The sequence below is a fragment of the Rhodococcus sp. IEGM 27 genome, from assembly GCF_033142305.1.
Classification (GTDB): Bacteria; Actinomycetota; Actinomycetes; order Mycobacteriales; family Mycobacteriaceae; genus Rhodococcus_F; species Rhodococcus_F oxybenzonivorans.
The window spans coordinates 232,279-289,949 of sequence record NZ_JAWLSG010000004.1 but is presented as its reverse complement, the minus strand read 5'-3'; the positions used below and the strand labels follow the sequence as shown (position 1 = coordinate 289,949).

Below are 57,671 nucleotides of genomic sequence, written 5' to 3'. Positions count from 1 at the left end.
GGAGAACGACCGGGCCTTCGCCCAGTTCGGTACTCAGGTCGGTATCGCGGTTACCGTCGGGAGCTTGGTCGGGACCATCGCTGGCGCTGGAATTGGTTGTGTAGCAACGTTACCCGCGTGCCTTCCTGGTCTAGTGACCGGTGCCGGGATTGGTGGAGTGGTCGGGACTATCGTCGCCGGCGGTCCGACGCTGGGTGTGAGCGCCTATCAACTGTGGGAGACGTACAACGCCGCTCCTGGCACCTCCATCTACGCGGACCGCGACGAGTAGTCTCGGTCTCCCTGCTTCAGCCCCGTCGTGGCTCGTTCACGGCGGGGCTGTTCGCTGCCCGGGCTCGGAGAGCTGCCCCACAACGAAACCATCTCCCGGTCTGTTTGCTGGAGATTATCTGGATGCGCGCTCGGTAAATGGCGACTGGCCGGGTTTCCATTCTCGTGAATGGTCGTCGGTCCCTACTCGGTATCGGCATTATCGGATTGCACGAATTTATCGAATAGTGCCTGAATTGGGATCTGTCACAGGCGCACGTTACTGTTCTTTATGGATGGGGTTGAAACTCTAAGGGGATGGAATGAAGTTGCGTCGTTTCGTTACGACATCGGCTCTATTGGTTGGTGTCCTGGCGACGGGCTCAGGGGTAGCGGTCGCGGACCCGGCAGAATCTCGCGACGATATCGGGTACGAGGCGCACATCGAGGACCGTGCCGTCGTGACCACACTCGATGCCGGCGTGTTCGAGCTCTCCTCGGACGGGGAGTCGGTCGCGATCAAGGATGCAGGCGGGGCGACCGTAGTGTCGCTTCCTCTCGCGTACCGCTTCGATGGGCTCGAGTTTCCGTTCGAGGAGGAGATCACCGAAGACGGTAAGACGCTCCGACTGACACCGAGCGTCGACAAGGCCGAAGCCACGCCCGTCGCTCCCGACGACCGGATCGAGGCCATCGCGCTGCACGACGTCGCTTCGATCGACGAGAACACCCGAGCTCAATCGGCCTTTCAGCAGCAACTGGGAATTGCCACCACGGTCGGGAGTCTCGGCGGCACGATCCTCGGCGGAATCCTCGGATTCGCCGTCGGATGCGCTATCGGCACTCCCGTCGCGGTGTTCGGATGCCTGCCGTTCGGTGTCACCGGAGCCGGAATCGGCGCCATCATCGGCACCATTGTTGTCGGTGGTCCCACGCTGGTAGTCGCGGGCATCGATCTGATCAACACGCTGAACGCGCCTCCCGGCACCACGAAGTGGGTGAAGTAGGAGGCGTCCGTCCCCTCTTCTCGCCGCCCGCCCCCGTTGCCTGGAGGGCGGGCGGTTCCCGTTTCGGTGAGTGAGCTCAATCACACCTGCTGAGCCGACTAGCGGATCTGGGGAATGCTTAGGCTACCCTTCGTGCGTCCCATCGCTGCGCTCATTGAAACGGATCTCGATGATTCTTCGAAGGTTTACCGCCACTTCCATGCTCGTCGTCGCGGCGATGGCCCTGGCAGCTGCGCCGTCGGCCGCCGAGCCCGCGCCGGGACCGGCGCCGGCCGCGCAGCAGGGCGTCCCGAACATCAACTACCAGACCGCGCGCGACGGAGACGCGGCTGTAGCAACCATCGACGCGGGGTTCTTCTCGATCAACGCCGCGAACGACACGGTCGACGTGGTCGATGACGGGGGCGCCGTGGTGGCCTCCATTCCGACCTTCTTCCGGGTCGACGACCTGCAGCACCCGTTCGAGGTTGCCGTCGACCACTCCGCCAAGGTCCTTCGGCTGGTCCCCAACATGGATCCCGCGGCCGCGACCCCCGTTCCTGTCGCGGAACGACTGACTCTGAACGATGTCGCCGCGCCGCAAGACAAGGCTGAGCGCGACAAGCGGGCGCTCGACGACTTCCAGCAGCAATTGGGAATCACGACGGCTATCACGGCCATCGTCGCGGCGATCATCGGTGGTGGCATCGGCTGCGCGATCGGCGTCATCCCGGGCACGGCCGGCCTGGTGATTCCCTTCCTCGGACTGGCCGGCCCGGTTGCCGGATGCATCGGCGGTGCCCTGATCGTCGCGCCCGTGGTCGCACTCGCCGGCACCATCGTGGTGGGCGGTGGCGCCCTCGTCGTGCTCGGGATTCAGTACTTCAACACGATCAACAGCCCCTTCGTTCCCCCCGCCGCTCCGGCTCCGGCCGCATGAGCGGCCGTTTCGCCGGTTCTCTGCGCACCGTCACCAGCGGCGCGATCCTGGTCGTGGCAGCGCTCGCGATCTCGGCAGGAACCACACACGCGGCGCCGGCTCCGACCGCCGACTCCCCGGACATCGGGTACGCGGCCCACGCCGAGGGCGCATCCGTCGTCACCTCCATCGACGCGGGAACGTTCCGCATCACCGACTCCGAGGACGCGGTGGAGGTGGTGGACGACGGTGGAACCGTCGTCGCCGCGCTTCCGCTCACCATCCGTGTGGGGGAGGCGGTCTATCCGATCGATGTCGACCTCGCGGAGCGGACCCTGCGTCTCACGCCCCGCGTCCCGGCTGATGTCGCGCAGTCGCTGAAGTCCGTGGCCGACGAGGGTTTCGACACGCAGGACGAACGCGATGACAAGGCACTGGCCGACTTCAACAGTTACCTCGGATACGCCACCCTGATCGGTGGCCTGATCTTCGGCGTCGTCTTCGGGGTCGTGGGTCTGGTCGTGGGCTGCGGGCTCTTCGCGGTGACACTCGTCGGCGCACCGGTCGGCTGCCTCGGCGGCCTGATGGCAGGTTTCGCCGCTGGTGGCCTCGTCGGAACCATCGTCGTGGGTGGCGCCGCTCTCGCGATCCTCGGCATCCAGTACCTCGTGACCGTCAACACGCCCTTCGTGCCGCCTGCGCCGACCGCCTGAATCACCGCGACCGACCGCCGGAAAAGATACGACGCGAGGTCCCGCTGGACGGCCAGTCCCCACGATTCTCGACATACGACTACGGCCCGCCTCCTCGAGGAGACGGGCCGTAGTCGTATGTCTGGTGCCGAGTGTTACGACGTGCGCACGCGCAGACCCGGGTTCTCCGCGAGGATCGTATTGATCGGGGTGGCGAACAACTCGGGACTTTCGCCGAGGACGAAGGTGACGACGTCCGCGACCTGGCACACGGGGTACTGGCCCACGTTAGAGGCGCTGGAGATGCCCAAGGCCTGAGTGCCGGTGACGATGGTGCCACCGCTGTCGCCCTGCAACGCGCACATGCTCGTCGAGAAGCTGTCTGCCAGGGTGCGTTCACCCACCGTGACGGTCTGGCCGACGGCCTTCACCACACCGCAGGTGTAGCCGGTGGTGAGACCGGACTTGCAGACCGGAGCACCGACGACGGGGTCAGCTGTTCCGGTGATCGCCAGAGGAGCCGCGCCGGGTACCCGGACACCGTTGTTCTCGAATCGGTGCGCAGCGCCCGCGTCGGCACGGATGATCGCGTAATCGTGGATGTCGAGACTCGTCTTGGCGAAGGTGCCCACACGCGGACCCGTCCCGCCCGGGGCGAGCGCGAACGCCTCGGACGCGTCGGCGGTACCGGCGGCGGCGAGGTTGGGGTCGCAGTGTCCGGCCGTGATGTTCACCGGTCCACCCGAGTTGTCGGTGCCGTTGAAACCGAGCGAGCAGCGCAGACCGATGCCACCACCCAGCGACCCGTAGGCGTCACCGCCCAGCAGGGAGTCGGCGGGCATGACCTCTGCGATCGGTGCGAGGTCGGTGGACGGCTGCGGGGCAGCAGTGGCCGGTGACTGCACCACCCGTGCCCCCTGCAGGAAGTCGGGAAGCTGCAAGCCACCTGCGTTGTCGGCGCGAAGTACCAAGCCGTTGTTGACGATGTCGATGGTGACACCGCGAACGAGGTCGGCGACCGCGGGCGGTTGCGTGTCGAGCCAGCCGTCGAGGGTCTTCAGCTGCGCCTGCAGGCTGCTCTCACTCTGGGCCACGTCCTTGACCTGGAAGCCGGCCTCATGGGCGGCGGCCACCGCGGCATCCTTGTCGGCGCCGTCGGCCACACCGACGATGGCGTTGCCTGCGTCATCGAGCCAGGTACCGGCGAAGGCGTCCGGGAACTGGATGCGGGCGATCTTGGCGAACTCGGCGAGTTTCTGGCCCAGCTCCGCATGCTCCAGGTACTGGTCCGGGCTCAACGCGAGGTCACGCTGGATCGCGTCGATCAGTTCGACCGGAAGCGCCGCAGCTTGATCGGAGACTTCGGGTTCGACCGGATCAGCCTGGGCGGAGGCGGTCACGGGACCGAGGAGCAGCAGCGCTGCCGAGCCGAACACGGCGGCACGACGTGCGATGGAGCTACGCATAGGGGCCTTTCTCAGTTCGTTTGTTCGCAGGCGCTCGCGGCGCATACGAATACGGCCCCCGCGGGTGGGGCCGTACACAGTCGGAGTCGACTATATGGGTTCCGGCCGTCTAATCCCACCTGTAACACTGTCGGCTGCGGCCGATCGGCCGACGGGCACACACACAATCCGACTCGAGCCCCGGACCGCGAAAACGACCTCGCCCGGCATCCGAGTGACGGATACCGGGCGAGGTGGAAGTACAGCGGAACTAGTCGGCGTTGGTGCGGACCTGCAGGCCGGAACCCGCTGCCGCGACGATGTCTGCCACCGGTATCCCGAGGTTGGCCGTACCGCCCTCGGGGGCCAGGACCAGGTTGGCCTCCGTGCAGTTCGGCGCCCCACTGGCGTTGGATCCACTCGTGATTCCCAGAGCAAGCGTTCCGGTGACGATTGCACCGCCACTGTCACCGGCGAGCGTGCAGGCGGTGCCAGCGAACCCGTTGATCACACGATTGCTGCCATCCGCCATGAACAGCTGCGTCTCGACGTGGTCGGCGGCCACCACACCACACGTGAAGGACGACGTCTGTCCCGACTTGCAGATCGGGGCACCCACGACGGGCCGGGCAGTGCCCGTGATCTGCAGTGCGGTGCCGTTCGCGCCGCGGATCGCGGGACGGTCGAGGCCGGCCTGAACGCCGGCGTCGTTGAGCTTGATGAGCGAGTAGTCCAGCTTGTCGGCGGGGTTACCCACAGAGGAGTGGGAGAACGCTCCGATCTGCTGGCTGTCGTCGACGTTCTGGTGATTCGGGAGGAATACGGGGGACGGCTGGCCTTCCGCAGGATTGCAGTGGCCTGCGCTGATGTTGTACGACTGACCGCTGTCGTCCACTCCGTTGAAACCGAGGGAGCACACGGAAATCTCGCCGATCGGCGTCTTCGGAAGTTCACCCACCGTCGTGATGTAGGTGTCGCCGCCGAGGGGGCCCCTCTCGACCGGACCGCCGCCGCCGGGACTCAGCATGACCTTGACGTTGGCGAGGAGAGTCGGCAGGTTGAGCGCCTGACCGATGGGTGAATTGACGACGTCGATGACGACGCGGTTCTCGAGTACGTCGATCGACGCGGAGTTGATCTGCGAGGCGACATCCTTGGGGAGGCCCGCGATCCAGCCGTTCACGTCGGAAAGAGTCTTCTCGAGGCCGTTCGCGGAGACCGGCGCGATGCGCGTCGTATACCCGGCCTCAGCCGCCTTCGCGGCAGCCTCCGTGGTGGTGACCGCAACGACGGGCTGTCCGTCGAGCCCGATCCAGGCACCTGCGAAGCCGTCCGGGTGCTCGGCTCGGAAATCCTCGGCGTAACTACCCAGCTCCTGAGCCTTCGCGGCGCGGTCGAGGTACTCCTGCGGGCTGATCTTCAGATCGCGGGTGATCGCTTCGACGAGTTCGGCCGGCAACGCGTCCGCGCTCAGCTGAGTTGTGCTGTCGGGCTGCGTAACGGGGTCTGCCTGGGCGGCGGTCGAGAACGGAAAGAGGAGAAGCATCGCCGAGGCGCCTACTACAGCGGCGCGGTGCGCCAGCACGTTACGCATGAAATCCCTTCTGCACGGAACCCGATGTCGAGGGATTCCTTCTGGGTGGGTATCAGCGCCCCACCTTAGGCTACGAACGCATAAACATGTCGGTGAGGTGTGACCGAAGCCTCTACTCGGCCGCCCCCGCCACCGTCGTGGTCGTGGTCGTCGTCGTGACCGACTCCGTCGACGTCTCCGTCGTAGTCGGTGTGGTCGTCGTCGGCGCCGTGGTCACCGTCGTCGGTGCCATCGTCGTCGTCACGATGGTGACGGGGGGAAGCGTGATAACCGCCGGCGGCGGGGGCGGTGGCACGAACTGTGACGTCGTCGCCACGGGTGTCGGCTCGACCGCCGTATACGGAGGCGGGGCGACGTCGGTGGTCGCCGGCACTTCCTCGGAAACCGCAGTGGGAAATACGACCGGCGCCTTCACCGCCGTCGTTGTCGACGACGGCAGCAGCGACGCGGTCTGGGCGTCCTGGATGGCGGGAACGGCCGTGCTGCCGGTGTCGGTGAGGGCGAAGGCCACCGCACCACCGATGGCGATCAGTGCGGCTGCGGCGGCACCGGCGAAGATCAACGGTCTGCGGGTGGTGCGCTTCGCGGAGGGTACCGGCGGGGTGAAGCCGGTCGGTACAGCGGCCGGCCCGGTGGCGACCGACGGGTCCGCGGCCGAACCTGCGACGACCGGCGCGGCGACGACAGCGGGCACATCCGCGACGGCGGAGTACGCGGTGTGCACGGGAGGTGCGATCACCGGGATCGACTCCGTGTCGGCCTGGGTGTCGTCGGGAGTCAATGCCAAGCCGGCGGCCAGCAGGGCCGCGCCGTGGGCCGGCGACTCGTCCGAGGCGGCCAGCGCCACGGACTCTGCGACGAGGGTCGCCTGCTGCAGACCCATGTAGTCGAGGGATTCGCGGAGCTTCGTCACCGTGTCCGCGGCCCAGTCCGACGGATGGGTGGCGGTCACCTTCACCGTCCCCGTCAGCCCCTCGGCCGCCTCGCGGAAGAGACAGAACATGGCGGTGGCGACGAGATCTTCCGCCCGGGTGAGCGTGCCCGCGTACTCGATCCCGGCAGGCTCGCCGACTCGGGCGAGGAAATCCTGCACCGACCCCGTCGACTCCGTACCGGGGTCACCGAGCTGCACTGTGCCGTCCGGTGCCGTGAACAGGACGGACGGATGCTCGATCGTTCTCACATCGGTGCCCGAGGCGGTCACCACCGCAGTGGAGACCGAATGGCCGACGGTGAGTCCGACTCCGGTGGTCATCGCAGATCCTTACTGGGCGCACGGTCGTGGGTGCGTCACCGCACCATTCTTTGGGTGCGTCACCGCACTAGTACATGAGGTGCGTCACCGCACTATTACATGTGGTGCGTCACCGCACCACTGCACAGTGTGTCGCCCGACGAGGTCGAATGGTTACACCGCTCCCGGCGTCAGGAGCGTGCGGTGTCCGACGTGGTCCCATGTCCCATGGCCCGCAGCATCGACAGCAGCTCCGACCGCGACTCGGCGCCGAGGCGCCGCCGAATCCGTGCCACGTGATGCTCGATCGTCTTGGCGGAGATGTACAACCGGCTTCCGATCTCCCTGTATGTCAGTCCCTGAACGAGCAGCTCGGCCACCTCGGCTTCGCGGTCGGTGAGGGTGCCCGGCGCACTCGGACCGGCAACTGTTGCGGGCTCCGCGCCCGTCGCTGTCGCTGCCGGCTGGCGGAGGGCCCGCGCCACCTGGAGCAACGCGGTGGCCACCCTGGTATCGGAGGCGCGCAGCGCGGCCTCTCCGGCCAGGCGCGCACCATCCCAGGGAAGTCCGATCCGATCGAGGGTCCGGGCAGCGTCCTCGACGGCTGCGACATCGATATCCCCCTGCAGCACCCGCAACCAGGCTCGCCCGGCACCGGCGAGGCCGGCGGCGTAGGCGCTGACCTTCGAGGCTTCACCGAGGGCCCGCGCGTGCGGGATCAGATCGGCGGGGCATTCGGCCAGGATCGAGGCCTGGACGCCGTACCAGTGCAGGGCCGACGCCCACATGGCGGGTTCGCCGAGAGTGCGTACGAGCGACTGCGCGTTTTCGACCAGATGGGTGATGCGGGCCGCCTCGCCCACCCGGATCGACGTCAACCACAGCTCACCGAGGGGTAGCAAGCTCAAGAGGTCCACCGAATACTCGGCGAGAACCCCCTGCGCTCCGGCCCACGCCTGCAACAGTGCGGCGTTGTCACCGGTCCGCCGTGCCAAACCGACCCGCAGGCCGTGGACGAACAGAAGATCACGCTGGTGCATGGTGTCGACGTCGAGCGAATCGAGCCGGGCCTGCGCCGACGGGAGGTCACCGCGCACCATGGACGTCCACGCCGTCAGGAGGTGGTGTCGATTCGCGGTGACACTTCCGGGCCGGTCGCTCTCCCGGGCACGAGCGAGCACGGCTTCCGCGTGGGCGAGTTCACCGCAATGGAGGGCGGCCAGAGCCGTGATCGCGGCTGGGGAGTCGGGCAGCACGCGGGGCCGCGCGGCGCGGCCCGGCAACGACAGCGCTCGGGTGAGGGAGTTCAGTGCCGCATTCGCGGAACCGGTCACCGAGTGCACGAGCCCGGTTGCGACGAGGGCGGCACCGGCGGTGGTGGCCGTCGGAGGCGCACCGGCGCTCGCGGCGAGGACGGATTGCGCCTCGTCGAGCCGGCCGGCGACGACCAGAACGGAGGCGGCGACGGAGGCGTCCGAACCCACCCGGCTCGGGCCCAGCCAGGCGTACAACTCGGCACTGCGGTCGATCATCCCGCAGTAGGCGGCTCCGGCGGCCGACACGCGCACGGCAGCAGCCAGATCCGCATCACTGACGGAGGCAGACCGCTCGAGAACCGAATCGGCCAGACCCACGGCCGTGTCGAGGTCACCACTGAGGGCGCAGGCCTCCGCGTAACCGAGAACGGCGGCGTCGTCGAGCCGGCCGACGCGTTCGGCGTCGCCGTACAGCGACACCGCCTCGGCCGGATCGGCCAGTTCTGCTCGGCTGCAGAGGAACTCGGACAATTCGCTACTGCGGACACCCGTCTTGGCCACTGCCCGGGCGACGGGGAGGGTGAGCGTACCCGCGGCGACATGATGGGTGAGCAGGCGGCGAGCCAATGCGTGTACGCGGTTCTCGCCGAGGACACCGGCGAGACGGCGGCGATGGGGCTCGACGAGGGTGTCACGGTCGTCGACGAAACCGTCCGCGCGCAACACCTCGATCACACTGCGTGCGGCGTCGGGTTCTATGCCGAGGACGGCGGCGACCACGATCTCGTCGGGGTCGTTCCCGAGCAGCAGCAATCCGAGTACCGACAGCTGGGAAGCATCGAGCGACGCGAGGTCGCGGTGGGTGGCGGGTGCAGGCGACGGAGGTCGTGTGGACACCGGCGGTCCCTATCCGCCGTTGCCGGACGGAAAGTTGGGCACAGGTAATTGCTGAGGCGCCGTCGGTATGTACCCTCCGACGATCTGCGCTCCCTCTATGAAGGAATTCGCGATTTCGCCGCCGTCCGGCTGGACAGGAACAGGTGCCGGCGCGGGGGCCGGCGCGGGAGCGGGAGCCGGTGCCGGTGCCGGAGCCGGCGCAGGGGCAGGGGCAGGGGCAGGAGCAGGGGCAGGTGCGACGGGCTGAGCGCCGGGGGCGGCCGGGACGGGGGCCGGTCCGACCGGTGCCGGCGCAGCCGGGGCTCCGGGTGCTGCTACCGGAGTGGCGACACCAGCGGCGGTTCCGGGCACGCCCGTCGCCGCGACACCGGCTGCTGCACCGGGATCTGCCGCTGCCGACGTGCCGGGGGCGGCCGCCTCGGCGGGGGTGCCGGAGGTCGTCGCCGAGCCGCCCGAGGTGCTCGACAACTGGGACGTGGCCGAGTCCGATTCGGCCGTCGGGGCGGTCAACGCGGTGCCGAGCGAGAGCCCGCCGGCGCCGAGTAGCACGATCGCCGCCGCGGACGCCGCGATGATGCCGGCCTTCTTCTTCCTGGACATTCCAGTGGGTGGGGGATCGGCGAGGACCGGTGCCGGTGTTCGTGGTGTGAAGGCGACGGTCTCGGCGTCGGAGTCGACGTGAGCGACCGGAACTGCCGCAGCGGCGACGGGCACGACCGCAGGCATCCGGGCGACGGTCGGGGCGGCGGCGCGTCCGGCATTGCGCTCGCCCGCGAGTAGGGCCGCACCGAGCGCGGCGGTGTGCGCCGGACGTTCCGCGGCGATCACCGGGACGCGCAGTTCCGCGGACAACAGCTCGGCGACCAGCGGAATGGCGGAACTTCCCCCGGTGAGCACCACCTGGGTGATGTCGCTGGACTCAAGGCCGGCAGCATGGATGCTCTCGCGGACGAGCGTCACCGATTCCTGAAGTGGTTCGCCGATGAGGTCCTCGAGCTCGGAACGCACCAGCCGCACGTCCGTGGAGACTCCGGGAAGCTCGATACTGATAGTGGCCTCCGTGTCGGAGGAAAGAGCCTCCTTCGCGGCGGTGCAGCGCGCGCGCAGCAAGGTCAGTGCGGCCACGGTGTCCGGAGCGAACGGATCGATGTCCCCGAACTGCTCGGCGACGTTACCCAGTACGTACTGCATGGTGGCGTGGTCGAAATGTGCGCCACCGAAGTCTTCGGAGCGGACCGGCTTACCGAGCACACCGGCACCCTCACCGTTCTCGGTGGAACGGAACAAGGTGATGTCGAGGGAGGTGCCGCCGAGGTCGTAGATCACGGTCACCGCGTCGCGGAGCGTGCCACGGGTTCGCTCGAGCCATGCCGTCACGGCCTGCGCTTCGGATACCAGGGTGGCGTCCGCGACACCGGCTTGTTCCAGCGCCGACGCCAGCACACCGACCGTGTACGGCGACCAGACAGTGGGGTGGGTGACCACCGTGGTCGGCATCCCGTGTCTGCCCGATGCGGCTTCGTGCACGATGCAGCTGACCGCCGTGGCGACGAGGTCCTCGCCCGAGTAGGTCGAGCCGTCGTCGGCGAGTATCCCCACCGGATCCCCGACACGGTTCGCGAAATCGGAGACCGCGATGGCGTCCGGCTCCTCAGGATCGGTGCCGAGGACCGGTGCCCGATCGGGGGAGAGGTGGAGAATGCTGGCCCGTGACAGGACGGTGAGGTCCGAGGCCTCCGCAACACCCGTCCCGTCCGCGTCGACTGCGGCCACCGTATTGACCGATCCGACACCGATGCCGAGCGCTGCAGCCATGTTCCACTCCTGTGGTCCGGGCGGGCGGGCGCCGCCGTGTCATCTGGACGGCACCGCCGCCGTGTCATCTGGGCGGCACCGCCGCCGTGTCCATTAGACGGCACCGCCGTCGTGTTCTCAGACGGCACCGTCGTCGTGTCGTTACCCGGCTTGTCGCGTGCAATGGCTGTTTCGTTACGTCGACAGTGCAGGTCGCCGCACATGACGGGGACGATCCCCTAACGGTCCCCCTACCCCCTAACGAGGTGCCGGTTCCCCCTGAGGGGGCATCCCCGATCGAGGGGTGCGGGAGTGGGGGGCCGCTCCCCGTTGGGAAGGGGGTCGCCGATCCATAACGTGGGTTTCACTCGCCGTCACAGCTGTTGTGGTGGCCACCCGAACTCCCCGATCCTCGACCACAGGAGAGATTGCCATGGCTACCAACGCCGTCCTCGAGTTCATCCTCGGCCTTCTTCGCGACGAGCAGGCTGCTGCCGCTTACTGCGCCAACCCGACGGACGCACTGTGCGCCGCAGGCCTCGAGGGTGTGACCCACGCCGACATCGTGTCCGTCGCCCCGATGGTGGCCGAGTCCGGACTGTTCGCGGGCGGCGGAGCCGACCTGGCTGCCATCGTCAACGCCGGCACCGGCGTCGTCGGTGACGTCGCCGGTGGGATCGGTGCCGGAATCGGCGGTGGCCTGGGCGGTGGCCTCGGACTCGGTGGCGGCCTCGGCGGTGCAGTAGGCGTCGGAGCGGGTGCCGGCCTCGGCCTCGGCGCCGGTCTCGGCGGCGACTTCGACTTCGCGGCAGAACTGACCGCAGCCTTGAGTGCGGCACTCAGTGCGGCGCTCGAGATCGGGGGCGAGATCGGTGCGCAGCTCGGTGCTGCACTCGGTGCGGCACTCGACGCTGCGCTGTCTCTCACCGGTGGCCTCGACCTCGGTAGCGCCCTCGACATCGGCGGCGTCATCAGCGGTGCACTCGACGGCTTCCTCGGCCTCGGCGGCGAGATCACGGCCCAGCTCGCCGCTGCTCTGACGGCAGCTGTCTCCGCGGTCCCGGCAATCGATCTGACCGGTGGACTGACCGCGATCCTCGCTCCGGCGCTGGCCATCGGCGGCGACCTGGGTGCCGAGGTGGGTGCTGCCCTCGGCGCGGTTCTCGGTGTGGTCGGTGACGTGAGCGGCGACCTCGGCGGTGACATCCTCGCCGGCATCGGCGGTGGACTGGACCTCGGTGGCGCACTCGGCTCGACGCTCGGTGGTGTGCTCGGAGTGGACGCCGGTCTCGGTGGCGCTCTCGGCGCGGCACTCGATGCTGCGATCGGTGCGGGCGGCGGCCTCGGCGCGACGCTCGAAGGCCTGCTGGGTGGCGATCTGCTCGGTGATGTGGCCGGTTCGCTCGACGGTGTGCTCGGTGCGGATCTCGGTGGTGTGCTCGGTGGCGCGCTGGGTGGGGTTCTCGGTGCCGGTGGTGACCTCGGTGCGGATCTCGGTGGTGCGCTCGGTGCGACTCTCGGTTCGATCGCCGATCTCGGTGGTGGCCTGGACCTGGACGCGGTTCTGGGTGCGGAGGGTGGTCTCGGTGCCGTTCTCGGTGGTCTGCTGGGCGGCGAGCTCGGTGTCGGTGGCGATCTGACCGCTGGCCTGGGTACCGCCTTGGAGGCGGTTCTCGGTGCCGGTGGCGGGTTGGACCTCGGTGCGGTTCTCGGTGCGGATGGTGACCTCGGTGGTGCGTTGAGCGGTCTGCTCGGTGGTGTGCTGGGTGCCGGTGGCGATGTCAGTGCCGATCTCGGTGGTGCGCTGGGTGGTCTGCTCGGTGGGGCCCTGGATCTCGAGGGTGGTCTCGGTGGCGCCTTGTCGGCTGCGCTGGAGAGCGGTCTGGGACTCGATGCCGCGCTCGGCACGGTCCTCGGTGGTGCTCTCGGGCTCGACGGTGGCCTGGCCACCGAGTTGGGCAGCACCCTCGAAGCGGTATTGGGTGCCGGTGGTGTGACGGATATCGACCTCGGCGGCCTGCTGGGTGGCGATCTGCTCGGTGATGTGGCGGGTTCGCTCGACGGTGTGCTCGGTGCGGATCTCGGTGGTGTGCTCGGTGGCGCGCTGGGTGGGGTTCTCGGTGCCGGTGGTGACCTCGGTGCGGATCTCGGTGGTGCGCTCGGTGCGACTCTCGGTTCGATCGCCGACCTCGGTGGTGGCCTGGACCTGGACGCGGTTCTGGGTGCGGAGGGTGGTCTCGGTGCCGTTCTCGGTGGTCTGCTGGGCGGCGAGCTCGGTGTCGGTGGCGATCTGACCGCTGGCCTGGGTACCGCCTTGGAGGCGGTTCTCGGTGCCGGTGGCGGGTTGGACCTCGGTGCGGTTCTCGGTGCGGATGGTGACCTCGGTGGTGCGTTGAGCGGTCTGCTCGGTGGTGTGCTGGGTGCCGGTGGCGATGTCAGTGCCGATCTCGGTGGTGCGCTGGGTGGTCTGCTCGGTGGGGCCCTGGATCTCGAGGGTGGTCTCGGTGGCGCCTTGTCGGCTGCGCTGGAGAGCGGTCTGGGACTCGATGCCGCGCTCGGCACGGTCCTCGGTGGTGCTCTCGGGCTCGACGGTGGCCTGGCCACCGAGTTGGGCAGCACCCTCGAAGCGGTATTGGGTGCCGGTGGTGTGACGGACATCGACCTCGGCGGCCTGCTGGGTGGCGATCTGGGTCTCGGACTCGGTGGTGACCTCGGACTCGGTGGCGAACTGACTTCCGAGCTGACGACGGCGCTCAGCGGTGCCCTCGGATTGGGCGGCGAGGCCGGTGCGGATCTCGGAGCCGTTCTGGGCGGTGCCCTGGAGAGCGGTCTCGGACTCGGCGGCATCCTCGAAGGCGGTGCGGATCTCGGAACCACAATCAGCAGTGCACTCGGTGGGGCCCTCGGAGTCGACGGTGACGCCACCGCCGGCCTCGGCGCAGCCCTCGATGCGGCGCTCGGAGCCGGTGGCGGGGTCGACCTCGATGCGGTGACCGATCTCGGTGGTCTGCTCGGCGGCGCCTTCGGTGTCGGTGGCGGCGCAGGAGCCGATCTGGGTGCAGCTCTCGGCGGCGTCCTCGGTGGCGCACTCGAAACCGGCGGCGCTCTGGACCTCGACTCCGTCCTCGGTGGCGAAGGAAGCATCGGTAGCACTCTCGGTACCGCTCTCGGTGGTGTCCTCGGGGCCGACGGTGACCTCAGCGCCACGCTCGGCTCCGCATTGGAGACCGCACTCGAGGCCGGCGGTGGACTCGATCTCGACTCGGCTCTCGATGCCGACCTCGGACTCGGCGCTGCTGCCGGTGTGGGCGGGGCCCTGGACGGTGCCCTCGACGCGGGTACCGATCTCGCGGGCGGCCTGACCGGCGGCATCGACGGTGCCCTCGGTGGACTGGTCGACGCAGGTAGTGAGCTGACGGGCAACGTCGGTGGAGCTGTCGGCGGCGGTGTCGCCGGTGGTGCGGAGACCGCCGCGGGCATCGGTGCCGGAGTGGCGGCCGGTGTCGGTGCGGTCGCCGACGCGGGCGCCGACCTCGGCGGCAACCTCGGAACCAACCTGGTCGGCGGTCTGGAGACGGCCGGTGGCCTCGGCGCCGGTCTGACGAGCGGCCTCACCGGCGGTCTCGGCGGAATCTTCGACGCCGGCGCAGGCCTGGGCACCTCGGTGACCGGAACTGTCGACGGTGCCGTCGACGCGGTCGGCGAAGCAGGTGCCACGGTCGGTGCCGTGGCCGACGCAGGCGCGGACGTCGACGCCAACCTCGGCGGTGCGCTCGACACCGCGGCGAACCTCGGCGGAACCGTCGAAGGCGCGCTGGACACGGCGGCGAACGTCGGTGGAACCCTCGGTGGCACGGTGGACGCCGCGACCGGAATCGGTGGCGACGTCGCCGGTGGAATCGAAGGCAGCGTGGACAGCGCGGTCGACGCCACCGCAGGTCTCACCGGTGGCCTCGACGCCACCACCGATGCGGTGACCGACCTCGGTGCCGGACTGTCGGGTGGCGTGGGTGGCCTCGGTTCGCTCGGCACCTCGGTCGGTGGAGCCCTCGACGGAGCTGTCGATGGTGCCGCCGGAGTGGGCGGTGCGATCGACGGTGGCGCTTCGGCCGGTGGATCGGCCGAAGCGGACGCGACCACGGGCGGTTCGGCCGACATCGGAGCGGTCGGCGGGGCTGTGGCCGACACCACCGGTGAGATCGGCGGCGGCCTCGAGTCGACGCTGGGCGGCACTGTCGATGCGGGTTCCAACGCCTGGTCCTCGATCGACGCCCAGGACGCCTTCGGTGCGGAGTCGAGCCTGACCGGTGAATCGGAAGGCTCCCTGTTCGCCGACACCGACTCCTCGGTGGCACCCACGCAGCACGTCACGGACGTTGTCGATCACTTCGAACCGTGATGAGACGGCGGTTCCGGCATCCCCCAGACGGGGCGGCCGGAACCGCCGTACGATGTAACGAAATCAGCCCCGGACGCGTTATGCGGTCGGGGCTGATTCCACAGTCGGGTGTACGTGTACCGAAGTTCGGTGCGCGCACGAGGTCGGAAGAATTGCGGGTCAACGGAACTCATGGACAGTGCAGCCGCTAGAAGCAGTGCCGCCAAGCACAGTGCCGCCGAGCGCAGTGCAACCGCCGAGCACGGCGCCACTTCTGCGCAATCCATGACCGCTCTGCTGGAGCAGACTCTGGACGTCGCGCGGCGGTTCGGACGCGGAGATCTGGCGCAGCGGCTGGACCAGGCCCGGAACCGCGTCCTCGATCCGCGGATGCGCATCGTGGTGGTCGGCCCGCTCAAGCAGGGCAAGAGCCAGTTCGTGAATTCACTGCTCAACCTGACCGTGTGCTCGGTCGGTGACGACGAGACCACCGCTATTCCCACCCTCGTGCAGAATGCGGAGACTGCATCGGCGGAACTCGTCCTCGCCGATCCCGGCGCAGATCCGATTCGGGTTCCGCTGCCTCTCGAGGAGCTGACCGGCATTACGCCCGCCTCACCCCGGGCCGGGGGTCGGGAGGTACTGCGGGTCGAGGTCAACGTGCCGAGTCCCCTGCTGGCGGACGGCTTGGTCCTGGTCGATACTCCCGGCGTGGGCGGCGCGGGCAACCCACATGCCGCGAGCACGCTCGGACTGATTCCCGCCTCCGACGCCGTCTTCGTTCTCTCCGACGCGAGCCAGGAGTTCACCGAACCGGAGCTCGGGTTCATCAGGCAGGTCACGAGCCTGTGCCCGTCGGTGGCCTGCCTGATCAGCAAGACAGACCTGTATCCCCATTGGCGGGACATCGTCGAGGCTGATCGAGGGCACCTCGCGCGCGCCGGCCTCGACGTACCGCTGATTCCCATTTCCTCCCTCCTCCGATCCCACGCGCTGCGGCTGCAGGACGAGGAGCTCAACACCGAATCGGGCTTCGTCGAGCTCTACGCCTTCCTCCGCGATCGGGTGGTGGCCCGCGCGGAGTCGAACACGCGCCGCGCGGTGTCGCTCGACGTGTCCTCGGTGGCCGAGCATCTGACCCTGGGAATCGGCAGTGAGCTTGCCGCTCTTCGTGATCCGGCCAAGGGTGTCGCTGCCGTCGCCGAGCTGCAGAAGGCGAAGGCCGCGGCGGAAGATCTACACAAGCGGACGTCGCTGTGGCAGCAGACCCTCGGCGACGGTATCGCCGACCTGGCCGCGGATATCGATCACGATCTCCGCGACCGGCTGCGCCGCGTGACGCGGGAAGCCGAGGAAACCGTCGACCAGGGCGACCCGGGCAAGGACTGGGACGCGTTGGGGCAGTGGCTCGAGCAGGAGTTCGCCACCGCTATCGGTGACAACTTCGTGTGGGCGCACGACCGCGCGCTGTGGCTCGCCGAGGTGGTGGCTCAACACTTCGCCGAAACCGGTGCCGTGGAGCTTCCGCACCTCGACATCGCGAACGTCGACGGGGTCCTCGAGCCCGTCGCTTCGCTCGCAGATCTCGAGTCGGGGCGGATCGGCATCACCCAGAAGGTGCTCGTCGGTATGCGCGGCTCGTACGGTGGTGTGCTGATGTTCGGGCTCATCACCACCATGATGGGCATGGCGCTGGTCAACCCGATCTCGATCGGGGCCGGCGTCCTTCTCGGTACCAAAGCGTATCGAGAGGACAAGGAGAGCCGGGTCCTCAAGCGGCGGGGCGAGGCGAAGGCGGCCATCCGCCGGTTCGCGGACGACGCCAGCTTCCAGGTGGGCAAGGAGTCGAAAGACCGGCTCCGCTCGATCCAGCGGTTGCTGCGCGATCACTTCACAGGCATCGCCGAGCAGGCATTGCGCTCGATCAACGATTCGTTGCGTGCCGCGCAGGAGGCGGCCAACCTCGAGTCCACCGAGCGCACGCGCCGGATCGCGCAACTCGAGAAGGATCTGCACATCGCCTCCGAACTGAAGGAGCGGGCAGCCCAGCTCGTCGTCGGCGACGCCGGAGCGATCACGGCATGACCGCAGCGCCACTTCCGGAGGCCCGCAGGCTGATCGCGTCGGCCAGGCAGCTCTACGCCGGCCGGCCCGAGATTCGCGATCAGCTCACCGAATGCGCTCGCCGCCTCGAACAACCACTGCGGGTAGCGCTGGCGGGTTCTCTGAAAGCCGGTAAGTCCACGTTGCTCAATTCGCTGGTGGGCCAAGACATCGCCCCCACGGATGCGACGGAGTGCACCCGTGTCGTCACCTGGTATCGCAGCGGGTCGACGCCCGCCGTCACCGCCTGGTACCAGGCGGACGGCCCCGACGGCGCGTTGGCTTCGGCGAACGTTCCGGTGTTGCGCCGGGACGGACATCTGACTTTCGACCTCGGGCATCTGACCGCCGCGCAGGTGGACCGACTCGATGTGGAGTGGCCCTCGTCGGCGCTGGCCCACACCACCATCATCGACACGCCCGGCACCTCCTCGCTGTCGCGGGACGTGTCGGCGCGCACCCTCGAGATGCTCACCCCCGACAACGAGGCTTCCGGTGCCGACGCCGTCGTCTACCTTCTGCGCACCCTGAACGCGACGGATGTGCAGTTCCTCGGCCAGATCGGGGACCACGTGGGGGACGAGTCGGGTCCGCTCGGTGTCGTCGGTGTCGTGTCCCGGGCCGACGAGGTGGGGGCGGGACGCCTCGACGCCATGATGTCGGCGAAGGAAGTGGCGTCCCGGTTCGCGGGCGAGCTCGAACGCACCGGGCTGTGCCAGGCGGTGGTTCCCGTCGCAGGTCTGCTGGCCTTGGGTGCCCGTACGATGCGGCAGGCCGAGTTCGCCGCATTCCAGCACCTGGCCGAGGTGTCGGTGGACGACCTGAACATGGCCATGCTGTCGGCCGACCGTTTCGCCCGGGAAGACAGCCCGCTGCCCGTCGATGCTCGGATGCGGGCGCAGCTGGCCGACCGGTTCGGGCTGTTCGGCATTCGAATGGCCGTCACGTTGATTCGGCTGGGCACCCGGGACTCGCCGACGCTGGCCGCCGAACTGGTGGAGCGTAGTGGGCTCGACGAGTTGCGTCAGGTCATCGACATCCAGTTCGGGCAGCGTGCCGACCAGTTGAAGACACACTCCGCGCTGGTTGCGTTGAAGCGGGTGCTCACCGCCCATCCGGTGCAGGGCGCAGGCGGGATCATGCTGGCTGCCGAGCGTCTGCTGTCCGATGTGCACGGGTTCCAGGAACTGCGGCTCCTCGGGCGCCTGCGGTCCACCGAGGTGGGGCTACCCCCCGACGACCTGGCCGAGCTGCAGCGACTGATCGGCGGATTCGGGATCTCGATCTCCGAGCGGCTCGGGACCGACGGTGACGACGCGGTGGAGTTGCAGCGGATGAGGGCACTCGCCGCCGTCCGGAAATGGCGGGAACGCGCTCGTCACCCGTTGCTGGACCAGTTCACCGCCCGGGCGTGCACCGTTGCCGCACGAAGCGCGGAAGGCGTCCTGGAAGAGCTGAACTCGGTACTCCTGTAGCGCGTCAGGTTGCCGAGACGCCCGCGATTTCGCCTTCCCGGAATGCCTCCACGAACAGCTGGTGATCCTTGCGGCTCACCTCCGCATACGCGAGGCCGAAGTCGATGATCTCCTCGACGAACTGGTCGAGCCGACCCTCGATCACACCATGGATGGCGTCTTCGGTCTGAAATGTGACCAGGGTCTGATCACTGTCCTCGTCGGAGACGCAGTGAACCTTCGCGGTCGCCCGGCCCAGGTCTTCGAGCACGGGGGCGATCTCCTCCGGTTCGGTGAGGTCGGACCAGTCGAGGTCCAGTTCGTACGGTGACAGTTCGGCGACCACGAATCCGGTGTCCCCGATCTCGGTGTAGCCGAGCAGGGGATCGGTGTGGACCTGCAGGGCGCGCTGGCTCACCACGGTGCGGTGACCCTCGTGCTCGAAATAGTTGCGGACGGCCGGCTCGTCGACGATGCGGCTCGGGGCCGCGACATTGCCCTGTTTGATGGACAGCACGATGTCGTTCTCCAGTGCCTGGGTTGTGCCCTCGATGAGCACGTTGTACGCCGGAAGTCCGGCGCTGCCGATTCCGAACCCCTTGCGCCCCACCACATCCTTGATGCGATAGAAAACCGGTCGCTCCGACCTCTTGTTGGGGGGCACTCGTTCGATGTAGGCGTCCAGCGACTCGCACACGGTGTCGCGTTCGTTCTCGTCCAGTTCCCGGACCCCGCGACCGCGGCGGAAGTGCCGGTCGTAATCGTCGAGCACCGTGACCGAGTCGAGGAGGCTGACACGGGTGGCGAGGCGGGCCTGCAGGAGAAGGTCGTGGATACTGCCGCGGGAGTTGTCCAGCCGCAGCGCGTACGCGTCGTCCGCCTCCTGCTGTACGTAATGCATGACCTGTTCGACGTACGTACGCAGATAGGTCTCTGCCAGTGCCCGGACATCACTTTCGGGCAGAGCCTTCTGCCAGCCCATCAGCGCGAGGCTGGCCACGAAGCGCCGAAGGTCCCAGCTGAAGTGCCCTACGTAGGCCTCGTCGAAGTCGTTGACGTCGAAGACCAGGGTCCCCTCCGAGTTCATGTAGGTTCCGAAGTTCTCCAGGTGCAGGTCGCCGTGGATCCACACCCTGCTGGTGCGGTCATCTGCCCAGGGGTCGTCGAAGTCCCGGATGTCGTTGTAGAACAGGCAGGCACTGCCCCGGTAGAAGGCGAACGGGTTGGCCGCCATCTTGCGGAACTTGGTACGGAAAGCGCTCGGGTCCGCCTCCATGAGATCGGCGAACGCCTCGACGAGGGCGCCGACGATCTGCTTCTGCCTGGTCGAATCGGCATCGTTCACAATGCCCTCCTTGTCGCGAGTCCGATACCCGCACGTGGGCGTCACCGGACTACCCACGTTAGCGACACTGCTCGTACCGCCGCTGGCGAAAGGACTCGCACCATCCCGTCTCAGAGTCGGCGCGCCGCGGACGACGGCGTGGCGGACAGGAACTGCGGGGTGGGCAACGCCGCGGATGCGGCCCTGTGGAGTACGTGTGCGACCACGTCTTCGACCCGGTCGAGCGGAACGAGGGCGATGGCCGAGCCGCCGAAACCGCCCCCCGTCATTCGCGCTCCCCACGCTCCGGCCTCGAGGGCGGCCTCGACGGCGCAGTCCAGTTCGACGGAGCTGACCTCGTAGTCGTCCCGCAACGAGCGATGGGAACGGGTCAGGACGTCCCCGATGTCGGAGATACGGTTCTGCGCCAGCAGATCGGTCACCTCGACGACGCGCCGAATTTCGGCGAGAACGTGCCGCACCCGCGGCACCGACTGTGGCACCGTCAGCGCGGCGAGTGCGCCGTTCACGTCGCGAATGTCTCGCAGCGTGTCCACACCCAGGTTCGCGCATGCCCGCTCGATCGTCGCCCGCCGCGCGCCGTACTGCCCGTCGGCCAGTCTGTGCGGAGCGTTGGTATCCATCACCAGGAGTTGGGCGCCCGCCGACGCGAAGTCGAGGGGAACGAGGCGGCTGTCGCCGCTGCGGCAATCCAGCAGCAGGGCATGCCCGAGGCGGGCGAGCATCGCGACCGACTGATCCATTCCACCGGTCGCGGCCCCGACGATCTCGTTCTCCGCGCGGATGCACGCGTCGATCAGCGTCCGGCGTCCGTCCGTGTTCGTGGGCAGCCCGAGCGAGTCGGCGACGGCGAGCGCGAACGCGCATTCCAGCGCCGCCGAACTCGACAGCCCTGAACCGACGGGAACCGTGGAGTGCACCGCGATGTCGAAGCCTCTTCCTGCCGGCGCGATGCCCGAATCTCGTAGCGCCCAGAGCACACCCGCCAGGTAGGCGGCCCACCCGGACGGACGTCCCGGCGCCACCTCGGACACTGCACCCTGCCACCTGTCTGTCGTGTGGGTGGAGACGCAGCGCATCCGGTCGTCGTTCCGGATGCGGGCGGCCACCACCGTGACGTAGGGGAGTGCGAACGGAAGTACGAGCCCGCCCGCGTAGTCGACGTGCTCGCCGATGAGGTTGACTCGCCCGGGTGCGGCCCACACGCCGTCAGCGGCTTCACCGAAGGTGCTGCGGAACAAGGCTTCCGCGCCCGCAGCGACGGTGTAGGCGTCGGCGGGTTCCACCCGAGAGGGTGCCGTCACGAGGCCACCTCGCGCAGGCGGTCGGCGATGCGTTCCGGTGTGGTGTCATTGATCCAAACGCCCATGCTCGACTCGGAACCCGCCAGGTATTTCATCCGGCCGGGCGACCGCATCATCGAGTACAGCTGGAGGTACAGGCGCCCGAAGGGGCGATCGTCGCCCACCGGCGCCTGATGCCATGCGGCGATGTAGGGGACGGCGTCGACGCCGTCGAAGAAGCGGTCGACCCGCCGCAGCAGTTCGAGGTAGACGAGCGCGAGTTCGTCACGTTGGGCGTCGTCGAGTTCGGCGAGGTCTCGGACGTCGCTGTGTGGCGCGAGGTGCACTTCCAGCGGCCACCGGGAGGCGGCGGGCACATAGGCCGTCCAATGCTCGGCGGCAAGGACGATCCGCCGGCCCGCGCGTTTTTCCGCGTCGAGCACGTCCGACAGCAACAGCTTGCCCGTCCGCTCGACGTGTGCGCGCGACCGCTGTATCAGGGTGGCGGTGCGCGCCGGCAGGAACGGGTAGGCGTAGATCTGCCCATGAGGGTGGGTCAGCGTCACCCCGATCTCCCTACCGCGGTTCTCGAAGCAGAACACCTGGCGGATCCCGGGCAGCGCAGACAGTTCGGCGGTGCGGTCGGCCCAGACGTCGATCACGGTGCGGACCCGGCCGGGGCCCAAGGACGAGAACCGGGCGTCGGGGTCGCTGCTGAAGCAGACCACCTCGCATCGGCCCGTCGCCGGGGCCAGCGGCCACAGTGGTTCCTCATCGACGCACCCGGGAAGGTGCTGTTCCTCTGCAACGGTCGCCAAGGCAGGAAAGCGGTTCTCGAAGACGACGACGTCGTAGTTGTCGGCGGGTATTTCGGTGGGCGGCTTACCGGGCCGGCTCGGGGCGAGTGGTGACGCGTCGGCAGGTGGGAGGAACGTGCGATCCATTCGCTGCGCCGCGATGACAACCCATTCACCCGTGAGGACGTCGAAACGCATCTGCGACTGCGAGACGGCGGGTGGAAGAGGCCTGGAATCGACCAGTTCACGGGTGGCCGCACCGGAAACGTACGGCTCCGAGTCGTCGAAGTAGATGAGCTCGCGCCCGTCTGCCAGCCTCGTCCGGGTTTTACGTACCCTGCTCCCGGCAGGCGCTCGCAGCGCGCTTTCCTCGTCACGCACCGCCATCGAGCATTCCTTCCCTCCTGCCGAACGACCGAGTACCCCGAACGCGCTGCTTCGAGGGCATCTCCTCACGGTATCCCGGCGTCGAGGGACGATGGGTGATGCGTCGACCTCTCAGAACTCCATACCGGCGTCGGTGCCCATCGTCTTCGTCGTGTTGGCACCGTCGAGGGATTCGCGAATGATGTCGGCGTGACCCGAGTGGTGGCCGGTCTCCCGAATGATGTGGAGCAGGGTCCGGCGGATTGTCCACCACTGCCGCTCAGGTGCCCACGGCGCGGTGGGGAGCGGGATGAGTACGTCCAGGTCGCTCAGGCCCGCCAGCGCGGTCTCCGTCGCGCGGGCCACCTCGGCATAATCGGCCAGAAGCCCCTCGAGGGTTTCGTCCTCTCGCATGTAGTACAGCTCCATCGCCGATTCCATGTCGAACTCCGCGTTCTCGTCAGGTTCGAGAATGGTTTCGACCCAGTGCTTTTCGGTGTGGGACACGTGCTTGATCAGCCCGCCGAGTGTCAGGTCGCTGACGGTGGAGCGCTGACGTGCCTGTGCGTCGTCGATGCCGCGCACGGTGATGAGTAACGTGGCTCGCTGCTCCTGCAGGATCTGCAGGATGTCCGCGCATTCGCCGGTGATCGAGGGCTTCTCCGAAGTGGTCATGAAAAGAACGATAGGCGGTATTGCGGTCAGAAACGGTCCTTGTTAGGCAGGGCAGTCTCGGGGTGTTTCTCGGGGTCGAAGTTGGGTGCCTTCCTGGATGTGCCGACACCGGCTGCAGCGCAGGATTTCAACCATGAAACTTCTGCCGACATCGGAGCCGCGGCCACTGCGTAGTCGTGGGGCCGGTGCGTTGGGGGTGAGGCGATCGACCGTGTCGCGGCAACACCTCCGTTCCGACGACATCTGCTGGGGGACAGGATGTCCGGTGATATTCGTCCCACCGAAGGCGGCCGGTTCCTCGGTGACGCGGACCCGTTCGGCAGTGAGGCGAAGCCGGGCGTCGAGGTCCACGGTGGCACACAGTGCCCGTCGCGGAAAAGAAGTTCGCCGACAACTGTTTTTCCGTCAGAAATTGGGTATCCCCTCGGTGACGCGCCACTTCGACATCACCAACTCGAGTCGGGCCAACGAACGGTCGATGGACTTGGGACGAGTCGACGAGGTTGTGGAGCCGGTCTCCACCGAGGTGTGGGAAGTGCGCCATATGAACGGTCACGTACACGGCTTTCACGCTTCCGGTGTGCAGTATCCGGGGTGGGGCACCGAGGAGCCCGCGCACAGGCCGCCCCCACAGATCCGGTGTACATCGCCGCCTGCCCGTCTCGTCCTGCTGTGATCCCGCGTCTTCTTCGGTCTGCCCGCGCTGCCCGGTTCACCCCGCTCGGTTACCTCACTCGGTCTTCTCTGAAAGGTCCCAATCATGTTCCGTACCACGCTCACTGCCCTGGCGGCCGCGGCACTCTTCTTCGGCGCCGCATCCGTCACACAGGTGGCGGCAGCAGCTCCCGCGTGCAACTCCTCGTACGAGGGAACCAGCAATGACGAGTACGACCCGGATCCGGACTTCACCGGGACGACCAATGACGAGTACGACCCCGATCCCGAGTACTCCGGCACGTCGAACAAGGAATACGACCCCGATCCCGAGTTCGCGGGCAGCACGGATTCGTGCCAGGCCTGAGCCCGATCAGGGGCGTCGGTGCAACCACGCGGACACGCCGGGCGCGAACAGGGCGAGGACGCCGACGGCGACCAGTGCGCTGTAGGCCAGCGGCGCCCACTGCAACACCCCGGCCGTGGCGTCGCCGGCGTCCGACAGAAGGGTCCAGAATCCGACGCCACCGGCTGCGCTGAGGAGACCGATCACCACCAGCGTGACGAGGCCCGCCATTTTTCGGGCCCGGAGGAGCTGTATGCCGAGGAGTGCCAGGAGAACCAGCACGACCGCGATGGCGCCGCTGACAATCAGTGTGAAGTTCACGGTGTCGGTGATGTCCTGTGCGGAGTCAGCGGGATTCTCCGCGGCCACCGAGGCCTCTAGTGCATCACGCACGGCGCGAAGGTCCAGAGCCACGGCACCCGCGATGCCGGCGAGAACGACGAACGAACCTATCCACGCGGTCAGTGAGACCGTCACTGCCTTCGGGGTGGAGTCGGTCGGCGCGGTGCGCAGGGGCGTAACCGCGAACTCCGGACGGGGCGGGACGGGCCGCGGCGGGGCCGGGCGCCGTGGCGGCTGTTCGGGTGTCGTCACGGTGGGAATCCTATCGAGATGTCGCGAGCGTCCTGGGGCGACTCGCTCGGTCGCACGCTTGTAGCCGACGCCCAAAAGATTTCAGAGTGTCACGTCCTCCACCGTCTCGACGACCTGGGCGCGGGGGTCGCGCATCATTTCCTTACCCAGGCCGGCCCACAGGCCGCGCAACTTCTCGAGCAGACCGTCTGCCTCCTCCGTCGTGGCGAACTCCAGATCGATCGTCACGTAAGCGGGGTCGTGGACGGACCGTCCGACGCGGTAGCGCTGAACGCCTGAGCCCTTGCGGTCGATCGGATCGTCATCGAATAGTTTCTTCCACGCGTCGTAGTCGCTGACTGAATGTTCCACTCGAAGTACTGGCATGACGGGTCCTTTCCCTCAGGTCCAGTGTTCGCCGGACAGCGGGGTGCTGTCGACGGCCGGGAAGTTGTCCGCAGCGACTGGGAACAAATCCGGAGTACGGCCCGTTGAGCCTTCTGACAACCTTGAGTGCCCTGGACTCAAGTTCGAATTGACTCCCGACGCGGTTCGGGTGCAAACTTGAGCCGAGGGCGCTCACCAAGCGCCAACATCGCAGTTCGGTACGAAAATACTCTGCCCCCGGAACTGCAAAACGAAAGTGAGGAACACTATGGCTCGTGCGGTCGGTATCGACCTCGGTACAACGAACTCGGTCGTGTCTGTGCTGGAAGGCGGCGAGCCCGTAGTGGTCGCCAACGCCGAAGGCTCTCGCACCACCCCGTCGATCGTCGCCTTCGCCAAGAACGGTGAGGTGCTGGTCGGCCAGCCCGCCAAGAACCAGGCGGTCACCAACGTCGACCGCACCATCCGCTCCGTCAAGCGCCACATCGGCACCGACTGGAACGTGGAGATCGACGGCAAGAAGTACACCCCTCAGGAAATCAGCGCGCGCACGCTCATGAAGCTCAAGCGTGACGCCGAGGCATACCTGGGTGAGGACATCACGGACGCCGTGATCACCGTTCCCGCCTACTTCGAAGACGCCCAGCGTCAGGCCACGAAGGAAGCCGGCCAGATCGCCGGCCTGAACGTGCTGCGCATCGTCAACGAGCCCACCGCCGCGGCACTCGCCTACGGCCTCGACAAGGGCGACAAGGAACAGACCATCCTGGTGTTCGACCTCGGTGGCGGCACCTTCGACGTCTCACTGCTCGAGATCGGCGACGGCGTCGTCGAGGTCCGCGCCACCTCCGGTGACAACCACCTCGGTGGTGACGACTGGGACCAGCGCATCGTCGACTGGCTCGTGGAGAAGTTCAAGAGTCAGAACGGCATCGATCTGACCAAGGACAAGATGGCGCTGCAGCGCCTGCGTGAGGCGGCGGAGAAGGCGAAGATCGAGCTGAGCTCCTCGCAGAGCACCTCGATCAACCTGCCCTACATCACCGTCGACGCGGACAAGAACCCGCTCTTCCTCGACGAGCAGCTCTCGCGCAGCGAGTTCCAGAAGATCACCTCCGATCTGCTCGACCGCACCCGCGCCCCGTTCCAGGCAGTCATCAAGGACAGCGGTATCGCCGTCAAGGACATCGACCACGTCGTGCTCGTCGGTGGTTCCACCCGCATGCCCGCCGTCTCCGACCTGGTGCGCGAGCTCACCGGCGGACGCGAGCCCAACAAGGGCGTGAACCCGGACGAGGTCGTCGCCGTGGGCGCTGCCCTGCAGGCCGGTGTCCTCAAGGGCGAGGTCAAGGACGTGCTGCTCCTCGACGTCACGCCGCTCTCGCTCGGTATCGAGACCAAGGGTGGAGTGATGACCAAGCTCATCGAGCGCAACACCACCATCCCGACCAAGCGATCCGAGACCTTCACCACGGCCGACGACAACCAGCCGTCGGTGCAGATCCAGGTGTTCCAGGGCGAGCGCGAGATCGCCTCGCACAACAAGCTCCTCGGTTCCTTCGAGCTCACCGAACTGCCGCCCGCCCCGCGGGGCGTGCCGCAGATCGAGGTCACCTTCGACATCGATGCCAACGGCATCGTGCACGTGACGGCGAAGGACAAGGGCACCGGCAAGGAAAACACGATCAAGATCCAGGACGGCTCCGGTCTGTCCAAGGAAGAGATCGACCGCATGATCAAGGACGCCGAAGCGCACGCCGAGGAAGACAAGGCGCGTCGCGAGGAGGCCGAGGTTCGCAACCAGGCCGAGTCGCTGGTGCACCAGACCGAGAAGTTCATCAAGGACAACGAGGACAAGGTGTCCGGAGACGTCAAGGAGAAGGTCGAGGCTGCCATCAAGGAAGCCAACGACGCCCTGGCCGGCACGGACATCGCAGCGGTCAAGTCCGCGGTGGAGAAGCTGGCCACGGAGTCGCAGGCCCTGGGCCAGGCGATCTACGAAGCGAGCGCTGCTGAAGAGGCGGCGAACACCGACGGCGCCGGCAGCAACGGCTCCGATGACGTGGTCGACGCCGAGGTCGTGGACGAGCCTTCCGACGCGGAGAAGAAGTGACGTCCGACAACACCGAGCAGGAACCGGTCACTTTCGTGGACAAGCGGAAGATCGACCCCGAGACCGGTCAGGTACGGGAAGCGGAACCGGTGACGGAGTCCCTCGCGGGCGCCGCCGCCGCTCCGCAGCCCGGCTCGGTGGACGAAGGGGAAGTGCAGGAGCAGGCTGCTGCACCCGAGAGGGACGAGCTGGCCGAGCGCACCGCCGACCTGCAGCGACTGCAGGCCGAGTACGCGAACTATCGTCGCCGCGTCCAGCGTGACAAGCAGGTCGACATCGAGTCGGCCAAGGCGTCGGTGGTCGGTGAACTCATCGGTGTGCTCGACGATCTCGATCGGGCACGCAGCCACGGCGACCTCGACTCGGGGCCGCTCAAGGCTGTGGCAGACAAGCTCACCGGCGCGCTCACCTCTCTGGGTCTGAGCGAGTTCGGCGCGGAGGGCGATCCGTTCGACCCGTCGCTGCACGAGGCAGTGCAGCACGAGGGAGACGGCCACGATCCCGTGCTGGGCACTGTGATGCGAAAGGGCTACAAATTCGGTGACCGCGTCCTGCGGCATGCGATGGTAGCTGTGATCGATCGCGTCGAAGGCGACGAGAACACCTCCGACGAGGCTGCACAGCCCGCCGAGTCGGAACAAGAATAAGAGCGAGAGGAGGAGACGCCCAGTGAGCCAACGGGAGTGGATCGAGAAGGACTTCTACAAGGAGCTGGGCGTCTCGTCCGACGCGTCCGCGGACGAGATCAAGAAGGCGTATCGCAAGCTCGCCCGCGACCTCCACCCGGACGCGAACCCCGGCGACACCAAGGCGGAGGAGCGGTTCAAGTCCGTCAGTGAGGCGCACGCCGTGCTGTCGGATCCCGCCAAACGCAAGGAGTACGACGAAGCCCGGCGCCTGTTCGCCAGCGGCGGTTTCGGCCGGGGTGGATTCAACCCCGGCGCCGGTGGCGGCTTCAGCCAGGGCGGTTTCGACATCAACGACCTGTTCGGCGGTGGCGGCGCCGCGGCCGACGGACTCGGTGACCTCTTCGGAGGACTGTTCAATCGCGGTGCCGGCGGCGGCGCCACCCGCACGTCCAGTCGTCCGCGCCGTGGAAGCGACGTGGAGACCGAGACGACGCTCGAATTCCGCGAGGCCACTCTCGGTGTCACGGTTCCGCTGCGCCTCACCAGCCCATCGCCGTGCACCACGTGCCACGGCAGCGGAGCCAAGCCGGGAACCAGCCCGCGGGTATGCCCCCGCTGCAACGGAACCGGGATCGTCAGCCGCAACCAGGGCGCCTTCGGTTTCAGCGAACCGTGTGACGACTGCCGCGGTACCGGCTCCATCATCGATTCTCCGTGCGAGGTGTGCCACGGCAACGGGGTGACCAACCGCACCCGCACCATCACGGTCCGCGTTCCGGCCGGTGTCAGTGACGGCCAGAAGATCCGGCTGGCCGGGCAAGGGGAAGCGGGCCTGCGCGGTGCGCCGTCGGGCGATCTCTTCGTCACCGTGCGGGTGCGACCCGACAAGGTGTTCGGCCGCAACGGCGACGACCTCACCGTAGTGGTGCCGGTCAGCTACGGTGAACTCGTGCTCGGTACGACCGTCTCCGTCCCCACCTTGGAGGGGCGTGTCGGCGTGAAGATTCCGGCGGGAACAGCGGACGGACGCATCCTCCGCGTCCGTGGCCGAGGCGTCCCCAAGCGTGGCGGCGGGGCAGGTGACTTGCTGGTCACCGTCAAGATTGCGGTACCGCAGAAACTGGACGACCCCGCTGTCGACGCATTGAAAACCTATCTGGAAGCCGAAAAGGCCAGTGGGTTCGACCCCAGGGCCGGGTGGGCAGGTGCGTGATGACCGATACAACTCAGGAACCACACGACGCGTCCGTTGACCCCGATGCGCAGATCTTCGTGATCTCGGTGGCGGCGGAGCTTGCGGGGATGCACGCCCAGACCTTGCGCAACTACGACCGTCTCGGCCTCGTCACCCCACACCGCACCCAGGGTGGCGGCCGACGCTACTCCCCGCGCGACGTCGCACTACTCCGCGAGGTCCAGCGACTCTCCCAGGACGAGGGTGTCAACCTCGCCGGTATCAAGCGCATCATCGAACTCACCAATCAGGTGGAAGCGTTACAACACCGGGTGCGGGAGCTGGCCGAGGAACTCGCTCAGGTACACGCCGGCTACCGGCGTGACCTCGTTCCCATCCCCCGCAGCAACGCGCTCGTCGTCTGGAAGCCCAGACACAAACGCTGACCCAGCGGTGACACAAGCGCTGACCCAGCGGTTATCGGTCGCGGTTGCCCCAGCGGGACACGCGGCGAGTGCGGGAGCGCGGAATGTCCATCTCCGCGAGACGTGCCTTGATCTCCTCGGTGGTCCACATCGTTCGGGAGACTGTCGGGGTGGGGGTGTTGTTGACGTGCATGATCATGGTCTCTGGCTTTCGTCGAAAGTTCGGTGGTCGATAGGGATCGGTAGTTGGTCGGATCGTCAGGGATGTCCGTACAGGTGGTAGCCGACGTTCATGTTCGGGTAGCCGGAGTCGATCCAGCTGCTGATGCCGTAGGTGTGGCCGAAGTCGGCGTCCACGCGAGTGCCGTCCACGTCGGTGGTGTTGCTGTAGTTGTCGGCGCGGAACACGGCCTGAGCACCACCGGGTAGCGAGTAGGTGGTGTCCACCTCGACGCCGTTCGGGTCGTTGGAGAATGCCTTCACGATCTGGCTGCTGTGCGGGGCGAGGTAGTCCGACGGCGCTTGAATCCACTGCCCGTAGGGGTTCGACGAACCCGCGAGGACCATCGGCAGGTCGGTGTCGTTGCTGATCGTCATCGCGATCGTGGGGCCCGACGTCGGCATCGTTCCGGCGGTGGCGACACCGGTTGCGGCCACGGCGAGACCGGCGACGGTCAGTACCGTGGCGGGCAGGGCGAAAAACCGGGCTACGCGGCGGCGGGTGGGGGTACGCATGGTGGCTTCTCCTGGGCTCGGTGGGAAAGATTTTGTGGGGGAGTGGAACTCGGTTTCCGTGTCCCGTTTCCGGTGTGCATCGACTATGTCGCGGATCAGGGCCGACGTCTGTCCACCGACAGGACGGAGAGCGGGATGAACTCGAGGTCCACCGATCGGGGGACACCTTCGCCGCGAAGTGCTCCGCGCGGGCCTCGTCTCGTGAGAAAGTGAGCAATGGGCTTCGCCGGAGTCACATCGCATCGAGCCGCGCCGTGAGCATCGTGCGTGTCGTGGTGGGCGACGACCATCCGATCTTTCGGGACGGAGTGGTCCGGGCGCTCGTCGCCAGCGAGGACATCGAGGTGGTCGGGGAGGCCGACGACGGTGCCGCGGCCCTCGCACTCATCCGCGACCTGGTGCCGGATGTGGCGCTGCTCGATTACCGCATGCCCGCACTCGACGGTGCGCAGGTGGCGGCGGCGGTGCGCAATGCCGAACTGACCACGCGAGTGCTTCTGCTGTCGGCCCATGACGAGTCGGCGATCGTGTATCACGCGCTGCAGGAGGGGGCCGCGGGATTCCTGCCGAAGGAGTCGACCCGCGCCGAGATCGTCCGGGCGGTACGCGAGTGCGCGCAGGGCCGCGACGTGCTGTCGGCGTCCCTGGCCGTGGGATTGGCAGGCGAGGTTCGTCGCCGCAGTGAACCGGCCGGGCCCGCACTCAGTGGCCGCGAGCGGGAGGTGCTGGCGTTGATCGCCCGGGGGCAGAGCATCCCCACGATCGCCCGCGAGCTGTATCTCGCTCCGTCGACGGTGAAGACGCATGTACAACGTCTGTACGACAAGCTGGGTGTGAGCGATCGGGCTGCCGCCGTCGCCGAGGCGATGCGACGCGGGCTGCTGGAGTGACGTGCCGGCTCCCTTCGAGCGGCGCGTAGTCCGGCGCTACACCACCGAAGCGGTTCGGGTCACGGCCCTGCTCCGGTTGCCGCTCATCGGGCTCATGGCGTTACTGGGTCCGGTGATTCACGTATCGCATTGGCAGCCGGATGTTTTCACCGGTCTGCTCATCGTCTACGCACTCGTCGCCGTGATCTGGCTCGCCGTCGTGCTCATCCGGGAGGTGGGCCCGTGGGCGGGGTGGGCGTCCACCGCCGTCGACGTCACCGCAGTGCTGGCCTTGTGTATCGCCTCGGGCGGTGCGACGTCGGTGTTGCTGCCGGTGTTCTTCCTGCTGCCGATCTCGGTGGCGTTCCAGTACCGGCCCCGTCTGACGGCGATAGTCGGACTCTGTACGGCCGTGGGTTATCAGGCCGTCTGGATCGTGTACTCCAAGCGCGACGATGCCGTCGGCTTCCCGGACGAGGTGTACCTGTATGTCGGCTTCCTGTTGTGGCTCGCGGCCGCGACCACTGCGCTGTCCTATGTCCTCGTCCGGCGTTCGGCCACCGTCATCTCACTGCTCGACGTCCGTAAACAGTTGGTCGCCGAATCGATGGATGCCGAACAACGTGAACGCAGGCAGCTGGCCGAGAATGTGCACGACGGCCCGTTGCAGAACGTTCTCGCCGCCCGCCTCGACGTCGAGGAAGCCCTGGAGAGGCATCCGGACGACAGGCTCACCGCTGCCGAGTCCGCGTTACGAGAGGCCGCCGGCCAACTGCGCTCCACGGTGACGACGCTGCATCCCCAGGTGCTCGCCCAACTCGGACTCACCGCGGCGTTGCGCGAACTGGCCGACGCGCATGCACGCCGCGGTGGCCTCGATGTGCGGACGGCCCTCGACGAGGTGGGGCATCCGGCCGCGAAGGAACTGCTCTACCGGGTGGCCAGTGAACTTCTGGCGAACGTGGGCAGGCATGCTCAGGCCAAGACCGTCGAGTTGCGGCTCACCCGCGAGCACGGGCGGTTGGTCATGACGGTCGAGGACGACGGCGCCGGATTCGACCCCGCCGTCGTTCCGAAGCGGGTGGCGCAGGGCCACATCGGGCTGGCGTCACACATCGTCCGGGTAGAAAGTTTCGGCGGCTCGTTCGATCTGACCTCGGCGCCCGGAAGGGGAACGCGGGTGGTGGTGACCGTGCCCGACGCAGACTGAACGCCCAATCGGTTGATGGCATTCCACGCTGGGTAAACGGTGAGCATCCGATGTCGCCTCGAAGATGTCGCCTAGAAAAGGAGTGCTATGAGTACACGTGATGCGTCTGTCACCCGTTCGCCGGTGCAGATCGCTGCCCTCGCCGTGGGTGCAGTGTTCTTGCTCGTCGGGATACTCGGGTTCATTCCGGGAATCACCACCGACTACGACGCCCTCAGCGGTGCGGGCCACCACTCGGAAGCCAAGCTGCTCGGGATCTTCCAGGTGTCGATCCTGCACAACGTCGTGCACCTGCTGTTCGGTGTGGCCGGCATCGTCCTGGCCCGGGCGGCACACACCGCACGCCTGTTCCTCATCGGCGGTGGCGTGATCTATCTCGTGCTGTGGATCTACGGGCTCCTGATCGATCAGGAAAGTTCCGCCAACTTCGTGCCGGTCAACACGGCCGACAACTGGCTGCACTTCGTGCTCGGTGTCGGGATGATCGGACTGGGTGTGCTGACGGCACGGATGGGGGCCACGCCGGCAACCGACGCGACCCGTCCGCACTCGCCCATGGACTGATCACCGGTCGTGGCGACCCTCGGCGAACTCCTCGACGATCTTCGAACAGAAGGCGGGGAGGTCGTCGGGGTTGCGGCTCGACACCAATCCGTTGTCGACCACGACCTCTTCGTCGACGACGTTGCCGCCCGCATTGCGGATATCTGTGCGCACGCTCGGATAGGACGTGAGTGTGCGGCCGCGGACCACGTCGGCTTCGACCAGGGTCCAGGGTCCGTGGCAGATGACGCCGACAGGTCTGCCGGAGTTCACGAAGTCGCGGACGAAGCCGACCGCCGACTCGTCCTGGCGCAGGTGGTCGGGGTTGGTGGTGCCGCCGGGAAGGATCAACGCGTCGAAGTCCTCCACGGACACATCACCGACAACGGCGTCGACCTCGTAGGTTCCGGCTTCGTTGACGTCCGACTTCATGGCCTGAATACGGCCGGGGGACAGCGAGATCAAACGTACTTCCGCGCCGGCGTCCTCGACTGCCCTGCGTGGTTCGACGAGCTCGACTTCTTCGACGCCGTCGGTGGCGAGGATGGCAACCTTCCGGCCGCGCAGTGTTTCAGCCGATGTCATGGCTACTCCCTTCGTTCGATTTTCAGGTAACGCGACGTAGGTCGTGGGTCGACGGCCCCTCCAGAACCTTGCCGTCGGAGGCGAACCGGGAACCGTGGAGGGGGCAGTCCCAGGTTTCTTCGGCGTCGTTCCACTTCAGCACCCCGCCCAGGTGGGGACACACCACGCAGACGCGCTCGGTGTGGCCGTCCTTCGTGTGCTCACCGACGGGGACCAGTCCTTCCCGGATCACGCGGGCGGACGGTGCCGGGTCGTCCGCAGTGCGGCGACCGAGGAGCGCACCGCCCCATCCCGAGGCGAGGTGGACGGCGACGGAGCCGTTGAGTTTGGCGGCGGCCGTCACGTCGAACACCTGGTGGGGCGACCAACTGTGGAACGCGTCGGCCCAGCGGATGTGCCCGCCGAGAATGCGTGCGGACAGTACGAGAGCGGCGGAGACGGCGTTGGTCATGCCCCACTTGGCGAATCCGGTCGCGACGAGAATGCCCTCCTGTCCCGGTACGAGCGGGCCGACATAGGGCAGCTTGTCGAGTGACGAGTAGTCCTGGGCCGACCAGCGGTGGGTGAGGGTGGTGCCGGGGAAGTGCTGGGTCGTCCAACCGATCAGATCGTCGACGGCACCCTGAGCCGAGTCGGTGCGCCCGACTTCGTGACCGTTGCCGCCGACGAGCAGCTTCGTTCCGTCCGCGGCGGGGCGCAGCGAGCGCGTGGGCTGATCGGCGCTCAGATACATGGCGTCGGGTGCGCCGCCGGGGATGTCGAATGCCGCGGCATACGACCGCTCCGGCGAGAGCCGCGCGAAGAAGCCGCCACGGTCGAGTATCGGTATACCCGTTGCCAGAACCACCCGGTCGGCTCGAATGTCGCCGTGGTCGGTGGTGAGAACGTGCGACTTCGGCACCGAGCGTGCGCCGGTCACCCGCCGACGTTCGAAGACGTTCCCGCCGTGGGAGAGGATGTCTCGCGCGAGTGCCTGCAGTACGGGCATCGGATCGATGTACGCCTGATCGTCCAGAGTGACCGCCCCGGCATTCGGCACCGGGATGTCGAGGTCGCTGACGAGTCGCGCGGACAGTCCGGCGGCGCGGCACGCGGCGTACTGTGCCTGAACGGATTCGGTGCCCGAGGACGTCTGCGCGTAGGTGAAGTCCGGTGCGATGCCGACGGGGATGTCGCGTTCGTGGCAGTAGCGGATCAACCACTGCTGGCCCTCGAGATTGCCTTCGACGTACGAGCGGAGTGTGTGCGTGGCATGCCGGCGCGCGATCTCGGCAAGCCGGGTGCCTTGCAGGATACTGACCTTGCCCGTGGTGTTTCCGGTGGTGACGGCACCGAGAGTCCGGGCTTCCACGACGGCCACCCGCTGGCCGGAACGCGCGAGCAGCAACCCCGTGACGAGGCCGGCCAGGCCGCCGCCCACCACCACCGTGTCGTATCTTCCGCGCTCGTTCCAGGACTGCTCGGCGTCGACGGAAAGGCTGAACGGTTCGGCGCGGTCGAGCCACAGAGAGGTCATGGTGTGCGCTTTCCCTTCTGATCTGTCGTTGAAACGACGCACCTTCGGGTGCCGGGCGGCGTAGCACCCGAAGGGTTTTCGTGCAAGAAGGCCGGACGGACTACGGCCGCAGCAGAATCTTCACTGCGCCGTCCTGCTTCTTCTGGAAGATTTCGTAGGCGTGCGGCGCCTGATCCAGCGGAAGCTCGTGAGTGGCGAAGGTGTCGACGCCCAGTGGGTCGTCGTCGGTGAGCAACGGAAGGATGTCCGGGACCCACCGCAGGACGTTCGCCTGCCCCATGCGGAGCTGAATTTGCTTGTCGAACAAACGGAGCATCGGCATGGGGTCCGCCATTCCGCCGTACACACCGCTCAGGGAGATCGTGCCGCCCCGGCGGACGATGTCGATGGCCGAATACAGCGCGTGCAACCGGTCCACTCCGGCCGTCGTCATCAGCGGTCCCGCGATGGCGTCCGGCAATAAGGACGTCATCTGATGGAGGAGCTTCGCACCCGGCGACCCGTGTGCTTCCATACCCACCGCGTCGATGACGGAGTCGGGGCCACGCCCATCGGTCATCTCGCGGATCACGTCACCCAGATCGTCCTTGGCATCGTTCAAGTCCACCGTCTCGATCTGCCGTGCCTGCGCACGGGCAAGGCGCTCGGGGACGAAATCGACCCCGATGACCCGAAAACCCTTGTGCGCTGCGATGCGTGCCGCCATGTCCCCGATCGGGCCGAGCCCCAGAACGACGACGGAACCGCCGTCGGGTACGGCAGCGTATTCCACCGCCTGCCAGGCGGTCGGCAACACGTCGGACAGGTAGACGAACCGCGAATCCGGAGGTCCTTCGGGCACGGTGATGTGCGTGTTCGCCACGTGCGGGACCCGAAGGTACTGCGCCTGGCCGCCCGGCACGCTGCCGTACAGCTTCGAATACCCGAACAGGGCCGCACCCGACCCGTGCTCACGAATCTGTGTGACCTCGCACTGGGTATACAATTTCTGATCGCACATGTAGCAAGCGCCGCAAGAAATTTGGAACGGGATGACGACGCGGTCCCCGACCCGAACATTGGTGACTGCAGACCCCACCTCACGGACGATGCCCATGGGCTCGTGACCGAGGATGTCGCCCTGCTTCATGAAGGCGCCCAGCACCTCGTAGAGATGGAGGTCGGACCCGCAGATGTTCGTGGTCGTGACTTCGATGATGGCGTCGGTGGGCTGTTCGATCACCGGATCAGGGACGGTGTCCACGCTGACCTTCCGCTTGCCCTGCCAGGTCACCGCCCTCATCGCGCTCTCCGATTCGCCTTCTTGATGGCCTCCACCAGTTCGTCCTTCTTCATCGTCGATCGACCGGAAACATCGAGCCTGCGGGCAATGTCCATGAGGTGGTCCTTGCTGGCGTTGGCGTCGACTCCCTCGGCGGTCTCTCCCGACGCGTTCGGGCCGCCGTTCTCGGCCCGCTTGTCCGAAGGGCCTTTCTCGTCCTTCGCTTCCCAGTGGTCTCCCACCTTCTCGAAGCTGTGCTCGAGCGCCGCGTAGGCGACGCGGTGGGCGCGCTCTTCGTCGTGGTACTCGTCCATCGCCGAGTCGTAGGCCTTCGTGAACGTGCGCTGGGCCTTGTCCGGTGACTTCTGCAGCGTCGAGGGAAGTTCGCTCTTCTTCGGCTTTCCACTCTGGGTGGTCTTCGGCACGGGATCCTCCTCACGTGGGTGGTGCCCTTTCGAGCACGGGTACCCGGGGAGGACGGGCTCAATCGGGGCGTGCGCCCGCAGGCGTCAGTCGGACAGTCCGTCGAGGGTCTTCGCGAGGAGCGAGAGCGCATGCTCGGTGGTGGCGTCGACCACGTCCTTCGGGTCGCCGTCGAAGTGCTGCAACTCGGCGCTGACCTCGCCGCCTGCGATGACGCCGAACCACACGGTGCCGGGCGGCTGACCGTCCTGCGGGTCCGGTCCACCGGCACCCGTCACCGCAACAGCGACGTCGGCGTCGAGTATCTCGGCGACCGCTGCCACCATGGCGCGGGCACTGGCCTCGCTCACGACTGGGCCCTCCGGCACCTTCAGTACCCGATGCTTCACTTCGCTGGAGTAGGCGACGATGCTGCCCTTGTACCAATCCGACGACGACGGCGCGGCTCCGAGGACGCAGGAAATCTGGCCGCCGGTCAGTGATTCGGCAGTCGCGACGGACACCTGTGCGCGCCCGGCCGCGTCGGCGATACGTTCGGCGGTCGTCTCGTTCGAACCCATGTCTTCACGTTAACGGAACCGCCCCGCATGCTCTCGGGTAAAGGGGAAGCGGTGGCCGACGACGACCCCATCGCATCAGTGGAACAGGTTCCAGTTTTGCCGAAATCCGGTTATGGTGTCGGGGACCGGAGGACAACGGACACCAGGTCGCCGGACCAAGCGCCTCGGCGTCGCGGGAACGAAAAGGACGACTGATGACCGACGAGCTCGCACAACTGCATCGCCCCGCCTTCGCGGCCGATCTCCTCATCACCGCGCTGGAACGCAACACCGACAAGCCGGCCCTGTACCTCGGCGACGTCGTGCTCACCGGCGGTGAGATGCGCGATCAGATCAGTTGCTTCGCGCAGGCACTGGCCTCGCTCGGAATCGGCAAGGGCACCAGCACGGCGATGCTGTCCAAGAACCGGCCCGAGGTTCTCATCAGCATGGGCGCCACCATGATCTCCGGCTGCCGCGCGAGTGCCCTCAACCCGATGGGTTCGCTCGACGACCATCTCTACATCGTCGGTGACGCCGAGATCGAAACTCTGATCTTCGACCCGAACGCTTTCGAGGACCGCGCGGCACAGCTGAAGGAGCAGTGTTCCTCCATCGAGAACGTGTTGTCGCTGGGGCCGTCCGAGGTCGGTATCGACATCCTGGCGCTCGCGGCCACTTTTACTCCGCAACGCCTGTGCGCGGCAGAGGTGGACGCCGACGACAACAGCAGCATGGTCTACACCGGCGGCACGACGGGCAAGCCCAAGGGCGTCGTCGGGTCCTACCAGTCCGGCGCCACCCTCAATCAGATCCAGATGGCGGAGTGGCAATGGCCGGAAGAGCCGCGCTTCCTCATCTGCACGCCGCTGTCGCATGCCGGCGCCGCCTTCTTCATTCCCACCCTGCTGCGCGGTGGCGCGCTGATCGTGCTGCCCGCGTTCGAGCCCGGTGCCGTGCTGGAAGCAATCGAGAAACACAAGATCTCGGCCACCATGCTCGTGCCCACGATGATCTACCTCCTGATGGATCATCCCGACCTCGCCCGGCGCGACGTGTCGAGCCTGGAGACACTGTTCTACGGCGCCTCGGCGATGTCGCCGGCGAGGCTGAAGGAAGGTATCGAGAAGTTCGGGCCGATCTTCTTTCAGTTCTACGGCCAGACCGAATGCGGCATGACCATTGCGGTTCTGCGTAAAGAGGAGCATCTGCCCAACGACCCCAGCAGGCTCGCCACCTGCGGCCGGCCGGTGCCGTGGCTGAAGGTGGCGCTGCTCGACGACGATCTCAACGAAGTTCCGCAAGGTGAACTCGGGGAGATCTGTGTCCGCGGTCCACTCGTCATGAAGGGGTACTGGAAGAAGCCCGAGGAGACTGCCGAGGCGTTCCGCGGTGGATGGCTGCACACGGGCGACATCGCGCGCAAGGACAAAGACGGTTTCATGACCATCGTCGACCGCAAGAAGGACATGATCGTCACCGGCGGCTTCAACGTGTTCCCCCGGGAGATCGAAGACGTGATCTCGGCGCATCCCGCCGTCGGCTCGGTCGCCGTCGTGGGCGTTCCGGACGAGAAGTGGGGCGAGGCAGTCAAGGCCTGTGTCGTTCTGCGCGCCGGGCAGAGTGTCGAGGCGGCGGAACTCGTCGAAAGGGTGCGGGCGGCGAAGGGGTCGGTTCATGCGCCCAAGTCGGTCGATTTCGTCGAGACGCTTCCGGTGACGGCTCTGGGCAAATTGGACAAGAAGGCGCTGCGGGCGCGCTACTGGGAGACGTCGGACCGGTCGGTCGGTTAGCGGGACCTGGGCATCTATCGAGGGACCTGGTCGGCGGCACAGCCGCCGCACCGATAGTCTGCCCAAGTACTTCGCGGCGTGGCCGCGTTCAGTCGGTGACGAGGATGCGCGGTGGATTCACAGGCAATATCCCTGGTCCGGTCGAGCTTCAAAGCAATTGCAGCAGTACCGGACGGGCCGCAGACGCTGTCGGGGTCGTTCTATGCCCTGTTGTTTGCACGGTATCCGGAGACACGTGACTTCTTCCCTGCGGCGATGGATGTGCAGCGCGACCGATTGATCTCCGCTGTCCAGTACGTCATCGACCGCCTCGAGCAGTCCGGGCAGATCCTCACCTATCTGGCGCAGCTCGGCCGCGACCACCGCAAGTACGGCGTCCAGGACGCGCACTACGTCGCGGTGGGCAATTCCCTGATCGCCGCGGTGGAACAATTTCCGTCCACCGAGCCGTGGACCGACGAACTCGAGCAGGCGTGGCGTGACGTGCTCTCCGTCATCGCCGCCACCATGATGGACGCCGCGAACGCCGAGTCGGGGCCGCCGGCGTGGGGTGCCACCGTCATCGAGCATCTACCGGTTCGCAAGGACATCTCGGTGGTCCGGCTCCGACTCGACGAGCCGATGAGCTACAACCCAGGCCAGTACGTGAGTGTGCAGGTGCCCTCACGGCCCAGGATGTGGCGCTATCTCTCGCCGGCGAACCCGCCCAACGACGAGGGCATCATCGAATTCCACATACGCCGGGTGTCCGGCGGCTGGGTCAGTCCGGCCATCGTCACCCAGACACAGGTGGGTGAGCGGTGGGTGGTCGGATCACCGCTCGGCGACCTCGGAGTCCGGTTCGAGAACGGCCGCGACGTCCTGATGATCGGTTCGGGTACCGGCATCGCCCCGCTGCGCGCCCAGATACTCGACATGGCCCGGCGCCCGCAGAATCTTCGGGTACATCTGTTCTTCGCAGGCCGCTATCCCTGCGACCTGTACGACCTGGGCACGCTGTGGGCTCTTGCCGAACAGAATCCGTGGCTCACCGTCGTGCCCGTCACCGAAGAAGACGAGGACCCCTGGTGGTACACCGGTCCCAGCAGCGCGACGCTGCCCGGCATGCACCGCAGGCTCACCGGCAAGGTCGGCCAGGTCGTCGCCGACTTCGGGACGTGGTCCGAGCGCGACATCCAGTTGGTCGGTTCCGAGGCGATGATCAATACCACCAGGTTCCGGCTGCAGGCGGCGGGAACTCCGCCGGAGAACATCCGGCACGATCCGTCGTACTGATCCCGCCCGGTCAGTACGGGTCGTACTGGATGTTCTCGGCCGGTGTTCCGGTATCTCGCAGGCGGTCCAGGGTGGCGCGCACCATGGCTGCCGACCCGCACACCAGTACTTGATGGTCGGTGAAGGCCCCGTAGGACGTCACGACGTCGGGAAGGGTGCCCTCGATGAGGTCGTCGTCGGAGAACCCGACGTCCACCCTCGTCCGCTCGTGCCATTCGTCGGCCCAGTCGGGATTCGCGATGCTCTCCACCACCGGGACCACGGTGAGCCAGGGCAGGTTCTGCAGCAGCAGGTAGAGCATGTCGGACGCGTACAGGTCCCGCGGCGTCCGGTCGCCGACGAACAGGAAGACCCGCGGCGGATTCGGGTTCCGCGCGAGGTCCAGCAAGATGGACCGGAAGGGGGCCAACCCCGTGCCTCCGGCGATCATGATCACGTCCGGCCCGTCCTCGTCGACCGACATCGTTCCGCGAGGTTCGAGGATCTGCCACTGGTCGCCGGGTTCGGTATCCGACACGATGTCGCCGCTCACCCAGCCGCCGGGCACGGTCCGCACATGGAACTCCAGCTTGCCGTCCAGTGACGGGGGCAGCGCCGGCGACAGCCTCCGCAGCAATCGCGGGTTCTGGGGCACGCTGACGTCGACATACTGACCCGGCCGGAACGGGACGTACTCGCCGACGAGGCGGATCACCGCAAGATCTTGTCGCAGGCGGTGATGTTCGACGACGGTGCTGGTCCAGGTGGTCTGCGTGGCGTGCATGTGTGTGCTGTTCTCCCGACGTGGAACCGGACTTCGGATGTGGCTGGCGAATCGGCGGGCCGAGGACCTAGACGAGGGGATCGTGTCGGATCAGTTCCGGTGGTGTGCCGCCGCCCTGCAACGCATACACGGTGGTCTTGATCATTGCGGGCGAACCGGAGATCTGGATCTGCCGGTCGGCCCACGACCCGAACCGGGCGACCACCTGCCCGAGCCGCCCCTGTAGTCGTCGATGCAGGCCCGGTGGCTCGTCGGGAACGGGTACGGCATGCCACCACGGGTTCTCGTTTTCCTCGGAGACGGGCACCACGGTGAGCCACGGATTGCTGAGCGACAGCTGCCAGAGCGTCTCGATGTCGTAGAGGTCGCAGGGGTACTTGCCGCCCACGAACAGGTGCACGCGCGGATTCTGGGCCTTCATGGCCATGTCCATCACCTGCGCGCGCAGGGGAGCGATACCGGTCCCCGAACCGATCATGAGTACGTCGCGGCCGCCGGTGCGATCGACCTCGAGCCCGCCGAGTGGTGAGCTCAGCAGCCAACGGTCACCCACCTGCGTCTCGTTGACGATGGCCGGGCTGACCCAGCCGCCCGACACCCGACGCACATGGAACTCGATCTGCCCGTACGGGTTGGTGGGAATGGCCGCGGACAAGTACCGCCACAGGCGAGGGCGTTGCGGGATCTGGACGCTGAGGTACTGGCCGGCCGCGTAAGGGATCGGGGAGTCGGCCTCGAGCCGGACCACCGCAAGGTCGTCGAGGAGTCGTTCGTGGCCGACGACGGTGGCTCCCCACGCTGCGGGGAGGTCGTCGTTGTCGGCGGCATCGGCCATCGTGTGGAGCAGTAACTCGATCAGTTCCGACCAGGCGGTAGTGAGGGACGGGGTCCAGATCGCCCGGGTGAACGAATCTTGGACAGCGACGAGTAAGGCTCTCGCCGACGCCGAGTAGTGCCGGCCTTCGACGCCGTACTTGCGGTGATCGCGGCCCAGCTGGGCGAGGAATCCGAGGACGCGGTCCTGGTCCTCGAGATTGTCGATGACGAATTCGAGCGCCTGGAACAGTCGGTGCTTCTGCTGATCGAGCGCCGCTGGGAAAAGTGACCGGAACTCGGGATGCTCGGCGAAGAGCGTGGAGTAGAAGGTGGTGGCGAGGCGAGTGCGCCCCTGCTCGGTGGAGAGGATCGACGAAAAGCTTGCGCGCAGACGCGAAATCACGAGCGGATCGAGGCAATCTCGTGTCAAGCCGTCCCCTGTGTCGTGCGTGTCGATACGAACCACTGCATTCTAGCGTTCGGTCGACGGGACTCCGGGTTACGGCAAAACTCACTTCCGGCGAACCGCAGGCCGATTCGGCGGGTCGCGCGTGGGCGTTCGTGACCGACAAGGCACGATATGCATCCGGTACCGGTCGGGAGGAAATCAGGGGGGGCCATGCGGGCTGACGGTGCAATACTGGGCTGTCCACGGCGGCGCGGCGGTGTCGTCAGGCGGCCGTCGACGGTGGCCGCGGGAGTGCTGGCCATGGTGCTCGCGGCCCTGACGGGCCTGCCGACAGCAGCGGCGGAGCCTCGCGGAGCTATCGAGACGATCACGGCCGACCAGGCCGCGGACGGATCGCGGCTGGTCGAGGTCAGGTCGGTGGGGGATGCGCAGGCCGACTTCATCGTCCATTCGGCCGCGATGGACAAGAACATCACCGTTCGCGTGTTTCCGGCCGCGTCGGCGCAGCGTCCCACCGTCTACCTGCTCGGGGGCGTGGAGGGTAACTCCGAGAAGAACGGGTGGGAACCCCGGGCAGACGTCGGGCGCTTCTTCGCTGACAAGGACGTCAATGTGGTCATTCCGTTCGGCGGCGAGTCCAGTTACTACGCCGACTGGAAGCGGGACGACCCGAAGCTGGGCAGGAACAAGTGGCAGACCTTCCTCACCGAGGAACTGCCGCCCATCCTCGATTCCGCCCTCGATGCCAGCGGAAGCAATGCGGTCGCGGGGCTGTCGATGTCCGCCACCAGCGTGCTCAATCTCGCGATCGCGCGGCCGGGACTGTATCGAAGCGTCGGCGCCTACAGCGGCTGCGCGATGACCAGCAATCCCGTGGCCCGCCGATACGTCGAGATCACCGTCGCGGATTTCGGTGGCAACCCCGAGAACATGTGGGGCCCGGCCGACGACCCGCTGTGGATCGCCAATGATCCGTTCGTCAACGCCGAACGACTTCGGGGCACCACCCTCTATCTGTCCAACGGAACCGGATTCCCCGGAAAGCACGACACGTTGGAGTCCCGCACGGTCGGCGGCGACCGCGGCACTCTCGCCACCCAGGTGGTGGTCGGCGGAGTAATCGAGGCCGTCACGAACGACTGCACGGTTCGGCTGGCCGAGAAGCTCAACGCCCTCGGCATCCCCGTCACGGTCGACCTCCGGCCGGCCGGCACGCATTCCTGGGAGTATTGGAAAGAGGACCTCTACACCTCGTGGCCGATGATGGCAGCTGCGATCGGCGCCTGAAAGTGGGCACGATGGTGGAGGAACTCCAAAAAAATCCAAAGTTGAGCGGAACAGACTCAACCTTTCGTGCGTTAAGAAGAGTGACAGCGTCGCCAGGTCCCTCCCGGCTCCGGCGACGGACCGCTCTACTTCGCCAGAAGAGGTGACCAGTGGACTCGTTCAATCCGACCACCAAGACCCAGGCCGCGATGACCGCTGCGCTCCAGTCGGCGTCGTCGGCCGGTAACCCCGACATCAGGCCCGCGCATCTACTCGTGGCCCTGCTCGATCAGACCGACGGCATCGCCGCACCGCTGCTCAAAGCGGTCGGGGTCGATCCCACCGCGGTCCATCGCGAAGCTCAGAACTTGGTCGACCGGCTGCCCAAGACATCCGGGGCCACCACCACACCGCAGTTGGGGCGCGAAGCCCTCGGCGCCATCACCGCTGCGCAACATCTCGCCACCGAACTCGACGACGAGTACGTGTCCACGGAGCACCTCATGGTGGGGCTCGCGTCCGGCGACTCGGACGTGTCTCACCTCCTCGGACGGCACGGTGCCACCCCGGAGGCCCTGCGCGACGCGTTCACCACCGTCCGTGGCAGCGCTCGCGTCACCAGCCCCGACCCCGAGGGGACCTACCAGGCGCTCGAGAAGTACTCGACCGACCTCACGGCCGCGGCACGGGCAGGCAAGCTCGACCCCGTGATCGGGCGCGACAACGAAATCCGTCGAGTCGTCCAGGTATTGAGCCGCCGGACCAAGAACAACCCGGTGCTGATCGGCGAGCCGGGTGTCGGTAAGACCGCCATCGTCGAAGGGCTGGCTCAGCGCATCGTCGCGGGCGACGTTCCCGAATCGCTGCGCGGCAAGTCCGTCATCTCCCTCGACCTCGGTTCGATGGTGGCGGGCGCCAAGTACCGCGGCGAGTTCGAAGAACGGCTCAAGGCGGTTCTCGACGACATCAAGAACTCGGCCGGCCAGGTCATCACGTTCATCGACGAGTTGCACACCATCGTCGGCGCCGGTGCGACCGGTGAATCCGCGATGGACGCCGGAAACATGATCAAGCCGATGCTGGCCCGCGGTGAACTTCGGCTCGTCGGCGCCACCACGCTCGACGAGTACCGCAAGCACATCGAGAAGGACGCGGCCCTCGAACGGCGTTTCCAGCAGGTCCTCGTCGGCGAACCCTCCGTCGAGGACACCGTCGGCATCCTGCGCGGACTCAAGGAACGGTACGAAGTGCACCACGGTGTGCGCATCACCGACTCCGCGCTGGTCGCCGCCGCCGCCCTCAGCGACCGCTACATCACCTCCCGGTTCCTCCCCGACAAGGCCATCGACCTCGTCGACGAGGCGGCGTCGCGGCTGCGGATGGAGATCGACTCCCGTCCCGAGGAGATCGACACCGTCGAACGTATCGTCCGTCGCCTCGAGATCGAGGAGATGGCGCTGCAGAAGGAGTCCGACGAGGCGTCGAAGGAACGGCTCGACAAGCTGCGCCAGGAACTCGCGGACGAGCAGGAGAAGCTCAACCAGCTCACCACGCGGTGGCAGAACGAGAAGCAGGCCATCGACTCCGTCCGCGAGGTCAAGGAGCAGCTCGAAAACCTGCGCGGAGAAGAAGAGCGCGCCGAACGCGACGGCGACCTCGGCCGCGCAGCCGAACTGCGGTACGGCAAGATTCCGCAGCTCGAGAAGGAACTCGAGCAGGCGGCCCGTGAGTCCGGCGCCGCCGGCGACGGCGACGTCATGCTCAAGGAAGAGGTGGGTCCCGACGACGTGGCCGACGTGGTGGCAGCGTGGACCGGCATTCCCGCCGGCCGCATGATGGAAGGCGAAACCGCCAAGCTGCTGCGCATGGAAACCGAACTGGGTAAACGTGTGGTCGGGCAGACGGAGGCTGTGCAAGCGGTGTCCGACGCCGTCCGGCGGGCCCGCGCCGGGGTGGCCGACCCCAACCGGCCCACCGGTTCGTTCCTGTTCCTCGGCCCCACCGGTGTCGGTAAGACCGAGCTCGCGAAGTCGCTGGCCGACTTCCTGTTCGACGACGAGCGCGCCATGGTGCGCATCGACATGTCGGAGTACAGCGAGAAGCATTCGGTGGCCCGTCTCGTCGGTGCCCCGCCCGGATATGTGGGGTACGAGTCGGGCGGTCAGCTCACCGAGGCCGTGCGCCGACGCCCGTACACGGTCGTGCTGTTCGACGAGGTGGAGAAGGCCCATCCCGACGTCTTCGACATCCTGCTCCAGGTACTCGACGACGGCCGGCTCACCGACGGGCAGGGGCGCACCGTCGACTTCCGCAACACCATCCTGATCCTCACCTCCAACCTGGGGTCGGGTGGAACCAAGGAACAGGTGATGGATGCGGTGCGGCACGCGTTCAAGCCGGAGTTCATCAACCGTCTCGACGACGTCGTGATCTTCGACGCCCTGTCGGAGGAACAGCTCGAAGCGATCGTCGACATCCAGCTCGACCAGCTGTCCCACCGCCTCGAGGCGCGGCGGCTGTCCCTGGACGTCTCCGACTCCGCGAGGTTCTGGTTGGCGGTGCGCGGGTACGACCCCATGTACGGTGCCCGGCCGCTGCGGCGACTCATCCAGCAGGCCATCGGCGACCAGTTGGCGAAGAAGCTCCTCGCCGGTGAGGTCAAAGACGGTGACACCGTGCCGGTGAAGGTGTCCGAGAACGGTGATTCGCTGGTCCTCGGCTGACCAGTTCGTGAGTGGCGAGGTGCGCCCGGCGCGCCTTGCCGTTCGCGCCTTGTTTTCACAGGGCCGTCTTAAGTTGCGCTACTACCCTGAACCCCCGAACGGGCCGCGCTGCGCGTGAAGGCCGCACGAGCATGTTCGACCGGCAACCACACCCCGAGGGAGGGGCCCCGACCATGACGAACTCCGACGATCCGCGTACTCCTCAGGAACGCGCGTACGACGACTCGGCGACATCGGGACCCGACGGCACGGAGTCGTGGTCGCGAGACGAGCAGCGGACGGAGTACCTGGGCAGCACCCCCGAACAGCCCACGCAACAGTTCTACACGTCCGACCCCACCGCGGCGTACGGGCAGAACCAGCCGAACCCCACGCAGGCGCTCCCGCCGTACGACCCCAGATTCGACTCGGGGGCGCCGCCTCCCAACGCCACGCAGGCCTATCCGCCGTACGACGCGCAGCAGTACTACGGCGGGTATCCCACCGGGCAATATTTGCATGCCCAGTACCCGAACCCCCAGTACCCGCCTCAGCCGCCGGGCGAGGAACCTGACGACAAGAAGCCGCGCCGCGTCGCCACGTGGATTGCCGGCGCTGCAGCCGCCTTGCTGCTGATCGCCGTCATCGGTTTCGGTATCGCGCTCTTCACGTCGGCGCCGAACAACTCCTCGTCGTCGACGGTGGCGGGACCGACCACGTCACGCCCGCCTGCGACCACCGCACCGCCGAGGACCAGCGCGCCCCCGTCCACGACATCCGAGTCGCCGCTCGACCAACTCCCCGGCGGAATCGGCGAGGCCATCGGCGAGGCGGGTGCTGCCTTCGGAACGATCAGCGCCAACGACGGCACGACGCTGACCCTCGACGCCATCGGCGGATCACAGGTGACGGTGCAGACCAACCCCCAGACCAACGTGATCGCCCTGGACGGGGCCACCGTCGCCGATCTGAAGCCCGGATTCACCGTCATGGTTCAGGGCACCAAGATCGAGAACGGCTCGATGATGGCGGAGACGATCATCAGCACGGAACTGCCCCGGCTCGGTGGCAACTGACCATCGTGTCCTCGGGGCCGTCCGACACGGGGTGTCCCGGTACCGCATGGTCCGATTGCGCCGTCGACTCGCTAGGCTGATCACCGATGACGGGAATGTGGTTCGTACTGGCGTTGATCGCACTCGCAGGCGCGTGTGTGTTGCTTTATTTCGATCGCTCGCGGCGCGATCAGACCGGCCGTGTGCGGCAGATCTGGGCGAAGGCTCAGGGCTACACCTACGAGAGCGTCGAAGAACGGTTGCCGGCCCAATTCCACCGCGCCGCTATGGCCAAGCAGGAGTACCTCAGCGCCCTCGATGTCGTGCGGGGCGAACGTCGGGGTGAGTCGTTCATCCTGTTCGACTTGGAGGAAACCGCGACCATCGTCGCGGTGCACCGCAAAGTGGGCTCCGATGTCGACATCGACCTCCGGCTCAAGTCGACGCCGCCGCCCAAGGATGCGGACCTCGAGTTGCTGGGGGCCATCGGACCGCGGGTCGTTTTCGCCACTGACCTCGAGATCGCGCGCCGCGTCTGCGATCAGCGGATGGTCGCCTTCACCGAGTCGGTTCCTCCGCACGTGAACATGCTGTGGAGCGAGGGGGAGTGGACCCTCGGTTCGATGCCCATCAACAGCACCGGGCGCGAATGGGATTCGGCGATCGAGGCGGTGGCCCGGCTGTCCGGTCTGCTGCACGTCCTCCCGCCGGTCATCGAGCCACGCGAACTCGATCGTCAACCTCACGACCCGGGCCGGCCGCGACTGCGCGAAGGGCGCCCAGCCGCGGGACGCCCAGCCGAAGGGCGCCCAGCCGAGGGGCGCCCAGCCGAAGGGCGTGCCTCGGCGCCGCACCCGCCGGCCGGTGGTCGTCCTCCCCAGGGGCGCCCCCGCCCGTGAGTGGTTGACGAGTCCAGGGACTCGTTAACCGCGCACAGGCGTGCCGCGCCTTGCTACCGTCACCGGTATGTCGACGCCTTCGAGTTCCGCCGACCTCCCGTCCGCTTCCGACGACACCCCCACGCGACCGGTCGCCCTCGTCACCGGCCCCACCTCCGGGCTGGGCGCGGGGTTCGCCCGCAAGTTCGCCTCGCTGGGTTACGACCTGGTGCTGGTCGCCCGTGACGAAGGGCGGATGCGCGAGCTCGCCACCGAGACCAAGGCGAGGTTCGACACGGAGTGCGAGATCCTTCCCGCCGATCTGGCGACGACCGCGGGTCGCTTGGAAGTGGCCGGGCGTCTGAACCAGGGCGTCGATGTACTGGTCAACAACGCGGGCTTCGGCACCTCCGGTGAGTTCTGGACCGCCGACCCCGGGCTGCTGCAAGCTCAGCTCGACGTCAACGTCACTGCCGTCATGCAGCTCACCCGGGCGGCGCTGCCGGCAATGATCGCGTCGGCCAACGGCACTGTCATCAACGTGGCCAGTGTGGCCGGGCTTCTCTCCGGCCGCGGCTCCACCTACTCGGCAAGCAAGGCGTATGTCATCTCGTTCTCCGAGGGGTTGTCGGGAGGTCTGGCGGGGACAGGTGTTCGCGTGCAGGCGTTGTGCCCGGGATTCATTCGCACCGAGTTCCACGAACGCGCCGGAATCGAAATGACTTCCATCCCCAAGGTCATGTGGCTCAGCGTCGAGCAAGTGGTGGCGGCCTCCCTGGCGGATCTCGAGAAGGGAAAGGTCGTCAGCGTCCCGGGCGCCCAGTACAAGGTGCTTACTTCGGTGGGACGGCTGGTCCCGAAGAGCGTTGTGCGTCGCCTCACCAACGTGGTCGGCCGGGGCCGTGGCCGCACGTAGCGGTGGGTAGGGTTTCTGTCATGAGTGATCGCGAGGATTTGGCCGCGCTGGTGCGGAAGCTGGCTGTAGTGCACGGCAAAGTGACGTTGTCCTCGGGCAAGGAAGCCGACTACTACGTGGACCTGCGCCGCGCGACGCTGCATCACGAGGCTGGCCCGCTGATCGGGAAATTGCTTCGTGAGCTGGTGTCGGATTGGGACTTCGACGCGGTGGGTGGACTCACGATGGGAGCCGACCCGGTGGCGATGGCCGTCATGCACGCGGCGGGCAGGCCGATCGACGCGTTCGTCGTCCGTAAGGCAGCCAAGGCGCACGGGATGCAGCGCCAGATCGAGGGACCGGACGTGGTCGGCAAGCGGGTTCTCGTCGTCGAGGACACCACCACCACCGGCAATTCCCCCCTGACCGCGGTGAAGGCGCTCCGTGACGTGGGCGCCACCGTGGTCGGTGTTGCCACCGTCGTCGACCGCGCCACCGGAGCCGACGACGTGATCGCGGCCGAGGGGCTGGAGTACCGGTCGCTGCTCGGCCTCGCAGATCTCGGACTGAACTGACTCAGGGCAGCGACGGGAAGATGGGTGATCACCCCGTCGCTGCCACTTCGGGGAGCGGGTCGGTGCGTATTACGAATACGCGGGGACCGGTGTCGTGATGTCGTTGCGGACGACCTCGCTGAACACCGATTCCAGTTGATCGAGGAACCGAGAGATCGTGGAATGCGCCGTCGCCGTATCGGGATATCGCGAACGTAACGACAGCCCCTCTTCGGTACGCGACACCCAGAACTGAGCGTCATCGCACACCGTCACATTGCTGATGTGGTGTGCGTTCATCGCCCGAAGCTCTTCGGGGCAGGCGACTTTGCGGTAGTCGATGTACGAGACCATGAACAGGTCGGTTCGGGTTCGCCGGTATCCGTCACCCACTCCACGACGCACCTGTTCCATGGACAGCCCCTTCAGCGAGAGTGCGGTGCGGAACGACGCGTGAGTGCCGGTCAGCGTCGACTCGAACGACCCGTCCGCTGACACCGGAACCACGATCGGGGCAGTGGCAGTGAGCCACCCGATGGAGTCCTTCCACCGGTGATTGTGGCGGGTGTGCAGGGGAAACTGCAGTGGCAGGTGGAGCGGGCCGCCTTCCCGTTGCAACGCGGTACCGATTGCGCTCAGCACACCAGTGAACATGCTGCCTCCTGCTCGTAGGCAGTTCTCTTCCAGCCGTGCGGTGCTGGGACCGTCGAGGATCACCCGGACATCGGACGCCTGCCGCGCCGGTCTTCCCTGCTCGACGCCGAGGTCCAAGGGGAATGTGGGAGCTGTCCCACCGCAGCGCTCGTAGAAGTTCGACCACGCCCGGATTCTCGGATCGCTGTCGTCGATGGCCGTATCCACGGCTTCCGTTTCACAGTACGAAATGAAACTTCCCGGGTCGCCGAGCACCTTTCCGATCTGCGTGTCGTCCGTCGCCGGTGCTGACGTGATCAGGTCGTAGATCTGCCGTAATTCGCGCAACGCGATCACGAGGGACAGCCCGTCCACGATGGTGTGGTCGAACGCCGCGATGACGGTGCTCGATGTGGGCCTTTGCACGATGGCGAAAAGATAGGCGGGAAACGTCAGGGGGTCGCACTCCGCGGTGAAGCGGGTGCGCAGGTGTGCGCGGAGCGACACGGGGTTGTCGAACCGGACGGGATGTGATTCTTTCAGCGCAATGGCATCAGGTGGCACCATGAGGCGCTCGATGCGTGTGGGATGGACGTCGAAGCCCGTCCACAGTGCATCGTGCCTACGGATGAATATCTCGAATGTGCGCCGTACAGCGCTGCGGTCGAGTGTGCCCGGCAGATCCAGGCTGCCTGCCATCCACACGCTGCGACCGAATCCGTGTGCCCGGGCGGTGTCGAGGTGGAAACGCTGGTTGTAGCTGGGCGGAATATCCGACTTCAGTGAAGCCGCAGTTGGTAGCAGGGTCCATTCTGTGAGCGTGCCGGGTTCGATGTCGTAGCGATCGATCGAGGTCACGTGCATCAGCGTTCTCCGCTGTCCGGGCGCAGGCTCGTGAGGGCGCGTTCGATGCAGCCGTAGGCGGCGACGGTGATGATGGCCAGCGGGCCCGCGGCGACCGCGGCCAGCCTCTGCCCTACGGCGTTGACGAATACGATGACGTTCTGCAACGACAGTTCGTCGGTCGTCTTTCCCACGAGCGCTCCGATCCCGCATTCCCGAATCGTCCGCACGATGATCGACCCGGCCGCCGACGGCGCAGCGGTTTCGGCGTCGGCAGGATTTGCGACCCCGATCACGCCGGCGGAAATGGTCGTGTCCGAGGTGAGGGCCGCCGTGGTTGTGCTGGTCTGGGGTGTCGTTTCCACTGCACCGGCCGAGCCGGTGCTTGCGGCCATTGCGATCAGTGCAGCGGCGAGGATGACGAAGAATTGCCTCATATCTGGATATGCCCTTTCGTGCGGAGAATGGAGTGCTGGGCATTATTCGAAAAATGCCGAGTGTGATGAGAATCCCGATGTGCCCCGTTGATTCTTGGCCATTGATCGGTGAACGGAACCAGCTTTGTCCGTAGAGTTGGTCTTGGCTCACTCCGAAACGGACACCGAAGTCATCGGTCCTGGTAGCAGGGCATAAAATTCCATCCGGACCGGATCCGGCCCGGTGGCGGCGAGATCGCGGCGGAGTGGTAGTTCTATGATCTCGGTCTCAATTACTTGGATTGCCGGTCCCGAATCTGCGATAACAACTGCGCACCTTTGTGTCCGCGGGTGTGCGGGAATTCGAACTCGGAGCGCTGATGGAATATCCCGGTGACCACGATCACCCCCGAGTGCTTTTCGCTGAACGATTCGCGCTGCTCTACGAATTGGCCGGTCGCCCCGTTTTGAAACGGCTCGCCGATCGCGCGAACTCCACGATTCCCGTCACCGAGTCGAGACGGGCTGTGTTCGTGTCCGCGCAACGCCTCTCCGACTGGCGTACCGGTCGCAATGTGCCGGCCCGGTTCGATGGTCTGGTCCCGACCCTGCGGGTCCTGATCGGTGCGGCCCGGACCCGACATCCCGGCCCCCGTTCGGACGGGCTCTACTCGATCCGGCAGTGGCAGGTGCTCTGGGAGCGGGCGCAGCGCAGCGAACCGGCGCGCGGTGACGCGGGTCGCGACTGCCCCGCGGGGGCCACCGACCGGGGGCCCGAAACCGCCGAATGCCCGTACCGCGGGCTGACAGCCTTCGGTGTCGAGGACAGCCGGTACTTCTTCGGGAGGCAACGGGCGACCTCGGCTCTCCTCGCCGCGGTCCTCGACAGCGATGACGACGTCGCGCTGACAGTTCTGGTGGGGGCGTCGGGTTCGGGGAAGACGTCGTTGCTCCACGCCGGGCTCGTCCCGGCGCTGGAACGGGGCCGTTCCGTCGTGACCCTCACTCCGGGCCGCGACCCCGTCGGCACACTCGAACGCTCCTTCGACGAGGAGCGGGAGACGCCGTGCGTTCTTATCGTCGACCAGTTCGAGGAACTCTTCACACAGTGCCGGGACGAGGATGTTCGGCGGCGCTTCGTCGGTGTGCTCGTGCAGACCGCGCGAAGCCGCGCGTATTCCGAAACGCCGGTCGACGCGGTGGTGGTGGCCGTGCGCGCCGATTTCTACGAGCGGTGTGTGGACTACCCCGATCTGGCGGTCCGTCTTCAAGAGGGCCAGATGGTTCTCGGACCCATGACGCGTGACGAGGTTCGGACGGCCGTCAGCGGTCCTGCCGCCTTGGTGGGTGTTCCGCTCGAGCCCGGCCTCGTCGACATCATCGTGCGCGACCTCGGCGACGGAAACGGCGCTGCATACAGCTCGGGTGCCCTGCCGCTGCTGGGGCACGCCCTCTTGGCAACGTGGGAGGCACGGGCAGGTGATTCCCTCACCGTGAGGGCCTACGAGTCCGTGGGCGGGGTACGCGGTGCTGTCGCGCGTACCGCCGAGGCGGTCTGGGAAGCGCTGACCCCCGCGGAACAGGTGGCGGCGAGGCAGATACTGATGCGGCTCGTCGCCGTCGGCGATGACGGTCCGGATACTCGGCGCAGCCTGAGCCCCCCGCAGGTCCTCGAGGGATGTTCGAATACCAGTGCCGGAACCAGCGCGATGAATGCCTTGACCGCTGCGCGGTTGGTGACCCGTGATGCGTCGGGGGTCGAACTCGCGCACGACGCGGTGTTCGAGGCGTGGCCACGGCTTGCCGTGTGGCTGAGCGAGGATCGGGCGGTCGCCGTCCTGCATCAGCGGATCGACAAGGACGCCCTGGAGTGGGAGAGGCATGACCGTGACGGTTCGCTGCTCTACCGGGGCGTGCGGTTGGATGCGGCGCTTCGGTGGCAAGCGGACAGTCGCACAGGCCGTATGGGTGCGTCGACGCGTTCTTTCCTGGCGGCGGGAAGGCGACACGACCGTCTCGCCCGGTTGCGACGCCGAGGAGCTGTCACCGCGCTGGCACTGCTGACCGTCCTCACCACGATCGCGGCACTCACGGCGCACGCGCAGCGAGTGTCTGCCGACGAGGAGCGCACGACGGCACAGTTCGCGGAAATTCTCGCGCAGGCCGCGCGCACGCAGAACCCCGATCCGTCCATGTCGGCCCGGCTTTCGTTGCTCGCGACCCAGCTGCGGCCTCAGGACGACACCGCAAGGTCGATGCTGCTCGCGTCACAGAATGCCCCGCTCGCCGACCGACTCGGAAGCCACGACGGTGCAGTCTATTCCGTGGCTGTCGGGCCCGGCGGAGTAGTCGCGTCCGCCAGTTACGACCGAACGATCCGATTGTGGAACCCGGCGGCCACCGGGACCCGCGGCTCGTTCGCGGCGTCCCTCACCGGGCACACGAGCTGGGTCACCAGCGTGGCCTTCAGTCCCGACGGGCGAATGCTCGCCAGCGGCAGTGGTGACAGCACAGTCCGGCTGTGGGACATCCGCGATCCCGCCCGGCCCACCGAACTGGGGCAGCCGCTCGTCGGGCACTCCGGAGCTGTGTACATGGTGGCCTTCAGCCCCGACGGGCGCACCCTTGCGAGCGCCGGTGACGATGGAACGACCCGGCTGTGGAACATCGAAGATCCGAGGGCTGTAGGGGACCGTGCAGCACCGCTCAGCGGTCACACGGGCGCTGTCCGCACAGTGGCTTTCAGCGCCGACGGGCGAACGCTCGCCACGGGAAGCGACGATCACACGGCGATGCTCTGGGATCTGAGCGATCCGGCGCACCCCGTGGCGTCCGGCCGGGTGGTCGGGCATGCCGACACCGTGCATTCGGTCGCTTTCAGCCCGGACGGGCGACTTCTCGTGACGGGGAGCGACGATCACAGCGTTCGGCTGTGGCGCCTCGACCGCCCGGGTTCGCCGGTCGCCACCCGAGAACCCCTGATCGGGCACAACGCCGCGGTCTGGTCGGTGTCCTTCGGTCCGGACGGTTCGTCGCTTGTCTCCGCGAGCTGGGACGGAACCGCCCGGGTCTGGTCGCTGATCGACCCGGACCGGCCGACGTTGCTCGGAAAACCCCTTGCTGGAAGCAGCGGCGGACTCACGACTGCGGTGTTCACCCGAGACGGCAAGGCGGTCGTTACCGGAGGTCAGGACGGGACTGTGCGAAAGTGGGCGCTACCGACCGCAGTCGTCGCCGGACACACCTTGCGGGTCACGACACCCGTGCTCGACGGGTCCGGAACCGTCGCCGTCACGGCGTCCCGGGACGGGACTATTGCCTTGTGGCGGATGGGAAACGGGCATCCGCCAGTGCTCACTGCACGGCTACTGTCGGGGGGCGGTGTGGGAGTCGAGAACGTCGCTTTGTCGGCGGATGGTTCGGTGCTCGCGACCGCGGGCGTGGGCACGGGGGAGGTGCAGCTGTGGAACGTCGCCGGCGGCACGGCCGTTCCGGCCGGACCACCCCTCGAGATCGCCGCGCGCTACACCCACGAGTTGGCTTTCAGTCAGGACGGGGCGTTGCTTGCCACCGCTGCGGACGACCAGTCGCTCACCCTCTGGAGCCTCGCGAACAGGGCGCGTCCCGTCCAGGTGGGAAGTGCGCTTTCCGGCGCCGCCGGATGGATCAACGCCGTTGCCTTCAGCCCCGACGGACGTGTCCTCGCGGCCGGCAGTAGTGACAAGACGGTGCGATTGTGGGACGTGTCCCGCCCCGAAAGGCCCGGTGCTGTCCGGACTTTGAGCGGTCACCACGGTGCGGTCAACGCCATCGCCTTCAGTCCTGACGGGCGCACCCTGGCCAGTGGCAGCGACGATCAGACGATCCGCGTGTGGCCCCTCACCGCGGAGACCGGCGACAAACCAGGTGAAGCCGCGGTGCTGTCCGGTCACACGAGCACCGTCCGCTCGGTCGCGTTCAGTCCCGACGGCCGGATCCTGGCCACCGGGAGCGACGACCAGTCCGTGCGCATCTGGGACGTGTTACACCTGCGCGCGCTGGGCGGTTCACTGGTACCGGATGGAACGGTCCGATGGCGAGTTGCGTTCGGTGCCCGGTCTGACGTGCTGATGGCGACGGGGGAAGCCGGCGCCGTTCGAGTACTCGACCTCGACCCGCACACTGCCGAGGCCAGGGTGTGCGCGAACACACCCGATCCCTCGACAGTCGAATCGTGGCAGCAGCTTGCTCACGGGCCAGTGGCAGCGCCCTGTGGCTGACACCAGAGCGCAGATCAGTCGGCATCCGCGGCCGTGACGACCTTCGTTCTCGGGTCAGGATGCCCGCCACCCGGGTCAGGACGAGCGCTGCGCCGCCTGTTCCACCTGACGCCGCAGGGTGGCATCGGTGTGTCGGATTGCCTGCGCCACAAACGGTTCGACGATCCGCGCCAGCGCCTTCCCGGCAAGTCCGCCGGGAAGCTCGTAGTGGAAGTCGACGGTCAGTCGGGTCGCTTCTTCGCTGACAGGCTCGAATCGCCACTGCGAGTGGGTGGTGAGGCCGTCGATCGAATCGAGCTGGATCAGTGCGTTCTCTTCCCACGCCGTGATCTCGACGACCGAGCCCAGTGTCTTGGGGCCGACCCGCATCGCCGCGTTGTAGACGGCACCGAGTCCGCGGACGGGTTCGCCGACGGGATCGAACTGGGTGATCCCGAAAAGCCAGGACGGCACGTGCGTGTAGTCGTCGAGATACGCGAAACAGGCGGCGAGCGGAGCTTGGGCTACGGCGGTGTGATGAATCTCGATCATGACGACTTTCCTGTGGAATGGGCGGACGACGAGTGCCGGTAAGGCCGGACCGCGTAGTTCTCGAGGTCGAATCGGGCGAGGCGGCGTCGCAGTGATCCGGTGGACCACGGCCAGGCCGCGAAGTTCTTGCCGTCGGCGTCGAGGTAGTAGCTACTGCATCCGCCGTTGTTGAAGACCGTGGGGGCCAGGCCCTTCTGGACGGCGTCGTTGAATGCGCGGAACGGCTCCTCGCGGACCTCGAGTACTTCGATGTTCTGCTGTTCGGCCTTGGTCAAGCCGTCGATGACATAGTCGAGCTGGGTCTCGGCCAGTCCGAGAAACGAGTTGTACACCAAGATGTTCGGGCCGAGCATGATGTAGGCGTTCGGTGCGCCAGGAGTGGTGGTGGCCAGATAGGCCTCGGGACTCTTTGCCCATTTCTCCGACAGAAGGCGTCCGTCGCGTCCGCGAATGCGGCTCGCGATGGGTGGGTGGCTCACATCGAATCCGGTACCGAAGATGATGACGTCCACCTCGCGTCGGGTGCCGTCGGCGGCCACCACCGACTGCCCCTCGACCGCGACGAGCGCGTGGGGAATCAGCTCGACGCCCGGCTTCGTCAGTGCAGGCAGATAGGTGTTGGACAGCAGGAGTCGCTTGCACCCCAAGGTGAAGTCCGGGGTGAGCGACGCTCGGAGCTCGGGGTCGGGCACCTGGGCCGCGAGCCAGCGGGTGCCGATGGGGTTGAGTAGGCGTGCGGTTCGTTCGCGCCGCATCGCCAGGGTGAGGGTCCGCAGCACCACGTCCAGAACGTGCCGAAATGCGTTCTGTACGGCGGGAACTCGACCGAACACCCATTGCGCCATGCGCGGGAACGGAAAGTCGAGACGTGGGACGACCCAGGCGGGAGTGCGCTGGAAGACGTACAGCTGCGCCACGTCCGGTTGGATCTCCGGAATGAACTGCACGGCGGACGCGCCCGTTCCTACCACCGCCACCCTCTTGCCGGTGAGATCGACATCGTGATTCCAGCGCGCCGAGTGAAAGATCTCGCCGGCGAAGCCGTCGATTCCGGGGAGTTCTGGTGTCTTCGGTTCGGTGATCGGTCCTGCCGCGAAAATGACGTGCTGGGCGACCATCGTGCCCTGGGTGGTG

General features: G+C 67.0%; 49 protein-coding genes (2 of these 49 only partly in view). 25 read left to right on the top strand and 24 right to left on the bottom strand.

Going from position 1 to position 57,671, the window contains the following annotated elements:
* The 4 genes from R4P95_RS16225 to R4P95_RS16210 form a co-directional block, all read left to right on the top strand.
* Positions 1 to 271, top strand: partial view of a hypothetical protein gene (locus tag R4P95_RS16225; RefSeq protein WP_213576720.1) — the 3' portion only. 164 nt of this gene lie to the left of the window's left edge; the window shows 271 of its 435 coding nt (coding positions 165-435); its start codon lies beyond the left edge, outside the window; its stop codon occupies positions 269 to 271.
* Positions 272 to 572: 301 nt separating this feature from the next.
* A complete protein-coding gene (locus R4P95_RS16220; RefSeq protein ID WP_317745962.1) occupies positions 573 to 1,256 on the top strand; it encodes an ammonium transporter in 684 nt (227 codons plus the stop codon).
* Between the two features lie 169 nt (positions 1,257 to 1,425).
* Positions 1,426 to 2,175: a hypothetical protein gene (locus R4P95_RS16215; RefSeq protein ID WP_213576722.1), complete on the top strand. Its 750-nt coding sequence runs from the start codon at positions 1,426 to 1,428 to the stop codon at positions 2,173 to 2,175.
* Positions 2,172 to 2,867 (top strand): hypothetical protein, encoded by a 696-nt coding sequence (locus tag R4P95_RS16210; RefSeq protein WP_213576723.1) that lies wholly within the window; start codon positions 2,172 to 2,174, stop codon positions 2,865 to 2,867. Before R4P95_RS16215 ends, R4P95_RS16210 begins: the two co-directional genes overlap by 4 nt.
* Positions 2,868 to 3,001: 134 nt before the next feature.
* Here the strand turns inward: R4P95_RS16210 and R4P95_RS16205 are convergent, their stop codons facing one another.
* The 5 genes from R4P95_RS16205 to R4P95_RS16185 form a co-directional block, all read right to left on the bottom strand.
* Positions 3,002 to 4,312: a S1 family peptidase gene (locus R4P95_RS16205; RefSeq protein ID WP_317745963.1), complete on the bottom strand. Its 1,311-nt coding sequence runs from the start codon at positions 4,310 to 4,312 to the stop codon at positions 3,002 to 3,004.
* A gap of 250 nt (positions 4,313 to 4,562) precedes the next feature.
* Complete coding sequence (locus R4P95_RS16200; RefSeq protein ID WP_317745964.1) at positions 4,563 to 5,885, bottom strand: S1 family peptidase; 1,323 nt, start codon at positions 5,883 to 5,885, stop codon at positions 4,563 to 4,565.
* A 112-nt stretch (positions 5,886 to 5,997) separates the two neighbouring features.
* On the bottom strand, positions 5,998 to 7,140 hold the full coding sequence (locus tag R4P95_RS16195) for a hypothetical protein (protein WP_317745965.1): 1,143 nt from the start codon (positions 7,138 to 7,140) through the stop codon (positions 5,998 to 6,000).
* A gap of 170 nt (positions 7,141 to 7,310) precedes the next feature.
* Positions 7,311 to 9,272: a LuxR C-terminal-related transcriptional regulator gene (locus R4P95_RS16190; RefSeq protein WP_317745966.1), complete on the bottom strand. Its 1,962-nt coding sequence runs from the start codon at positions 9,270 to 9,272 to the stop codon at positions 7,311 to 7,313.
* 9 nt (positions 9,273 to 9,281) lie between these two features.
* Complete coding sequence (locus R4P95_RS16185) at positions 9,282 to 11,087, bottom strand: Hsp70 family protein (RefSeq protein ID WP_317745967.1); 1,806 nt, start codon at positions 11,085 to 11,087, stop codon at positions 9,282 to 9,284.
* 412 nt (positions 11,088 to 11,499) lie between these two features.
* Between R4P95_RS16185 and R4P95_RS16180 the strand changes: the two genes are divergently transcribed.
* The 3 genes from R4P95_RS16180 (at position 11,500) to R4P95_RS16170 (ending at position 19,022) form a co-directional block, all read left to right on the top strand.
* On the top strand, positions 11,500 to 15,465 hold the full coding sequence (locus tag R4P95_RS16180; RefSeq protein WP_317758312.1) for an IniB N-terminal domain-containing protein: 3,966 nt from the start codon (positions 11,500 to 11,502) through the stop codon (positions 15,463 to 15,465).
* A 264-nt stretch (positions 15,466 to 15,729) separates the two neighbouring features.
* Positions 15,730 to 17,529, top strand: coding sequence for a dynamin family protein (locus R4P95_RS16175; protein WP_213577756.1), 1,800 nt, complete (start codon positions 15,730 to 15,732; stop codon positions 17,527 to 17,529).
* Entirely contained in the window at positions 17,526 to 19,022 is a 1,497-nt protein-coding gene (locus R4P95_RS16170) for a dynamin family protein (RefSeq protein WP_317745969.1), read from the top strand. Before R4P95_RS16175 ends, R4P95_RS16170 begins: the two co-directional genes overlap by 4 nt.
* 4 nt (positions 19,023 to 19,026) lie before the next feature.
* Here the strand turns inward: R4P95_RS16170 and R4P95_RS16165 are convergent, their stop codons facing one another.
* The 4 genes from R4P95_RS16165 to R4P95_RS16150 form a co-directional block, all read right to left on the bottom strand.
* Entirely contained in the window at positions 19,027 to 20,346 is a 1,320-nt protein-coding gene (locus R4P95_RS16165) for a DUF2252 domain-containing protein (RefSeq protein ID WP_317745970.1), read from the bottom strand.
* Positions 20,347 to 20,456: 110 nt separating this feature from the next.
* Positions 20,457 to 21,650, bottom strand: a complete 1,194-nt coding sequence (gene galK / locus R4P95_RS16160) for a galactokinase (protein WP_317745971.1) — start codon at positions 21,648 to 21,650, stop codon at positions 20,457 to 20,459.
* The gene (gene galT, locus R4P95_RS16155) at positions 21,647 to 22,813 is read right to left on the bottom strand and encodes a galactose-1-phosphate uridylyltransferase (protein WP_317745972.1); all 1,167 of its coding nucleotides are present in this window, start codon (positions 22,811 to 22,813) and stop codon (positions 21,647 to 21,649) included. The genes galK and galT overlap by 4 nt, the downstream gene beginning before the upstream one ends.
* A gap of 111 nt (positions 22,814 to 22,924) precedes the next feature.
* Positions 22,925 to 23,467 carry a DinB family protein gene (locus R4P95_RS16150; RefSeq protein ID WP_213576733.1) on the bottom strand — a complete coding sequence of 181 codons (543 nt, stop codon included), beginning with the start codon at positions 23,465 to 23,467 and terminating at the stop codon, positions 22,925 to 22,927.
* Positions 23,468 to 23,819: 352 nt separating this feature from the next.
* Between R4P95_RS16150 and R4P95_RS16145 the strand changes: the two genes are divergently transcribed.
* Entirely contained in the window at positions 23,820 to 24,143 is a 324-nt protein-coding gene (locus R4P95_RS16145; protein WP_317840478.1) for a hypothetical protein, read from the top strand.
* A gap of 84 nt (positions 24,144 to 24,227) precedes the next feature.
* Positions 24,228 to 24,488 carry a hypothetical protein gene (locus R4P95_RS16140; protein ID WP_213576735.1) on the top strand — a complete coding sequence of 87 codons (261 nt, stop codon included), beginning with the start codon at positions 24,228 to 24,230 and terminating at the stop codon, positions 24,486 to 24,488.
* 6 nt (positions 24,489 to 24,494) lie between these two features.
* Here R4P95_RS16140 and R4P95_RS16135 read toward each other — a convergent pair whose 3' ends face one another.
* Together R4P95_RS16135 and R4P95_RS16130 are read right to left on the bottom strand one after the other, a co-directional pair.
* The gene (locus R4P95_RS16135; RefSeq protein ID WP_317745974.1) at positions 24,495 to 25,061 is read right to left on the bottom strand and encodes a hypothetical protein; all 567 of its coding nucleotides are present in this window, start codon (positions 25,059 to 25,061) and stop codon (positions 24,495 to 24,497) included.
* 81 nt (positions 25,062 to 25,142) lie between these two features.
* Positions 25,143 to 25,427, bottom strand: a complete 285-nt coding sequence (locus tag R4P95_RS16130; protein WP_317745975.1) for a hypothetical protein — start codon at positions 25,425 to 25,427, stop codon at positions 25,143 to 25,145.
* A gap of 268 nt (positions 25,428 to 25,695) precedes the next feature.
* On the opposite strand from R4P95_RS16130, the gene dnaK reads away from it, so the two are divergent.
* Genes dnaK through R4P95_RS16110 form a run of 4 tightly spaced genes read left to right on the top strand, consistent with a single transcriptional unit; the run spans position 25,696 to position 29,789 of the window.
* Positions 25,696 to 27,540, top strand: coding sequence for a molecular chaperone DnaK (gene dnaK / locus R4P95_RS16125; protein WP_109332799.1), 1,845 nt, complete (start codon positions 25,696 to 25,698; stop codon positions 27,538 to 27,540).
* The gene (grpE, locus tag R4P95_RS16120; protein WP_317745976.1) at positions 27,537 to 28,187 is read left to right on the top strand and encodes a nucleotide exchange factor GrpE; all 651 of its coding nucleotides are present in this window, start codon (positions 27,537 to 27,539) and stop codon (positions 28,185 to 28,187) included. Before dnaK ends, grpE begins: the two co-directional genes overlap by 4 nt.
* Before the next feature lie 22 nt (positions 28,188 to 28,209).
* A complete protein-coding gene (dnaJ, locus tag R4P95_RS16115) occupies positions 28,210 to 29,382 on the top strand; it encodes a molecular chaperone DnaJ (RefSeq protein ID WP_317745977.1) in 1,173 nt (390 codons plus the stop codon).
* Positions 29,382 to 29,789 (top strand): heat shock protein transcriptional repressor HspR, encoded by a 408-nt coding sequence (locus R4P95_RS16110; RefSeq protein ID WP_109332794.1) that lies wholly within the window; start codon positions 29,382 to 29,384, stop codon positions 29,787 to 29,789. The genes dnaJ and R4P95_RS16110 overlap by 1 nt, the downstream gene beginning before the upstream one ends.
* A gap of 31 nt (positions 29,790 to 29,820) precedes the next feature.
* Here R4P95_RS16110 and R4P95_RS16105 read toward each other — a convergent pair whose 3' ends face one another.
* Positions 29,821 to 29,967, bottom strand: a complete 147-nt coding sequence (locus R4P95_RS16105) for a hypothetical protein (protein ID WP_317745978.1) — start codon at positions 29,965 to 29,967, stop codon at positions 29,821 to 29,823.
* Between the two features lie 59 nt (positions 29,968 to 30,026).
* Entirely contained in the window at positions 30,027 to 30,503 is a 477-nt protein-coding gene (locus R4P95_RS16100) for a hypothetical protein (RefSeq protein WP_317745979.1), read from the bottom strand.
* Between the two features lie 254 nt (positions 30,504 to 30,757).
* Between R4P95_RS16100 and R4P95_RS16095 the strand changes: the two genes are divergently transcribed.
* The 3 genes from R4P95_RS16095 (at position 30,758) to R4P95_RS16085 (ending at position 33,146) form a co-directional block, all read left to right on the top strand.
* A complete protein-coding gene (locus R4P95_RS16095; RefSeq protein WP_317745980.1) occupies positions 30,758 to 31,393 on the top strand; it encodes a response regulator transcription factor in 636 nt (211 codons plus the stop codon).
* Between the two features lies 1 nt (position 31,394).
* Positions 31,395 to 32,582, top strand: a complete 1,188-nt coding sequence (locus R4P95_RS16090; protein WP_317745981.1) for a sensor histidine kinase — start codon at positions 31,395 to 31,397, stop codon at positions 32,580 to 32,582.
* A gap of 87 nt (positions 32,583 to 32,669) precedes the next feature.
* Positions 32,670 to 33,146, top strand: a complete 477-nt coding sequence (locus R4P95_RS16085) for a DUF4383 domain-containing protein (protein ID WP_109332789.1) — start codon at positions 32,670 to 32,672, stop codon at positions 33,144 to 33,146.
* Here R4P95_RS16085 and R4P95_RS16080 read toward each other — a convergent pair whose 3' ends face one another.
* The 5 genes from R4P95_RS16080 to R4P95_RS16060 form a co-directional block, all read right to left on the bottom strand.
* On the bottom strand, positions 33,147 to 33,710 hold the full coding sequence (locus R4P95_RS16080) for a type 1 glutamine amidotransferase domain-containing protein (protein ID WP_109332788.1): 564 nt from the start codon (positions 33,708 to 33,710) through the stop codon (positions 33,147 to 33,149). It lies immediately after the preceding gene.
* 22 nt (positions 33,711 to 33,732) lie between these two features.
* Positions 33,733 to 35,226: an FAD-dependent oxidoreductase gene (locus R4P95_RS16075; RefSeq protein WP_213576744.1), complete on the bottom strand. Its 1,494-nt coding sequence runs from the start codon at positions 35,224 to 35,226 to the stop codon at positions 33,733 to 33,735.
* 100 nt (positions 35,227 to 35,326) lie between these two features.
* Positions 35,327 to 36,508: a zinc-dependent alcohol dehydrogenase gene (locus tag R4P95_RS16070; protein ID WP_213576745.1), complete on the bottom strand. Its 1,182-nt coding sequence runs from the start codon at positions 36,506 to 36,508 to the stop codon at positions 35,327 to 35,329.
* Positions 36,505 to 36,912 carry a ChaB family protein gene (locus R4P95_RS16065; protein WP_213576746.1) on the bottom strand — a complete coding sequence of 136 codons (408 nt, stop codon included), beginning with the start codon at positions 36,910 to 36,912 and terminating at the stop codon, positions 36,505 to 36,507. The genes R4P95_RS16070 and R4P95_RS16065 overlap by 4 nt, the downstream gene beginning before the upstream one ends.
* 84 nt (positions 36,913 to 36,996) lie before the next feature.
* Positions 36,997 to 37,470 carry a CinA family protein gene (locus tag R4P95_RS16060; protein WP_159924808.1) on the bottom strand — a complete coding sequence of 158 codons (474 nt, stop codon included), beginning with the start codon at positions 37,468 to 37,470 and terminating at the stop codon, positions 36,997 to 36,999.
* Between the two features lie 194 nt (positions 37,471 to 37,664).
* Between R4P95_RS16060 and R4P95_RS16055 the strand changes: the two genes are divergently transcribed.
* A complete protein-coding gene (locus R4P95_RS16055; RefSeq protein WP_317745982.1) occupies positions 37,665 to 39,242 on the top strand; it encodes an AMP-binding protein in 1,578 nt (525 codons plus the stop codon).
* Positions 39,243 to 39,353: 111 nt separating this feature from the next.
* Positions 39,354 to 40,517, top strand: a complete 1,164-nt coding sequence (locus R4P95_RS16050) for a globin domain-containing protein (RefSeq protein WP_159924812.1) — start codon at positions 39,354 to 39,356, stop codon at positions 40,515 to 40,517.
* A 10-nt stretch (positions 40,518 to 40,527) separates the two neighbouring features.
* Here the strand turns inward: R4P95_RS16050 and R4P95_RS16045 are convergent, their stop codons facing one another.
* The gene (locus R4P95_RS16045) at positions 40,528 to 41,280 is read right to left on the bottom strand and encodes an FAD-binding oxidoreductase (protein WP_213576748.1); all 753 of its coding nucleotides are present in this window, start codon (positions 41,278 to 41,280) and stop codon (positions 40,528 to 40,530) included.
* A gap of 67 nt (positions 41,281 to 41,347) precedes the next feature.
* Positions 41,348 to 42,499, bottom strand: a complete 1,152-nt coding sequence (locus R4P95_RS16040; RefSeq protein ID WP_317746108.1) for a globin domain-containing protein — start codon at positions 42,497 to 42,499, stop codon at positions 41,348 to 41,350.
* A gap of 306 nt (positions 42,500 to 42,805) precedes the next feature.
* Between R4P95_RS16040 and R4P95_RS16035 the strand changes: the two genes are divergently transcribed.
* From R4P95_RS16035 to pyrE, 6 genes are all read left to right on the top strand, one after another.
* Positions 42,806 to 43,792 (top strand): alpha/beta hydrolase family protein, encoded by a 987-nt coding sequence (locus R4P95_RS16035; RefSeq protein WP_317746109.1) that lies wholly within the window; start codon positions 42,806 to 42,808, stop codon positions 43,790 to 43,792.
* A 149-nt stretch (positions 43,793 to 43,941) separates the two neighbouring features.
* Complete coding sequence (clpB, locus tag R4P95_RS16030; protein ID WP_213576750.1) at positions 43,942 to 46,494, top strand: ATP-dependent chaperone ClpB; 2,553 nt, start codon at positions 43,942 to 43,944, stop codon at positions 46,492 to 46,494.
* A 173-nt stretch (positions 46,495 to 46,667) separates the two neighbouring features.
* Positions 46,668 to 47,549, top strand: a complete 882-nt coding sequence (locus tag R4P95_RS16025; protein WP_317745983.1) for a DUF5666 domain-containing protein — start codon at positions 46,668 to 46,670, stop codon at positions 47,547 to 47,549.
* Between the two features lie 95 nt (positions 47,550 to 47,644).
* A complete protein-coding gene (locus tag R4P95_RS16020; RefSeq protein WP_317746110.1) occupies positions 47,645 to 48,427 on the top strand; it encodes a hypothetical protein in 783 nt (260 codons plus the stop codon).
* Between the two features lie 67 nt (positions 48,428 to 48,494).
* Positions 48,495 to 49,322: an SDR family NAD(P)-dependent oxidoreductase gene (locus tag R4P95_RS16015; protein ID WP_213576753.1), complete on the top strand. Its 828-nt coding sequence runs from the start codon at positions 48,495 to 48,497 to the stop codon at positions 49,320 to 49,322.
* 20 nt (positions 49,323 to 49,342) lie between these two features.
* Positions 49,343 to 49,876, top strand: a complete 534-nt coding sequence (gene pyrE / locus R4P95_RS16010; RefSeq protein WP_109332769.1) for an orotate phosphoribosyltransferase — start codon at positions 49,343 to 49,345, stop codon at positions 49,874 to 49,876.
* 69 nt (positions 49,877 to 49,945) lie between these two features.
* On the opposite strand, the gene R4P95_RS16005 is transcribed toward pyrE, so the two are convergent.
* Both R4P95_RS16005 and R4P95_RS16000 read right to left on the bottom strand, forming a co-directional pair.
* Entirely contained in the window at positions 49,946 to 51,352 is a 1,407-nt protein-coding gene (locus R4P95_RS16005) for a condensation domain-containing protein (RefSeq protein ID WP_397517716.1), read from the bottom strand.
* Positions 51,352 to 51,768 (bottom strand): hypothetical protein, encoded by a 417-nt coding sequence (locus R4P95_RS16000; RefSeq protein ID WP_317745985.1) that lies wholly within the window; start codon positions 51,766 to 51,768, stop codon positions 51,352 to 51,354. The genes R4P95_RS16005 and R4P95_RS16000 overlap by 1 nt, the downstream gene beginning before the upstream one ends.
* Positions 51,769 to 52,127: 359 nt before the next feature.
* Here R4P95_RS16000 and R4P95_RS15995 point away from each other — a divergent pair, with 359 nt between their 5' ends.
* The gene (locus R4P95_RS15995; protein WP_317745986.1) at positions 52,128 to 56,006 is read left to right on the top strand and encodes a hypothetical protein; all 3,879 of its coding nucleotides are present in this window, start codon (positions 52,128 to 52,130) and stop codon (positions 56,004 to 56,006) included.
* A 75-nt stretch (positions 56,007 to 56,081) separates the two neighbouring features.
* Here the strand turns inward: R4P95_RS15995 and R4P95_RS15990 are convergent, their stop codons facing one another.
* Together R4P95_RS15990 and R4P95_RS15985 are read right to left on the bottom strand one after the other, a co-directional pair.
* Positions 56,082 to 56,537, bottom strand: coding sequence for an SRPBCC family protein (locus tag R4P95_RS15990; protein WP_213576758.1), 456 nt, complete (start codon positions 56,535 to 56,537; stop codon positions 56,082 to 56,084).
* Positions 56,534 to 57,671: the 3' portion of an NAD(P)/FAD-dependent oxidoreductase gene (locus tag R4P95_RS15985; RefSeq protein WP_317745987.1), read on the bottom strand. It continues 407 nt past the right edge of the window; the window shows 1,138 of its 1,545 coding nt (coding positions 408-1,545); the start codon falls outside the window, past its right edge; its stop codon occupies positions 56,534 to 56,536. The genes R4P95_RS15990 and R4P95_RS15985 overlap by 4 nt, the downstream gene beginning before the upstream one ends.

Coding starts and splice junctions, on each gene's coding strand:
- R4P95_RS16220 (WP_317745962.1), top strand. CDS start 573: ATGAAGTTGCGTCGTTTCGTTACGACATCGGCTCTATTGGTTGGTGTC.
- R4P95_RS16215 (WP_213576722.1), top strand. CDS start 1,426: ATGATTCTTCGAAGGTTTACCGCCACTTCCATGCTCGTCGTCGCGGCG.
- R4P95_RS16210 (WP_213576723.1), top strand. CDS start 2,172: ATGAGCGGCCGTTTCGCCGGTTCTCTGCGCACCGTCACCAGCGGCGCG.
- R4P95_RS16205 (WP_317745963.1), bottom strand. CDS start 4,312: ATGCGTAGCTCCATCGCACGTCGTGCCGCCGTGTTCGGCTCGGCAGCG.
- R4P95_RS16200 (WP_317745964.1), bottom strand. CDS start 5,885: ATGCGTAACGTGCTGGCGCACCGCGCCGCTGTAGTAGGCGCCTCGGCG.
- R4P95_RS16195 (WP_317745965.1), bottom strand. CDS start 7,140: ATGACCACCGGAGTCGGACTCACCGTCGGCCATTCGGTCTCCACTGCG.
- R4P95_RS16185 (WP_317745967.1), bottom strand. CDS start 11,087: ATGGCTGCAGCGCTCGGCATCGGTGTCGGATCGGTCAATACGGTGGCC.
- R4P95_RS16180 (WP_317758312.1), top strand. CDS start 11,500: ATGGCTACCAACGCCGTCCTCGAGTTCATCCTCGGCCTTCTTCGCGAC.
- R4P95_RS16175 (WP_213577756.1), top strand. CDS start 15,730: ATGACCGCTCTGCTGGAGCAGACTCTGGACGTCGCGCGGCGGTTCGGA.
- R4P95_RS16170 (WP_317745969.1), top strand. CDS start 17,526: ATGACCGCAGCGCCACTTCCGGAGGCCCGCAGGCTGATCGCGTCGGCC.
- galT (WP_317745972.1), bottom strand. CDS start 22,813: ATGGCGGTGCGTGACGAGGAAAGCGCGCTGCGAGCGCCTGCCGGGAGC.
- R4P95_RS16150 (WP_213576733.1), bottom strand. CDS start 23,467: ATGACCACTTCGGAGAAGCCCTCGATCACCGGCGAATGCGCGGACATC.
- R4P95_RS16140 (WP_213576735.1), top strand. CDS start 24,228: ATGTTCCGTACCACGCTCACTGCCCTGGCGGCCGCGGCACTCTTCTTC.
- R4P95_RS16130 (WP_317745975.1), bottom strand. CDS start 25,427: ATGCCAGTACTTCGAGTGGAACATTCAGTCAGCGACTACGACGCGTGG.
- dnaK (WP_109332799.1), top strand. CDS start 25,696: ATGGCTCGTGCGGTCGGTATCGACCTCGGTACAACGAACTCGGTCGTG.
- R4P95_RS16110 (WP_109332794.1), top strand. CDS start 29,382: ATGACCGATACAACTCAGGAACCACACGACGCGTCCGTTGACCCCGAT.
- R4P95_RS16105 (WP_317745978.1), bottom strand. CDS start 29,967: ATGATCATGCACGTCAACAACACCCCCACCCCGACAGTCTCCCGAACG.
- R4P95_RS16100 (WP_317745979.1), bottom strand. CDS start 30,503: ATGCGTACCCCCACCCGCCGCCGCGTAGCCCGGTTTTTCGCCCTGCCC.
- R4P95_RS16085 (WP_109332789.1), top strand. CDS start 32,670: ATGAGTACACGTGATGCGTCTGTCACCCGTTCGCCGGTGCAGATCGCT.
- R4P95_RS16080 (WP_109332788.1), bottom strand. CDS start 33,710: ATGACATCGGCTGAAACACTGCGCGGCCGGAAGGTTGCCATCCTCGCC.
- R4P95_RS16075 (WP_213576744.1), bottom strand. CDS start 35,226: ATGACCTCTCTGTGGCTCGACCGCGCCGAACCGTTCAGCCTTTCCGTC.
- R4P95_RS16070 (WP_213576745.1), bottom strand. CDS start 36,508: ATGAGGGCGGTGACCTGGCAGGGCAAGCGGAAGGTCAGCGTGGACACC.
- R4P95_RS16060 (WP_159924808.1), bottom strand. CDS start 37,470: ATGGGTTCGAACGAGACGACCGCCGAACGTATCGCCGACGCGGCCGGG.
- R4P95_RS16055 (WP_317745982.1), top strand. CDS start 37,665: ATGACCGACGAGCTCGCACAACTGCATCGCCCCGCCTTCGCGGCCGAT.
- R4P95_RS16045 (WP_213576748.1), bottom strand. CDS start 41,280: ATGCACGCCACGCAGACCACCTGGACCAGCACCGTCGTCGAACATCAC.
- R4P95_RS16035 (WP_317746109.1), top strand. CDS start 42,806: ATGGTGCTCGCGGCCCTGACGGGCCTGCCGACAGCAGCGGCGGAGCCT.
- R4P95_RS16025 (WP_317745983.1), top strand. CDS start 46,668: ATGACGAACTCCGACGATCCGCGTACTCCTCAGGAACGCGCGTACGAC.
- R4P95_RS16020 (WP_317746110.1), top strand. CDS start 47,645: ATGTGGTTCGTACTGGCGTTGATCGCACTCGCAGGCGCGTGTGTGTTG.
- R4P95_RS16015 (WP_213576753.1), top strand. CDS start 48,495: ATGTCGACGCCTTCGAGTTCCGCCGACCTCCCGTCCGCTTCCGACGAC.
- pyrE (WP_109332769.1), top strand. CDS start 49,343: ATGAGTGATCGCGAGGATTTGGCCGCGCTGGTGCGGAAGCTGGCTGTA.
- R4P95_RS16005 (WP_397517716.1), bottom strand. CDS start 51,352: ATGCACGTGACCTCGATCGATCGCTACGACATCGAACCCGGCACGCTC.
- R4P95_RS16000 (WP_317745985.1), bottom strand. CDS start 51,768: ATGAGGCAATTCTTCGTCATCCTCGCCGCTGCACTGATCGCAATGGCC.
- R4P95_RS15995 (WP_317745986.1), top strand. CDS start 52,128: ATGGAATATCCCGGTGACCACGATCACCCCCGAGTGCTTTTCGCTGAA.
- R4P95_RS15990 (WP_213576758.1), bottom strand. CDS start 56,537: ATGATCGAGATTCATCACACCGCCGTAGCCCAAGCTCCGCTCGCCGCC.